Origin of the sequence: Streptosporangium sp. NPDC051022, assembly GCF_040683035.1 — a bacterium.
Lineage (GTDB): Bacteria > Actinomycetota > Actinomycetes > Streptosporangiales > Streptosporangiaceae > Streptosporangium.
In genome coordinates, this window is the sequence record NZ_JBFBCF010000018.1 from 1 (window position 1) to 55805 (window position 55805).

57 protein-coding genes, 2 tRNA genes, 1 other RNA gene and 3 pseudogenes (1 of these 63 running past the window's edge) are annotated in these 55805 nt (G+C 69.9%); 31 read left to right on the forward strand and 32 right to left on the reverse strand.

What is annotated here, in order from left to right; all coding sequences use genetic code 11:
• Together AB0N02_RS26505 and AB0N02_RS26510 are read left to right on the forward strand one after the other, a co-directional pair.
• Positions 1–381 (forward strand): annotated as a pseudogene (locus AB0N02_RS26505) (ATP-binding protein); the annotation flags it as partial.
• 91 nt (positions 382–472) lie between these two features.
• Complete coding sequence (locus AB0N02_RS26510; RefSeq protein WP_363951687.1) at positions 473–859, forward strand: SCO5389 family protein; 387 nt, start codon at positions 473–475, stop codon at positions 857–859.
• Positions 860–943: 84 nt separating this feature from the next.
• On the opposite strand, the gene AB0N02_RS26515 is transcribed toward AB0N02_RS26510, so the two are convergent.
• Together AB0N02_RS26515 and AB0N02_RS26520 are read right to left on the reverse strand one after the other, a co-directional pair.
• A complete protein-coding gene (locus tag AB0N02_RS26515; protein ID WP_363951690.1) occupies positions 944–1942 on the reverse strand; it encodes an LLM class flavin-dependent oxidoreductase in 999 nt (332 codons plus the stop codon).
• A 69-nt stretch (positions 1943–2011) separates the two neighbouring features.
• Positions 2012–2680: a ribonuclease HII gene (locus AB0N02_RS26520; protein WP_363951692.1), complete on the reverse strand. Its 669-nt coding sequence runs from the start codon at positions 2678–2680 to the stop codon at positions 2012–2014.
• 180 nt (positions 2681–2860) lie between these two features.
• Between AB0N02_RS26520 and AB0N02_RS26525 the strand changes: the two are divergent.
• The 3 genes and pseudogenes from AB0N02_RS26525 to AB0N02_RS26535 all read left to right on the forward strand — a co-directional run.
• Positions 2861–3055: pseudogene (locus AB0N02_RS26525) on the forward strand (aminotransferase class I/II-fold pyridoxal phosphate-dependent enzyme); the annotation flags it as partial.
• Positions 3056–3186: 131 nt separating this feature from the next.
• Positions 3187–3543 (forward strand): hypothetical protein, encoded by a 357-nt coding sequence (locus tag AB0N02_RS26530; RefSeq protein WP_363951695.1) that lies wholly within the window; start codon positions 3187–3189, stop codon positions 3541–3543.
• A gap of 187 nt (positions 3544–3730) precedes the next feature.
• Entirely contained in the window at positions 3731–4375 is a 645-nt protein-coding gene (locus tag AB0N02_RS26535; protein WP_363951697.1) for a GNAT family protein, read from the forward strand.
• 129 nt (positions 4376–4504) lie between these two features.
• Here the strand turns inward: AB0N02_RS26535 and AB0N02_RS26540 are convergent, their stop codons facing one another.
• Positions 4505–5005, reverse strand: coding sequence for a hypothetical protein (locus tag AB0N02_RS26540; protein ID WP_363951699.1), 501 nt, complete (start codon positions 5003–5005; stop codon positions 4505–4507).
• 340 nt (positions 5006–5345) lie between these two features.
• Between AB0N02_RS26540 and AB0N02_RS26545 the strand changes: the two genes are divergently transcribed.
• Positions 5346–8363 (forward strand): BTAD domain-containing putative transcriptional regulator, encoded by a 3018-nt coding sequence (locus AB0N02_RS26545; RefSeq protein ID WP_363951702.1) that lies wholly within the window; start codon positions 5346–5348, stop codon positions 8361–8363.
• 334 nt (positions 8364–8697) lie between these two features.
• Here AB0N02_RS26545 and AB0N02_RS26550 read toward each other — a convergent pair whose 3' ends face one another.
• Positions 8698–10155 (reverse strand): methyltransferase, encoded by a 1458-nt coding sequence (locus AB0N02_RS26550; RefSeq protein ID WP_363952156.1) that lies wholly within the window; start codon positions 10153–10155, stop codon positions 8698–8700.
• A 137-nt stretch (positions 10156–10292) separates the two neighbouring features.
• On the opposite strand from AB0N02_RS26550, the gene AB0N02_RS26555 reads away from it, so the two are divergent.
• Complete coding sequence (locus AB0N02_RS26555) at positions 10293–10604, forward strand: hypothetical protein (protein WP_363951705.1); 312 nt, start codon at positions 10293–10295, stop codon at positions 10602–10604.
• Between the two features lie 61 nt (positions 10605–10665).
• On the opposite strand, the gene AB0N02_RS26560 is transcribed toward AB0N02_RS26555, so the two are convergent.
• A complete protein-coding gene (locus AB0N02_RS26560; protein WP_363951708.1) occupies positions 10666–11262 on the reverse strand; it encodes a TetR/AcrR family transcriptional regulator in 597 nt (198 codons plus the stop codon).
• Between the two features lie 59 nt (positions 11263–11321).
• Positions 11322–12035 (reverse strand): VC0807 family protein, encoded by a 714-nt coding sequence (locus AB0N02_RS26565; protein WP_363951711.1) that lies wholly within the window; start codon positions 12033–12035, stop codon positions 11322–11324.
• Between the two features lie 193 nt (positions 12036–12228).
• Here AB0N02_RS26565 and AB0N02_RS26570 point away from each other — a divergent pair, with 193 nt between their 5' ends.
• Complete coding sequence (locus tag AB0N02_RS26570) at positions 12229–13023, forward strand: SURF1 family protein (protein WP_363951714.1); 795 nt, start codon at positions 12229–12231, stop codon at positions 13021–13023.
• Positions 13024–13073: 50 nt separating this feature from the next.
• Here the strand turns inward: AB0N02_RS26570 and AB0N02_RS26575 are convergent, their stop codons facing one another.
• A complete protein-coding gene (locus AB0N02_RS26575) occupies positions 13074–13658 on the reverse strand; it encodes a helix-turn-helix domain-containing protein (RefSeq protein WP_363951717.1) in 585 nt (194 codons plus the stop codon).
• Between the two features lie 137 nt (positions 13659–13795).
• On the opposite strand from AB0N02_RS26575, the gene AB0N02_RS26580 reads away from it, so the two are divergent.
• Entirely contained in the window at positions 13796–14704 is a 909-nt protein-coding gene (locus tag AB0N02_RS26580; RefSeq protein WP_363951719.1) for a TIGR03620 family F420-dependent LLM class oxidoreductase, read from the forward strand.
• Positions 14705–14841: 137 nt separating this feature from the next.
• Here AB0N02_RS26580 and AB0N02_RS26585 read toward each other — a convergent pair whose 3' ends face one another.
• The gene (locus tag AB0N02_RS26585; protein WP_363951721.1) at positions 14842–15564 is read right to left on the reverse strand and encodes a hypothetical protein; all 723 of its coding nucleotides are present in this window, start codon (positions 15562–15564) and stop codon (positions 14842–14844) included.
• Between the two features lie 44 nt (positions 15565–15608).
• On the opposite strand from AB0N02_RS26585, the gene AB0N02_RS26590 reads away from it, so the two are divergent.
• Positions 15609–16346: a tyrosine-protein phosphatase gene (locus AB0N02_RS26590; RefSeq protein WP_363951723.1), complete on the forward strand. Its 738-nt coding sequence runs from the start codon at positions 15609–15611 to the stop codon at positions 16344–16346.
• Positions 16347–16659: 313 nt separating this feature from the next.
• Positions 16660–17856, forward strand: coding sequence for an amidohydrolase family protein (locus AB0N02_RS26595; RefSeq protein WP_363951725.1), 1197 nt, complete (start codon positions 16660–16662; stop codon positions 17854–17856).
• A 102-nt stretch (positions 17857–17958) separates the two neighbouring features.
• Here AB0N02_RS26595 and AB0N02_RS26600 read toward each other — a convergent pair whose 3' ends face one another.
• The gene (locus tag AB0N02_RS26600; protein ID WP_363951728.1) at positions 17959–18303 is read right to left on the reverse strand and encodes a YkvA family protein; all 345 of its coding nucleotides are present in this window, start codon (positions 18301–18303) and stop codon (positions 17959–17961) included.
• Between the two features lie 204 nt (positions 18304–18507).
• On the opposite strand from AB0N02_RS26600, the gene AB0N02_RS26605 reads away from it, so the two are divergent.
• The 3 genes from AB0N02_RS26605 to AB0N02_RS26615 all read left to right on the forward strand — a co-directional run bounded on the left by AB0N02_RS26605 (position 18508) and on the right by AB0N02_RS26615 (position 20973).
• A complete protein-coding gene (locus AB0N02_RS26605) occupies positions 18508–18927 on the forward strand; it encodes a VOC family protein (RefSeq protein ID WP_363951731.1) in 420 nt (139 codons plus the stop codon).
• Between the two features lie 114 nt (positions 18928–19041).
• Entirely contained in the window at positions 19042–19887 is an 846-nt protein-coding gene (locus AB0N02_RS26610) for a nucleotidyltransferase domain-containing protein (protein WP_363951734.1), read from the forward strand.
• Positions 19888–20148: 261 nt separating this feature from the next.
• Positions 20149–20973 carry an NAD(P)-dependent oxidoreductase gene (locus AB0N02_RS26615; protein WP_363951737.1) on the forward strand — a complete coding sequence of 275 codons (825 nt, stop codon included), beginning with the start codon at positions 20149–20151 and terminating at the stop codon, positions 20971–20973.
• Here the strand turns inward: AB0N02_RS26615 and AB0N02_RS26620 are convergent.
• Positions 20959–22407: an amidase gene (locus AB0N02_RS26620; RefSeq protein WP_363951740.1), complete on the reverse strand. Its 1449-nt coding sequence runs from the start codon at positions 22405–22407 to the stop codon at positions 20959–20961. The two genes, AB0N02_RS26615 and AB0N02_RS26620, sit on opposite strands and share 15 nt — an antisense overlap.
• A 333-nt stretch (positions 22408–22740) precedes the next feature.
• On the opposite strand from AB0N02_RS26620, the gene AB0N02_RS26625 reads away from it, so the two are divergent.
• The gene (locus AB0N02_RS26625; protein ID WP_363951743.1) at positions 22741–24060 is read left to right on the forward strand and encodes a hypothetical protein; all 1320 of its coding nucleotides are present in this window, start codon (positions 22741–22743) and stop codon (positions 24058–24060) included.
• 264 nt (positions 24061–24324) lie between these two features.
• Here AB0N02_RS26625 and AB0N02_RS26630 read toward each other — a convergent pair whose 3' ends face one another.
• Entirely contained in the window at positions 24325–25098 is a 774-nt protein-coding gene (locus tag AB0N02_RS26630; RefSeq protein ID WP_363951746.1) for a hypothetical protein, read from the reverse strand.
• A gap of 102 nt (positions 25099–25200) precedes the next feature.
• Positions 25201–25884: a TetR family transcriptional regulator gene (locus AB0N02_RS26635; RefSeq protein ID WP_363951749.1), complete on the reverse strand. Its 684-nt coding sequence runs from the start codon at positions 25882–25884 to the stop codon at positions 25201–25203.
• A gap of 145 nt (positions 25885–26029) precedes the next feature.
• Between AB0N02_RS26635 and AB0N02_RS26640 the strand changes: the two genes are divergently transcribed.
• Complete coding sequence (locus AB0N02_RS26640; RefSeq protein ID WP_363951752.1) at positions 26030–27256, forward strand: hypothetical protein; 1227 nt, start codon at positions 26030–26032, stop codon at positions 27254–27256.
• Between the two features lie 224 nt (positions 27257–27480).
• On the opposite strand, the gene AB0N02_RS26645 is transcribed toward AB0N02_RS26640, so the two are convergent.
• The 7 genes from AB0N02_RS26645 to ffs form a co-directional block, all read right to left on the reverse strand.
• Positions 27481–28548, reverse strand: a complete 1068-nt coding sequence (locus AB0N02_RS26645; RefSeq protein WP_363951755.1) for an aspartate-semialdehyde dehydrogenase — start codon at positions 28546–28548, stop codon at positions 27481–27483.
• On the reverse strand, positions 28545–29819 hold the full coding sequence (locus AB0N02_RS26650; protein ID WP_363951758.1) for an aspartate kinase: 1275 nt from the start codon (positions 29817–29819) through the stop codon (positions 28545–28547). Before AB0N02_RS26650 ends, AB0N02_RS26645 begins: the two co-directional genes overlap by 4 nt.
• Positions 29820–29910: 91 nt before the next feature.
• On the reverse strand, positions 29911–30441 hold the full coding sequence (locus AB0N02_RS26655) for a DUF5063 domain-containing protein (RefSeq protein WP_363951761.1): 531 nt from the start codon (positions 30439–30441) through the stop codon (positions 29911–29913).
• Positions 30434–31033, reverse strand: coding sequence for a recombination mediator RecR (recR, locus tag AB0N02_RS26660; protein ID WP_363951764.1), 600 nt, complete (start codon positions 31031–31033; stop codon positions 30434–30436). Before recR ends, AB0N02_RS26655 begins: the two co-directional genes overlap by 8 nt.
• Before the next feature lie 4 nt (positions 31034–31037).
• Positions 31038–31391, reverse strand: coding sequence for a YbaB/EbfC family nucleoid-associated protein (locus AB0N02_RS26665; RefSeq protein ID WP_363952159.1), 354 nt, complete (start codon positions 31389–31391; stop codon positions 31038–31040).
• 283 nt (positions 31392–31674) lie between these two features.
• Positions 31675–33909 carry a DNA polymerase III subunit gamma and tau gene (locus tag AB0N02_RS26670; RefSeq protein ID WP_363951767.1) on the reverse strand — a complete coding sequence of 745 codons (2235 nt, stop codon included), beginning with the start codon at positions 33907–33909 and terminating at the stop codon, positions 31675–31677.
• A 31-nt stretch (positions 33910–33940) separates the two neighbouring features.
• An RNA gene (ffs, locus tag AB0N02_RS26675) (signal recognition particle sRNA small type) lies at positions 33941–34036 on the reverse strand.
• Between the two features lie 96 nt (positions 34037–34132).
• Here ffs and AB0N02_RS26680 point away from each other — a divergent pair.
• Positions 34133–34218: transfer RNA gene (locus AB0N02_RS26680), tRNA-Ser, on the forward strand.
• Between the two features lie 122 nt (positions 34219–34340).
• Here AB0N02_RS26680 and AB0N02_RS26685 read toward each other — a convergent pair.
• Positions 34341–35393 (reverse strand): trypsin-like peptidase domain-containing protein, encoded by a 1053-nt coding sequence (locus AB0N02_RS26685; RefSeq protein WP_363951770.1) that lies wholly within the window; start codon positions 35391–35393, stop codon positions 34341–34343.
• Positions 35394–35539: 146 nt separating this feature from the next.
• Between AB0N02_RS26685 and AB0N02_RS26690 the strand changes: the two are divergent.
• From AB0N02_RS26690 to AB0N02_RS26700, 3 genes and pseudogenes are all read left to right on the forward strand, one after another.
• Positions 35540–35662, forward strand: a pseudogene (locus AB0N02_RS26690) (neutral zinc metallopeptidase); the annotation flags it as partial.
• Positions 35663–35771: 109 nt separating this feature from the next.
• Positions 35772–36050, forward strand: coding sequence for a neutral zinc metallopeptidase (locus AB0N02_RS26695; protein ID WP_363951773.1), 279 nt, complete (start codon positions 35772–35774; stop codon positions 36048–36050).
• Between the two features lie 69 nt (positions 36051–36119).
• The gene (locus tag AB0N02_RS26700) at positions 36120–36449 is read left to right on the forward strand and encodes a type II toxin-antitoxin system VapB family antitoxin (RefSeq protein ID WP_363951775.1); all 330 of its coding nucleotides are present in this window, start codon (positions 36120–36122) and stop codon (positions 36447–36449) included.
• A gap of 184 nt (positions 36450–36633) precedes the next feature.
• On the opposite strand, the gene AB0N02_RS26705 is transcribed toward AB0N02_RS26700, so the two are convergent.
• The 4 genes from AB0N02_RS26705 to AB0N02_RS26720 all read right to left on the reverse strand — a co-directional run bounded on the left by AB0N02_RS26705 (position 36634) and on the right by AB0N02_RS26720 (position 38241).
• A tRNA-Ser gene (locus tag AB0N02_RS26705) sits at positions 36634–36723 on the reverse strand.
• A gap of 24 nt (positions 36724–36747) precedes the next feature.
• Positions 36748–37191, reverse strand: a complete 444-nt coding sequence (gene tadA, locus AB0N02_RS26710) for a tRNA adenosine(34) deaminase TadA (RefSeq protein ID WP_363952161.1) — start codon at positions 37189–37191, stop codon at positions 36748–36750.
• A gap of 32 nt (positions 37192–37223) precedes the next feature.
• Positions 37224–37688 carry a tRNA adenosine deaminase-associated protein gene (locus AB0N02_RS26715; RefSeq protein ID WP_363951777.1) on the reverse strand — a complete coding sequence of 155 codons (465 nt, stop codon included), beginning with the start codon at positions 37686–37688 and terminating at the stop codon, positions 37224–37226.
• Between the two features lie 43 nt (positions 37689–37731).
• Entirely contained in the window at positions 37732–38241 is a 510-nt protein-coding gene (locus tag AB0N02_RS26720; RefSeq protein WP_363951779.1) for a tRNA adenosine deaminase-associated protein, read from the reverse strand.
• Between the two features lie 168 nt (positions 38242–38409).
• Between AB0N02_RS26720 and upp the strand changes: the two genes are divergently transcribed.
• The 6 genes from upp (at position 38410) to AB0N02_RS26750 (ending at position 43743) form a co-directional block, all read left to right on the forward strand.
• Complete coding sequence (gene upp / locus AB0N02_RS26725; protein ID WP_363951782.1) at positions 38410–39048, forward strand: uracil phosphoribosyltransferase; 639 nt, start codon at positions 38410–38412, stop codon at positions 39046–39048.
• A 147-nt stretch (positions 39049–39195) separates the two neighbouring features.
• Complete coding sequence (locus tag AB0N02_RS26730) at positions 39196–39426, forward strand: hypothetical protein (protein WP_363951784.1); 231 nt, start codon at positions 39196–39198, stop codon at positions 39424–39426.
• 287 nt (positions 39427–39713) lie between these two features.
• Entirely contained in the window at positions 39714–40244 is a 531-nt protein-coding gene (locus tag AB0N02_RS26735; RefSeq protein ID WP_363951787.1) for a PH domain-containing protein, read from the forward strand.
• A gap of 132 nt (positions 40245–40376) precedes the next feature.
• Complete coding sequence (locus tag AB0N02_RS26740; RefSeq protein WP_363951790.1) at positions 40377–41729, forward strand: helix-turn-helix transcriptional regulator; 1353 nt, start codon at positions 40377–40379, stop codon at positions 41727–41729.
• Positions 41730–41840: 111 nt separating this feature from the next.
• The gene (locus AB0N02_RS26745; RefSeq protein ID WP_363951792.1) at positions 41841–42530 is read left to right on the forward strand and encodes a FadR/GntR family transcriptional regulator; all 690 of its coding nucleotides are present in this window, start codon (positions 41841–41843) and stop codon (positions 42528–42530) included.
• Positions 42531–42867: 337 nt separating this feature from the next.
• Entirely contained in the window at positions 42868–43743 is an 876-nt protein-coding gene (locus tag AB0N02_RS26750; RefSeq protein WP_363951794.1) for a hypothetical protein, read from the forward strand.
• A gap of 117 nt (positions 43744–43860) precedes the next feature.
• On the opposite strand, the gene dnaN is transcribed toward AB0N02_RS26750, so the two are convergent.
• The 3 genes from dnaN to AB0N02_RS26765 all read right to left on the reverse strand — a co-directional run bounded on the left by dnaN (position 43861) and on the right by AB0N02_RS26765 (position 46371).
• A complete protein-coding gene (gene dnaN / locus AB0N02_RS26755; RefSeq protein WP_363951797.1) occupies positions 43861–44961 on the reverse strand; it encodes a DNA polymerase III subunit beta in 1101 nt (366 codons plus the stop codon).
• 568 nt (positions 44962–45529) lie between these two features.
• Positions 45530–46057: a hypothetical protein gene (locus tag AB0N02_RS26760; RefSeq protein ID WP_363951800.1), complete on the reverse strand. Its 528-nt coding sequence runs from the start codon at positions 46055–46057 to the stop codon at positions 45530–45532.
• Positions 46054–46371, reverse strand: coding sequence for a hypothetical protein (locus AB0N02_RS26765; RefSeq protein ID WP_363951802.1), 318 nt, complete (start codon positions 46369–46371; stop codon positions 46054–46056). Before AB0N02_RS26765 ends, AB0N02_RS26760 begins: the two co-directional genes overlap by 4 nt.
• Positions 46372–47603: 1232 nt before the next feature.
• Between AB0N02_RS26765 and AB0N02_RS26770 the strand changes: the two genes are divergently transcribed.
• The 5 genes from AB0N02_RS26770 (at position 47604) to AB0N02_RS26790 (ending at position 50440) form a co-directional block, all read left to right on the forward strand.
• Positions 47604–47855, forward strand: a complete 252-nt coding sequence (locus AB0N02_RS26770; protein ID WP_363951804.1) for a GntR family transcriptional regulator — start codon at positions 47604–47606, stop codon at positions 47853–47855.
• Positions 47856–48002: 147 nt separating this feature from the next.
• Entirely contained in the window at positions 48003–48851 is an 849-nt protein-coding gene (locus AB0N02_RS26775; RefSeq protein WP_363951806.1) for a helix-turn-helix transcriptional regulator, read from the forward strand.
• Positions 48838–49038, forward strand: a complete 201-nt coding sequence (locus AB0N02_RS26780) for a DUF397 domain-containing protein (RefSeq protein ID WP_363951809.1) — start codon at positions 48838–48840, stop codon at positions 49036–49038. The genes AB0N02_RS26775 and AB0N02_RS26780 overlap by 14 nt, the downstream gene beginning before the upstream one ends.
• Positions 49039–49521: 483 nt before the next feature.
• Positions 49522–50136, forward strand: coding sequence for a UTRA domain-containing protein (locus tag AB0N02_RS26785; RefSeq protein WP_363951812.1), 615 nt, complete (start codon positions 49522–49524; stop codon positions 50134–50136).
• 100 nt (positions 50137–50236) lie between these two features.
• The gene (locus AB0N02_RS26790) at positions 50237–50440 is read left to right on the forward strand and encodes a DUF397 domain-containing protein (RefSeq protein WP_363951814.1); all 204 of its coding nucleotides are present in this window, start codon (positions 50237–50239) and stop codon (positions 50438–50440) included.
• A 440-nt stretch (positions 50441–50880) separates the two neighbouring features.
• Here AB0N02_RS26790 and AB0N02_RS26795 read toward each other — a convergent pair whose 3' ends face one another.
• From AB0N02_RS26795 to AB0N02_RS26815, 5 genes are all read right to left on the reverse strand, one after another.
• A complete protein-coding gene (locus tag AB0N02_RS26795; protein ID WP_363951816.1) occupies positions 50881–51993 on the reverse strand; it encodes a winged helix DNA-binding domain-containing protein in 1113 nt (370 codons plus the stop codon).
• Positions 51994–52182: 189 nt separating this feature from the next.
• A complete protein-coding gene (locus tag AB0N02_RS26800) occupies positions 52183–52767 on the reverse strand; it encodes a hypothetical protein (RefSeq protein ID WP_363951819.1) in 585 nt (194 codons plus the stop codon).
• 558 nt (positions 52768–53325) lie between these two features.
• Positions 53326–53748, reverse strand: a complete 423-nt coding sequence (locus AB0N02_RS26805; RefSeq protein WP_363951821.1) for a DUF4258 domain-containing protein — start codon at positions 53746–53748, stop codon at positions 53326–53328.
• 371 nt (positions 53749–54119) lie between these two features.
• Complete coding sequence (locus AB0N02_RS26810; RefSeq protein WP_363951824.1) at positions 54120–54875, reverse strand: ZIP family zinc transporter; 756 nt, start codon at positions 54873–54875, stop codon at positions 54120–54122.
• A gap of 307 nt (positions 54876–55182) precedes the next feature.
• Positions 55183–55805: the 3' portion of an SMP-30/gluconolactonase/LRE family protein gene (locus tag AB0N02_RS26815; protein WP_363951827.1), read on the reverse strand. It continues 427 nt past the right edge of the window; the window shows 623 of its 1050 coding nt (coding positions 428–1050); the start codon falls outside the window, past its right edge; its stop codon occupies positions 55183–55185.

The following is a 55805-nucleotide window of genomic DNA, read 5'->3' on the forward strand; positions in this document are numbered from 1 at the left end:
GATTACGCGGCCGAGTTCGGGGTGGCGGTGGCGGTGGTGGGCAACAAGGTGCACGGTCCGGCGGATGTGGAGTTCCTGCGTGAGCAGGTGGGGGAGGATCTGCTGGTGTGCCTGGGGCATTCGGCGGTGGTGCGGGGGATGGAGCAGGGGCGGGATTTCGGGCTGGCGGATCTGGAGCCGGGCGCTCTGGAGGCGCTGGGGGTGTTGATGGCGCGGCTGGACGGTCAGGGCAAGGACTGGGAGCGGTTCGGCCGTCAAGCGGTGCAGTTCCATCTGCGCAACGCCGAGGCGTGGGCCAACCGGGCCACGGGTGAGGATCTGGCCGCCCAGATCGACCCCGGCTTCGTTTTCGGACCGGCACAGATGTCGCTCTCTCACTGAGGCCCACACGAGTGTCGCTTCCGCGCTAGATGGAGGCCCTACAGGGCCCTCCTAATGTCGGTAAGTTCCCCTTCTGAGAGGAGAAGGCAGCATGTCGCTGACCGTTCCGAACGAGCTTCTCGACCAGGCGAAGGCGGGAGAGGTGGACGACGCGGCCTTCGTCGCCTGCGTCCGTGACTCCCTGCCCTACGCCTGGTCGGTGATCAGCGACCTGGTGCAGCGGCGCGACCGCACCGGCGCCGAGTTCACCGACAACACCGTTCCCCCGCCGGACGAGACCGCCCGCGGCCAGCTCCTGCGCTGCCTCGCCAGCGACGCCATGCGCGGTGCCCTGGAACGGCACTTCGGGGTGAAGCTGGCCTTCCAGAACTGCCACCGGGTCGCGGTCTTCGACCCGGCCGCCGTCAAGGCCCACGCGGAGTTCGTCACCGCCAGGTCCCAGATCCTCAACCAGCAGCCCGACCTCGTCGACTGCTGACCCCGCCGGGCGGCACCGCCCGGTGACCGTGTCCGGCGACGCCGCCCGATGACAGTGCCGACGGCCTCAGCCGGGAGATCCCGCCTACGCCGCGGTCCCTCCCGGCGGCGGGATCCGGCGAACCCGGGGCAGCACCTCGGCCCCGAGCCGCCTGATGTTGTCGAGGGTGCGGGCCTGACGGCCCGCGCCCTCGACCATGAGGATCAGGTGCCGCAGCCCCGTCCTCGCCACGGTCCGCTCGATCCTCTCCACGCACAGGTCGGCCGAGCCGACCGGGTGCGTCTCGCAGAGGAAGTCCACATACGCGGCGATGTCACGCCGCGGCCCGGGACGCCCGTCGATCGGCACGTATCCCGCCAGTCCCGGCCCCAGCCACCCCGGCATCGCCGCCCTCAGCTCCCGTACGGCAAGCTCCGTCGAGTCGGCCACGTGCCCGACCGCCGCCGCCACGTGGCCGGGGTCCGCGCCACCGTACGAGCGCAGCAGCTCCGCCCTGCCGTCGTCCCCCACGTGCATGCCCAGCAGCATCGGCAGCCCCCGCTCGGCGGCCAGCGCGACCGTCCCCGGCGAGGTGCACGCCACGACCGGCCTGAGCCTGACGGCCGGGACCATGGGCACCTCCCTGAACCGGAAGAACTCCCCGTCGGCGGAGACCGTGTCCTGCCCGAGGGCCGCGCACAGCAGGTCGAGCGACTCGCGGAACCCGCGCTCGAAGCGGGGCAGTCCCGTCCCGAAGACCTCCAGCTCGGCCCACGGCCCGCCGCGCCCGACCCCGAGCACGAACCGGCCCTCCGACACCTGGTCGAGGATCGCCGCCTGCTCCGCCAGCTCGACCGGGTGCCGCGCCGACAGCACGCTCACCGCCGTCCCCACCCGGATTCGGCTCGTACGGCCCAGCGCCACCCCCGCCAGCGTCACCGCCGACGGGCACACGCCGTAGGACATGAAGTGGTGCTCGGCGATCCAGGCGTCGTCGAACCCCGCCTCCTCGGCCACGACGACCGCCTCGACCGTGTCCCGCAGCACCTGACCCGGCTCCCGCCCGGGAAATCCGGCGGCCACCAGAAAGATCCCAATTCGCACCCCCCGATGATGACCGGTGACGCGAACCGTTACCGCCGCTTTTCCACCGTTGAGCTCATCACTCCGGCGTCATCCGAACAGCCCGAGCTGGCCTTCTCCCGCCAGCGGGTTGCGGTGTTTCTTGAGATGGCGCCATCGGGGCAGGTCGTCCAGGTAGGACCACGACAGGCGGTGATGCTCCGTCGGGCCCAGGGCGGCCAGGGCGCGCTGGTGGACCGGGGAGGGATAGCCCGCGTTGTCGGCGAAGCCGTACTCCTCGCAGCCGATGGAGGCCATGTAGGCGTCGCGGCGGACCTTGGCGATCACCGAGGCGGCCGCCACGGAGACGCAGGAGAGGTCTCCCTTGATCTCGCACCGGACCGGCCAGGGCGCCCCGAGATAGTCGTGCTTACCGTCGAGGATGACCGCGCCGGGCCGGACGGGCAGCGCGGCCAGCGCCCGCCCCGCCGCCCTGCGCAGCGCCTCGGTCATGCCGAGCTCGTCGATCTCCTCGTGTGAGGCCTCGCCGTACCCGATTCCGGCGGCCCAGGCGGTGATCTCCTCGAACATGGCGGCGCGGCGGGCGGGGGTGAGCATCTTGGAGTCGGTCAGGCCGGCGGGCGGCTCCGACAGGTCCGTGACCACCGCGCACACCGCGACCGGACCGGCCCAGGCTCCCCGCCCCACCTCGTCGACGCCGGCGACGAGCTTCGATCCACCGGCGGACAGCAACCGTTCGAGCGCGTATGTGGGAGGCACGCTCCGACGTTACCGGCCGGACCTCGCGCACACCGCCCCTCGCGCACACCGCCCCCGGACCGTCCCCGCCTCGGGCGCGGAGCCGGCCCGGCGTGGCGAACTCGCGGATCGACACCGGACGGCGAAAATCAAGCATCCGGCGAGGCGGGACTCCCCGTTCATCCGGCGCTGCGCGAGCGGCTGGTCGCCGCCTCGGACCACAACGGGTACGGTCCGGTCGCCGGAGTCGCCGGGCTGCGTGAGGCGACGGCCGGTTACCGGCACCGGCGGGGCCTGCCGACGGATCCGGATCCGGTGGTCTGCGGCCCCGGCAGCAAGTCCCTGTTGTACGGCCTGCTGCTGGCGATCGGCGGCGACGTCGTGCTCCCGATGCCGAGCTGGGTGAGTTACGCCGACCAGGCCGGCCTGGTCGGAGCGCGTCCGCTGTTCGTTCCCGCACCTCCCGGCGAGGGAGGGGTGCCGGATCCCGAGCGTGTCGTCTCCTCGGTCCTGCACGCGCGATCCCGGTGGACGAACCGCACGGCGGTTTCCACCTCTACCCCGACTTCACCGGGCTGGACTTCGCGACCTCCGCGGAACTGGCCGCGAGCATGCTCGACGAGCACGGCGTCGGCGTGCTGCCGGGCCACGCCTTCGGCGACGACCCGAGGGGCCTGCGGGTGCGGGTGGCCACCAGCCTGCTGTACGGCGAGACCGCCGAGCGGCGCCTGGCCGCGCTGGAGGCTCCCGACCCCCTCGAACCACCCTGGATCTCGGCCTCGCTCGACCACCTCGGAGAGGCCTTGATCGGCCTGAACCGGGTGCGGCGGACACCGGGTGGGCACCGGCGTTCCACCGTCGTTCCGGCCCCCGTGACGGGGTGATCACCGAAGAGGATCACTTTGAGGAAACTTTACCCCGGCACCAGGCGCGTCCGAGATAGCATTCATGTGCTCTGACCTGGGATTTTATGCCTCATGCGGTGGGGGCATAGGCGCTTTCCTGGATGCTCACCAAGATGTCTCGTGTCATTTGGCACCAGGCATGCCTGTCAGCCCCCATCATGTGCTCATGCCCGCTTTTGTCACCCTGTCTGGGCGCTCCGTGCGCCTGGAACCGCTCAGCCTGGCGGTGGTCGACGACCTTGTCGCCGCGTCGAGTGAGGACCGTTCAACATACGCCTTCACTCGCGTTCCCCATGGCCGGGAAGAGATGGTCTCCTATGTGGAGGCCGTTCTGGCTGAGCAGGCGGAGGGCCGCACGTTGCCCTTCGCCATCCGGTGGCTGCACACCGACCGCATCGTCGGTGCCACCCGTCTTATGCACCTGGAGTACTGGCAGGGTCCCATGCCCTGGCCGCCGGGTGCGCGTGGAGCGGTGGGCGAGGTCCCGTCCGTGGCGGACATCGGTTACACCTGGCTGGCCGCTTCGGCCCAGGGCACAGGTGTCAACCGGGAGAGCAAGTATCTGATGCTCGCACTCGCCTTCGAGACCTGGCAGGTCCACCGCATCACGCTCAAAGCCGACGTACGCAACACACGTTCCCGGGCCGCCATCGAGGCCCTCGGCGCGCACCTGGACGGTGTGCGGCGGGCGGAAACCCGAGGCGCCGACGACACGGTCCGAGATACCGCCTACTACTCGATCCTGAACTGCGAGTGGCCGCTCGTCCGAGAACGGCTCCACACGCGGCTCGGCATGTTCGAGGCAGCGTAGAGGCGTACTCGTCACTTCGATGACTTCATGGAACAAAAGGCCCGCCCGGGGTCCGGGCGGGCCTGATGTTCGTCCGGCGACCGGCTCGTCACCGGTCACCCCATCGGTTCCGTTCTCCAAGGGATTCCGCTACTCGTCGTCGTCCCCGCCGTCGTCGTCGCTCTGGTAGATGTAGTCCCAGTTGCCGCAGTACTTCCGCTTGGCCTGGGAGTTGTCCCAGTAGCAGACCCTGACCTGGACGTTGTCGACGTCGTCCTCCGCGAAGTGGAAGGACCTGTAGCCGCTGGAACCGCACTGCTTGGCCCAGTAGTAGGTCTCGTCGCCGTCGAGGTTCTCGAACTTGACCTGGACGTAGCCGCACAGCCACTGCGGCGAGTTCTTGTCGTAGAGCTTGCCCTGGACGTGGACGCGGTCGGAGTTGTCGTCCCACACGCGGCCCGTGGCCTTGGCCCGGGAGCCGTCGAAGTAGCGGGAGTAGTAGGGACCCCAGTAGTCGACGTCGTAGGCGCTCGCGGCCTTGCCCGCGGTGAACGTGGCGGCCGAGGCCGAGGAGGTCAGGGCGGGGACGCCGACCGCGATGACGGCGGTGGCCGCGGCGAGCCCCATGAGACTGCGGATTGTGCGGTTCATGATGTTTCTCCCTGAGGGTGGGACGACTCCCTTTCCTGCCGAGGAAGTCATGGCTCTTTGATAGAGCGCTCCACCTGCACCGCACTTACAGTTTCTTTATCCGCGCCTGCAAACGGCTGGCATGCTCATGAACGTCTGCGAGCGACAAGCATGTCGGGCACGGCTGCCCCCGTGGCGCCATGCCCGACATGTCACGGTCACAGCATCATCGAGATGGTTCAACGCTTGATTGACGATGAATCAACACTCGGGTTAACGAGCGGGCGGTCGCCTTTGGGGGCCGCATTGAAGGTTCTATCATTTGGTCATACAGCTTTCCTTGAGGGCGGAGATCCAGGAAATGGCTGCTCACAGCAGCGAAGAGGGGTTGCGCTTCGCCTTGCTCGGCCCCGTCCAGGCCTGGCGTGACGGTTTCGAGCTCGACCTCGGCACGCCGCTGCAACGCTCCATCCTGACGATGCTGCTGCTGCGCGAGGGCCGGGCGGTGACCCCGGCCGAGATGATCGACGCGGTCTGGGGCGAGGAGGCCCCGCCCCGCGCGCTCGGCGCGCTGCGCACCTACGTCTCACGGCTGCGGGCCGTGCTCGAACCCGGCAGATCCCCCCGCACCCGCCCCGAGCTGCTCACCTCGGTCGGCCGGGGATACGCCCTGCGCCTGAACGACGCCGCCCTCGACCTGACGCTGTTCGAGCGGGGGGTGCAGGAGGCCGAGGCCGCCCGCCGCGCGGGAGACCGGCACGGGGCCGCGGAGAGCCTGCGCGCGAGCCTGGCGCTGTGCACGGGCGAGCCGCTGGCCGGGGCCGTCGGCCCCTACGCCGAGCACCAGCGCGGCAGGCTCGTCGAGCGCCGGATGAGCGTGCTGGAGACGCTCATGGACCTGGACCTCGAGCTGGGCAGGCACACCGACGCCGTCTCCGAGCTGATCGCGCTGACCGCCGACCACCCGCTGCGCGAACGGCTGCGCGCCCAGCTGATGCTGGCCTACTACCGGTGCGGGCGGCAGGCGGACGCGCTCGCGGTCTTCGCCGAGACCCGGGCGGCGCTGATCGACGAGCTCGGCATCGAGCCCGGCCCTGGTCTGACCGCCCTGCACCAGCGCATCCTCACCGGCGACCCGAGCCTCACCGGCGCCCCCGACCCGGTACGGCAGGCCCCCGCCGAGCCCCGGGAACAGGCCGCGGAGCCGGAGGCCGCCGAGTCCGAGGCCCCCGAGCTGCCCCGCCCCGCGCAGCTGCCCGCGGCGGTGAACGACTTCACCGGGCGCCGCCAGATCGTGGCCAGGCTGCGGACCCTGCTGTCGGCCCGGGCGGGTGCCGACGGCGTGCCGGTGGCCGCCATCTCGGGCATCGGCGGCGTCGGCAAGACCGCGCTCGCCGTGCATCTCGCGCACACCATGCAGGACCTGTTCCCCGACGGCCAGCTCTACGCCGACCTGCGCGGCTACAGCGAGGAACCGGCCGCCCCCGAGTCGGTGCTGGCGGCGTTCCTGCGCGGGCTCGGCCTGCCGGCGGACGTCATCCCGGACGGCCTGGCGGAGCGGGCGGCGCTGTACCGCTCGCTGCTGGCCGATCGGCGGATGCTGGTGCTGCTCGACAGCGCCAGGGACGCCGCCCAGGTCGCCCACCTGCTGCCCGGCTCGACCGGCTGCGCGGCGATCGTGACCAGCCGTCACAAGCTCGCCGACCTGGCCTCGGCCAGGCTGGTCGACCTGGACGTCATGGAGCCGGACGAGGCCCTGACCCTGTTCGGCACGGTCGCGGGCGCCGACCGGGTGGCCGCGGAGCGCGCCGCCGCCATGGACGTGGTCGCCGCCTGCGGCTTCCTGCCGCTCGCGGTGCGGATCGTGGCGGCCCGGCTGGCCGCCAGGCCCTCCTGGACGGTGGCCTCGCTGGTGCCCCGGCTGGCCGACGAGCGCCGCCGTCTCGACGAGATGCGCGTGGGCAACCTCGCGGTCGAGGCGACCTTCGCCCTCGGATACGGCCAGCTCTCCCCGCCCCAGGCGCGGGCGTTCCGGCTGCTCTCGCTGCCCGACGGGCCCGACATCTCGATCGGCGCCGCCGCCGCGGTGCTCGCGCTGAACCCGCTGGACACCGAGGACATCCTGGAGTCCCTGGTGGACGCCAGCCTGCTGGAGGCCCCCGCTCCCGGGCGGTACCGCTTCCACGACCTGCTCAGGCTCTTCGCCCGCCGTACCGCCGAGCGCGGCCCCGATCCCGACGAGGGCGCCTCGGCGCTGCGGCGGCTGCTCGACTTCTACCTGGCGTGCGCGCAGTCGGCGCACCGGCTGGCCTACGAGGGCAGCATGATCGCCGACCGGCTCGCGGTGGCCGGCCCCGGCCACACCTTCGCCTCGGCCGACGAGGCCGTGGCCTGGCTGTCCGCCGAGGCGGAGTCGCTGTTCGCGACCGTCGCCCAGACGACTGCCCTGGCGGCCGTCCGGGCGGGCGGCGCGCCGGAGGCCGAGCGGCTGCTGCCCGTCGCCGACCTGCTGCTGGCCATGGAGCCGCTGCTGGAGGCGGGCGGCCATGCCCGCGAGTTCGAGCAGCGGGCCGGGGAGACGCTCGCCGCCGCCCGGCGGCTCGGCGCGATCTCCAGCGAGCTGCGCTGCCGCTACGTGCTGGGGCGGGTGCTCTTCGGCGCCAACCGGCTGGCGGAGGCCCAGGAGGAGTTCCAGACCTCGCTGAGCCTGGCCGACGGGGGCGACCGCATCGTCAGCGGCGAGGCGCTCAACGCGCTGGCCGTCGTGGCCGGCCGCAGGCGCCGCCACCAGGAGGCGCTGGCCCTGTTCGGCTCGGCCCGCGAGGCGTTCAGGGAGGTGGGCGCGTCGGGCGGCGAGGCGCTGACGCTCAGCTACTCGGCCAGGGACCACCTGTTCCTCGGCCAGCCCGAGGAGGCCATCGCCGCCGCGGAGCAAGGGCTGGCCATCTTCATCGAGATCGGCTCCAGCGCGGGCACCGCCCGGGCCCGCTACCACCTGGGGATGGTGCTGTCCCGCGTCGGGCGGCTGACCGAGGCGGTCCACCACCACGCCGAGTGCCTGGCGTTCTTCAGGGCCAGCAATCAGCGGGTGTGGGAGCAGCGCGTCTGTTCACGGCTGGCCGAGACGCTCATCACCGCGGGCCGGTTCTCCGACGCGACCCGTCACGCCGAGCAGGCGCTGACGGTGAGCCGCGAGATCGGCCACCCGTACGGCGAGGCGCTGTCGCTGTGGGTCCTAGGCAGGGCGCTCGCCGGGCAGGGAAACACGCAGCGCAGCCGGGCCTGCCTCCAGCGGGCACACGACGTCTTCGAACGGCTCGGAGCCCCCGAGGCCGCGGATCTTCGCGCCCTGCTCGACCGTGACCGCGTCGGCAACTGACCCGAACCCCTCGTAGTACAGGTCGTACAGGTCGTCGTCGAGACGTGTCATCCAGAAGTGGTTGATCACCGTGATTCCCGTCGTCTGGAACCTGAGTCGGATGTGGGGCGCCCGGCCGGCCGTCGGGCCATCGGTCGGCGTGTAGGGGGCCCGGTCATCCGGTACGCCTTCCGATGGCCGGCCGCCTCACAGTGACGACCGGCCGGACTCGGCGCGATCCCTTTCCCCCCGGGTTCACGCCGTGCCCACGACCAGAGCATCCCGCCCCGCGTTCAACATCGGATCAACAACCGATCGGCGAGGATATCCACCGATATACACAGCCTGTGGATAATCACCCTTGGGATATGTGGAAAAAGCCCTCGGCGAGCAGCGGCCTGAGCCCCTCGGGGGCCTTCACCCGCAGGTCGTCGAAACTCTCGCCGGTGAGTTCGGCGATCGCGGCGAGCAGCGGCTCCAGGGGGTAGTCGCCGTCGCAGACCCCCGCCAGGGCCGCCTCGACGGTTCCCACCCGCGCGCCGCGGCGCAGTCCCCGCGTCTGCCTGAGCACGATCCTCGACGGGTCCTCCGCACCGGGCGTGCCGACGCGCTCCTCCATCACGTCGCCCGCGACCGCGAGCCGGGCGCCCAGCAGTTCCTCGTCGGTCAGCCGGTGCGTCGCGCCGATCGCGGCGAGCACCTCGTCCACGTACTCCCCGACCGGGAGCTCGACCCGCTGGCCCAGCTCCTCGACCCGCACCACCGGGTCCAGGCTGCCCGAATCGTGCAGGGTGATCCAGCCGAAGCCGATCCCGGTGACGTTCATGGACTCGAACCAGCCCAGCCAGTCGTCGTAGAGCTCCCGGTAGCGAGGGGTGCCCTGCTCGGCGGCGTCCCTCAGCCACAGCTCGGCGTACTCGGCCGGGTCCTGGACGTCCCGCTGCACCACCCAGCCGTCGCAGCCGGTCCCGGCCAGCCACCCGCCCACCCGGTCGCGCCAGTCCTCACCGCCGACGTGCAGCCAGTTGGCCAGGAGCTGGCAGGTGCCGCCGGGAGAGAGGAAGCGGGGGGCGAGCCGTACGAGGTCGCGGCAGAAACCGTCGGCCTCGAAGCCGGACTCCCGGTAGGTGAACCGGCCCCTGGGGGAGATCACGAACGGCGGATTGGAGACGACCAGGTCGAAGCGCTCGCCCGCGACGGGGTCGAACAGAGAGCCCTCCCGGGCCTCCACGCCGTCGACGCCCGACAGCGCCCAGCTCAGCCGGGCCATCCGCAGCGCGCGGGGGTTGACGTCGGTGGCCACGATCCGCTCGGCCCGCCCCGCCAGGTGCAGCACCTGGACCCCGCACCCGGTGCCGAGGTCCAGGGCCCGCCCGGCCGGGCGGCGCGAGACCAGCTGGGCCAGGTTCGCCGACGCCCCACCGGCCCCGACGACGTGGTCCTCGCGCAGCGCCGGGTCGCCGGGCCTGACCTTGCGGTCGGAGACGACGTAACCGCCCGTCTCCCAGGGCTGCAGGTGGACCGTCGAGGTGACCAGGCCGCCGTCCACGGTCACCAGGCCCGCGGCGGCCAGCTCGTCGACCGGGAGCCGTCCGGGGGCCTCGACCGGCACGCCCAGCCACCACAGCCGGATCAGCGCGCCGAGCGGGTCGCCGTCGCGGGTGGCGCGCAGCGCGGGCACCGTCTCCTCGCGGGCGAGCGCGGTCGCGGCGACGTCACCGAGACGCTCGCGGACACCGTCGACGGTGTAGCCGGCGTCGAGGAACAGCTCCCTGAGACGACCGGGCAGATGGCCGGGCAGATGGTCGGGCAGTTCGTTCACCGGCTCATCCTCGCATCGCACCCCTGGTGATGAGACCGTTACAGACCGCCGTAAGCGTTCTGCAAGCGGACCACAAGTGGTAAGCGGTACTTCTTAGGTGCCGCACCACCTGTTCCAAAGGATCCGAGATGTTGATCCCCTGCTTCGCCTGCGAATCCCGTTTCCGGCCCGACGAGTATTTCCGCGCCTGCCACGACTACAACCGGGGCAAGGACCTGGTCGCCTGGACCTGTCCCCGGTGTGGAAACCAGGACGAGCTGCGGGTGCTTCCCGGCGAGCTGGGGTTCGGCTATCCCCGGCGCGGCAGGTTCGACGTCAGCGACCGGGTGCGTGTGCCGGGGCTGCGGCGCCAGCGCCAGGACCTGCGTCTGGACATCTCGCTGGACAAGGAGGTCTGGCGGGTGCCCACCCGGGCCCGGCAGCTGGTGGGAGCGCGCTGAGACCGCTCCGGTCCGGCGCAGCCCCCCGTGACCCGGGCCGGAGCACTCGGACGGCAGACGGTCAGGCGGGCTGCTGGCGCAGGCTCTGCCAGGCGGCCTCGCACAGGCCGCCGATCTCCTCCTGTGTCGGCTGGTGAGCCCCGGCGAACCACAGACGGCACATCTCGGTCGCCGGTCCCAGCCAGAGCACGTAGCACATGGTCGCGTGGACGGGCTGGAGCAGGCCGTTCTTCATGTGCGGCCGCCACCAGTCGGAGACCTGCTTGAAGAACGCCCGGCGCGACTCGGAGACCTCGGGGCCGCCCGGCTCGTCACGCTTGGGGGGACGCTCGCTGATCAGCAGGTGGGCCCGCTCGCGGTTCTCCCCGCACCACCTCATGTGCAGCCCGACGATGGCCTCGACGCCCTCCTTGGCCCCCTCGTGCCGCCGCAGTTCGCCGAGGAACTCCTCCTGGTAGAGCCGCAGGGTGTCGGCGTAGAGCACGCCGAAGACGTGTTCCTTGCTGGCGAAGTGGTGGTAGAAGCTGCCGACGCTGACGCCGCTCTCCTCCCGGAGGCTGGCCAGCGTGGTGGCCGAGACGCCGTCCTGGCTGAATCGGCGCAGCGCCCCCTCGATGATCCGGGTACGGCCGTCGCGTCCGCTCTTGGCACTTTTCACAGTGTCAATGGTGAGGCAACAGAACCTTGTTCCGCAAATGATGCGGGAAACGTCACAGGTCAGAGTCGATCATAATGCCCGGTGCCCGACGGCACACGTCCCGAGATCGGCCGTTCCGGCGCCTCCTCCGGGAGTGCCCCCGCCAGCGTCCGCAGGCAGCTCCTGAGACCGAGCACCGAGATCAGCCCGGCGCCGCCGAGCAGAACCGCGACCAGCGAGGTCCGCACGACGAGGTAGGTCTCCAGGCTCTGGCTGAGCAGCAGCCACACGCTGAGCGAGGCGTTGAGGAGCTGCGCGCAGCCCCACAGCAGCGACTGCCACACGAAGAAACGGCGCATCCGGGGATGCTCCAGCAGGTGGTCGGGGAGCGGGACCAGGTCGGTCGCCACCCGCTGCACCAGCGGCCGCCGTAGCGGCGCGGTGAACAGGAAGCCCATGCTCGCGCAGAGCACGCCCAGGCAGGGCTGCAGGAAGAACAGGACGGGGCTTCCGGTCGCCGCGGCCAGCACCGCCCTGACCGTGATCGTCCCCGCGGCCAGGAGCACGGTGCCCGGCACCGGCTCACGTTTGACCAGCCGCCAGACGATGCCGCCGTAGACCCACGCGACCGCCACGGCGAGCGCGCCGTACAGGCCGAAGAACATCAGTCCGGCGTAGAAGACGGCGACGGGGAGGATCATGCCCTCCAGCACCCGGGGAGCGGCGTGCCGCAGCAGCGCCCCTAGACGGGGAAGCGCGACCGGAGCCATGGGAGGCGACAGGAGCAAAGTCATCGTGCATGGGCTCCGGGGGTGGTGGAACGGTCCGGGGGGACGGATCCATCCGACCGTACGCGATGTCCGGAGTGTCCGCAGTCTTTCCAGAACATCGGCTACGGAGGGCTCCGCACCCCCACGGCGGCCCCCACGGCGGCCAACGGCGCACTCGAAGGAGAGAGCGGTGCCCACGGTGCCTACCCTTGGGAGCGTGTACCGGTTCCTTCTGACTCCCCGATGGCTGGCGCTCCACGTGGTGGTTCTGCTGGTCATCCCCGCCTTCGTGTTCCTGGGCCGATGGCAGTTCGGGCGTTTCGAGGAGCGGTCGACCAGCAGCCACCAGATCACCGCCAACCTCTCCGCCGCGCCCGTCCCCGTGGAGAGGCTCACGACGCCGGGCGGCGGCGTGCCCGCCCAGGACAGATACCGGACCGTGACGGTCACGGGCACGTTCGACGCGGCCAACCAACTGCTGGTCCGCCGCCGCACCCAGGACAGCATGGTCGGCTTCTACGTGCTCACCCCGCTGAAGACCGCCGGCGGTCAGGGCGTGCTGGTGAACCGCGGCTGGGTCAAGGCCGGCGCCACGGCGGACGCCCTTCCCGAGGTGCCCCCGCCGAGCACCGATGAGGTAACTGTCACCGGGCGTCTACAGTCCAGCGAGACCGAGGAGTCCACCGGCATCAAGAACCGGCAGGGCCTCCCTACGGGCCAGATCCTGCTGATCAACACCGAGACGGTCGGGCGGGGCCTGCCGTACGGGCTCCTCGGCGGATACGTGGACCTGATCGCACAGTCGCCGAAGGCCGCCGCGGCGCCCGCACCCGTGCCCGCGCCTGACGTCGGCGGGGGCGGCGGCCTCAACCTGGCGTACGGCGTGCAGTGGTGGCTGTTCATCGCGGTCGCGGTCGGCGGCTGGGTGCTGCTGATCCGCAGGGAGGCCGCGGACCTGCGCGCCGAGGCGGCGGAGAAGGACAGGGAGACGGCGGAACCGGTCGACGCCTGAGGAACCGGCCGGCGCCCGGGCGGTGACCGCCCGCTCACACCCTCCCGGGCTCACTCCCGGAGGCGAAGCCCGTCGGCGACCACCTTCAGGAGGTGGCGGCGGTCCTCCTGGGTGCCGCCGAGCCAGTCGCCTCCGGCCAGCACGCCGACGAGCAGCGCCTTCACCTGCTGGGCCGTCAGGTCCTCACGCACCTTTCCAGCGCGCTGGGCACGCGTGAGCAGCGTGGCGAGGGCGTCGAGAAGATCCCGGCCCCTGTGACCCGCGACGGACCGCACGTCGACGCCCGCCCGGGTGAGCACCCCGGTGAAGGCGCGGTTGGCCGCGCCCTGCTCGACCATGCGCTCGAAGAAGGCGAAGAAGGCGGCCTCCGGGTCGCCGGCCTCGCAGAGCAGCGCGGCCTCCTCGATGAGCGCCTCCATGTTGCCGACCACGATCGCCTCCAGCAGCGCCTCCTTGGTCGGGAAGTGGCGGTAGACGGTGCCCGCCCCCACCCCGGCACGGCGGGCGATCTCGTCGAGGGGCGCGAAGACGCCCTCCGCCTCGAAGATCTCCCTGGCCGCGGCGAGCACGCGCTCACGGTTGCGCCTGGCGTCGGCGCGCAGGGGTTTCGCGGGCTGCCGGGGCTGGGTGTCCATGGTGGGTGTCGTTCCTTCGAGATTTCTTCACGAAAAACGGGGCGATCGTTCCGTATCCGTGGGCAAACGGTACGGCGGTTCCGTACAGTATCAACCGGGGCGCTCGCCCCGTTTTCTCGACTTCCATGGAGCGCTCGATGACGACCGATGGAACGACATGGCAGGCGGCCGCCCGGTGGGGCCGCGTAGGGGCCGGCATCGCGGCCCCGGCGACCGGCGCCGCGACCTGGCGGCGTGAGCTGGCCCGCCTGGAGAGGCTGCCGTACGGCGCGGCGTGGGTCAACGAGGGGATCGGGGGCCGCGAGGCGTTCTCCCAGCTCGGAGTGATGCTGGCGGCCACGGAACGGCTGGTCGTCGCGACCGGCCTCGCCAACGTCTGGGCCAGGCAGGCCCCCGTCATGCAGGCGGGGGCCGCGACGCTGGCCGAGGCGCACCCGGGGCGGGTCGCGCTGGGCCTCGGCATCAGCATCCCGTCCCTCGTCGAGCTGTGGGGGCAGAGGTCCTCCAAGCCGCTGACCGAGATGCGGGCCTACCTCGACCGGATGGACGCCTCCGCCGAGGAGGCGGTACGGCCGTCGGTGCCCTTCCCGAGGCTGCTCGGGGCGCTCGGCCCGAGGATGCTCGAACTGGCCCGTGACCGGGCCGACGGCGCCTACCCCCACACGATGCCGGTGGCCAACACCGCGCTGGCCCGCCGTGTCCTCGGCCCCGGCAAGCTCCTGGTGGTCGGGGTCGGGGTCATCCTCGACGACGACCTCGACCGCGCCAGAACCCTCGCCCGCCGCTCACCGCTCTTCCGGCTCCCCGACTCGCCGTACACGGCCAACCTGCGCAGGCTCGGCTACGACGAGAAGGACATCGCGGGCGAGCCGAGCGACCGGGTCGTCGACGAGATCTTCGCCTGCGGGGACGGGTCCGCCGTCGCCAAGCGCGTCCACGAGCACCTCGACGCGGGCGCCGACCACGTCGTCGTGCAGCCCCTCGGCCCGGACGTCCCCGCGATCGTCGACCAGCTCGAACGCATCGCCGGGCATCTCCAGACCTGACCCGCGCCGCGGACGGCACAGCGGGCGGCGGGCGCCTTCAGGCCTGACCGGCATGGCGGGCATGGCGGGCATGGCGGGCATGGCGGGCATGGCGGGCATGGCGGGCGGCGGGCGGCGGCGATGGTTTCCCTACCGCCTCATGACGTCCAGGCGCCGACCATGCCCAGGCCGAAGAAGATCGCCACGGCGAGCGCGAACCCCTGCGTCCCGTCGAGCCTGGCCCGCGAGGGCGACACCTCGTACGGCCCGCGCCACAGCGGATACGGCTCCAGCAGCACGTAGAGCAGCGACCCGCCGACCAGGAACATCCACAGCCACGCCCAGCGGCTGGCGTAGTGGTTGTCCCGGCGGGTCAGCATCAGCAGCCAGGCCAGCAGCTCGGCGGTGACCGCGACCGGTGCGAACGGCTCCCACCAGCGCGCGTAGGCGGGGGAGCCCATCAGCATCCCGGCCATCCCGAACCGCTGAGGGCCGCCGGAACGATCGATCCGCACGGAGGGGTCGGCCGCCTCCCGCACCCGGGCCAGGAACGCCTCCTGTCGGCGCTCAAGCGCCGGGCGGACCAGCCTGGTGGTCACGGGGTCCCAGACGTCGTCCGGCGGGTCGAAGTAGGCCTCGTTCCAGGAGAGGGGGCCGTTGGCCCATGTCAGGGTGCCGTAGGCGGGCCAGTCACGGTCGTAGACGACCTCCGTCACGGTGCCCGCCCGCAGGTCGGAGATGAGCTCCTCCGCGCCGCGCAGCGCGGGATCCTGGTTCAGGTGGACCACCACCGTGGACAGTGCCAGGACGAACAACAGCGCGAGACGCGCGCCGTACGGGATGCCTCTCCAGGCCGGAACCACGGTCCGCGCGACCTGCATGTCCGCCCCCATCGTGAGATGCCCCCGCTGGATAGATTAGGGCCGTGACGCGGCACATCGAGTACGCACGGCTGCACAACTTCAGGGACGTGGGCGGATACGCCGCCGAGGACGGGCTCCGGGTGCGCTGGCGGCGGCTGTACCGGTCGGACTCACTGCACCGGCTCGCCGACGACGACCTCGGCAGGTTCCACGCCCTCGGCGTCCGCACGGTGATCGACCTGCGGCATCCGGAGGAGATCGAGCGGCAGGGGCGGGCCCCGCACGGACCTCGCTATCACAACCTCTCGCTTGAGCACCGGTTCTGGAACACCGAGGACTACGACCCCGAGACGGGGCTCGCCAGGTTCTTCGCCGACCACTACCACGAGATGGCCCGGGAGAGCAGGGCCGAGATCGGAGAGGCGCTCGAAGTGATCGCCGAGGCGGACAACGCGCCCGTGGTGATCCACTGCGCGGCGGGCAAGGACCGCACCGGGGTGCTCGCGGCGCTGGTCCTGCGGCTGCTCGGGGTGCCGGAGGAGGACGTGATCGCCGACTACGCGCTGACCGGCCTGGCCACGCCCCGGGCGATCGCCCGCTGGCGGTCGGAGAACCCGAACGGGCCGCCGCCGTGGCCGGGCTACGGTCAGGCGCCCTCCGACGCGATGCGCTTCTTCCTGGCCGAACTGGGCTCGGTGCGGGACTACTGCCTGAACACCCTGAGGGTGAGCGAGACGCTCACGGACACCCTTCGCCGGCATCTTCTCGAAAATCCTGATACTCCGGCGAACGCGGGGTAGAGCCCCTCCCCTGGACCCGCCGCGAGCAGCGCTCTCCAAGGCGGGTCCGTCCCCGGGGCCGCCGTCTTCCCCCTCTGGTGGCTCCGGGGCACATGTCCGGGTGGCTGGAGCGCGCGCCCGGTGGCTCCGGGACACACGCAGGAGAGGCTTCGGGACATGCCTGCGAGGAGCTCCGGGACACACGTGCGGTGGCTCCGGGACATGCGCGAAAGGGGCTCCGGGACGTGCGCGAGAGACGGACGATGCGACACAGATACCAAGCGGATATCTTGCAGGTTGTTCAGTGTGATGTCAGCGACGTACGGTTTACCGCGTGACTACGCCGCTGCTGCCCGACCCCGAGCCACGGCGGCGGGACTATGTGATCATTTCAGCCGACGACCACCTGATCGAGCCGCCCGACCTGTTCGAGGGCCGGCTCCCCGAGAAATTCGCCGACCTCGCCCCCAAGGTGGTGGAGACCGACTCGGGTCACCAGGTCTGGCGGTACGGCGGAGCCACCTACCCGTGCGCCGGGCTCGACGTGGGCGCGGGCCTGCCCCGCGAGCAGTGGACGCTCGACCCGGTACGGTTCGAGCAGATGCGTCCCGGCTGCTACGACGTCGACGCCCGGATCGAGGACATGGACCGTGCCGGGATCTGGGCGGCGCTGTGCTTTCCCGGCATGCTCGCCGGGCAGGCGGGGATGGTCTTCGCCAAGACCCGTGACCAGGAGCTCGGTCTGGCGGTCCTGCGGGCCTGGAACGACTGGCACGTAGAGGTCTGGGCCGGCACCTATCCCGAGCGGATCATCGCCCTGCAGCTCCCCTGGCTGACCGATCCCGAGCTCGCCGCCAAGGAGATCAGGGACAACGCGGCCCGCGGGTTCAAGGCCGTCCTGTTCCCCGAGTTCCCCACCCGGCTGCGCCTGCCGTCCATCCACAGCGACCACTGGGACCCGTTCTTCCAGGCCTGCGAGGAGACCGGCACCGTCGTCTGCCTGCACACCGGTTCGGCCTCCTGGACGCCGGTGCCGTCCACGGACACCCCGATCGAGGCGATCACCACGCTGATGCCGGCCAGCGCCATGTTCGCCTGCGCCGACTGGCTCTGGTCGGGCATCCCGCTGCGCTTTCCCGCGCTGCGGATCCTGATCGTGGAGGGTGGCGTCGGCTGGCTGCCGATGCTGGCCGAACGGGCCGACTACGCGCTGGATCACCCGGTCGCGGGGGAGGCGTCCTGGGAGGGCGGGCTGAAGCCCAGCGAGGTCCTGCGCCGCAACTTCTTCTTCGGCACACTCAACGACCACGCTCTGTCGGGTGTGCGCTTCGCGGTCGGCCTGGAGCACGTGCTGCTGGAGAGCGGATATCCCCACTCCGACTCCACTTGGCCCGACACCCAGCAGGCCGTCGCGGCGAACCTGGGCAACCTGCCGCCCGCCGACATCGCCAGGGTGGCCTACGGCAACGCCGCCCGCCTGTTCGGCCATCCTCTGCCGTCACGGGCCTGGCTCAGGATGGAGAAGCTCTGACCACCCTGCTCGGGGCGGAAAACCCCTGAGCAGGGCGGGAGGCCTGATCAGAGCGGAAAGCCCTGGTCAGGAGAGGAGGTTCGATCAGGGGAAGAAGTCCGATCAGGATGGGAAGGCCCTGGCTTGGATGTTCCTGCGCTCCCAGTCGACGTAGCGCCCGCTCTCACCGAGCAGCGAGCCCATCAGCCACAGGAGAACACCGAAGTCGTCGGCCACCCCGATGATCGCCAGGAAGTCGGGGATGACGTCGATGGGCGAGATGATGTAGACCACGCCGAGACCCAGCATGGCAAGCTTGCTCTTGCTCATTCCGGGATAACGGCCGCGTGTCACCGCGCCGATCATCTTGGGAATGGAGCGCAGTCTGGTGCCGAGACCTGGTGAGCCCGGCTGTGACACCTGCTTGTAAGCCCGCCACGCCTGTGCCGCACGCGCCGCCTTCGCCATGTGAGCCCTCCTCGGGGAGCACGTTCGTCGACAGACTTTTACCCTGCCGCCTTGAGATATAACGCGTACTCTTCCCTGACGGTTCCCGGGGATCGGGCCGGCCGGGATGTGCTCCGGCGGGCGGTCCGGATTCCCCTGGAATGCCCCAGGTTCTAAGGTGGCGTCCGTACTCGGGCGGACAGGCGGCGACGAAAGGCGTAGTACATGTCGAAAGCTAACTTCTCGGGAATCCACCACATCGCGTTGAACGTGCGCGACCTCGACGCCTCCGTGCGGTGGTACGGCGACGTCCTGGGCTTCTCCCCGCTGTTCCCGTGGGACACCGAGAGCTTCGAGCGGCGCATCATGCACCACCCGAGCGGAGTCGTCATCGGGTTGACGAGGCACAGGCACGAGGACGCCGGTACGGAGTTCAGCGAGCACCGCACGGGGCTCGACCACCTGGCGTTCACCGTGGACACGCAGGCCGAGATGGAGGCGTGGGCCACTCGTCTGACCGAAGCCGGGGTCACGCATTCCGGCGTCACGGTCGTCCCGGCGACAGGCTTCACACTGATCGCGTTCCGGGATCCGGACAACATCCAACTGGAGATGTTCCTCACGCAGGACCCCACGCCCCGTTAGGCCACCACCACCGACCCGAGCCGGGGTGAACGGTCGCACAGCGCCGATCTCACCGCACGGCGACAACACGGCTTCGAAGGTGGTGTCGGCTGTCCGGGGGGGAAGACCACCCTTGTGATCGATCACACCCCCACCTCCGCGCTTCTTGAGCGTTTCCTCGACGACATCACACCGCTCGCACCGCTGGTGTCGGTGTGGGCGCACGGATCGCTCGCCTCGGGCGACTACCAGCCCACCCGCAGTGACCTCGATCTGATCGCCGTCCTGCGCCGGCCCTGCACCTCCGAGGAGGAACGACACCTCACGGAGATGCACGAACGCCTGGGGGCGGACGTCCCGCTCTCCGCGAAGCTCCACTGCAGTTACGCCGCCGTGACGGAGCTGGACGACCCGGAGCGCCCCCACCTCACCTGGGCCCACGAGGAGATCATGCACCGGCCGATCACCCCGGTGACCCGGCGCGAGCTGCACGGCTTCGGGCTGGTCCTGTACGGCGAGCCCCCGGCGTCCGCCCTGCCACCCGTGACCGACGAAGAGCTCACAGGGTTCATCGTCAGGGATCTGCGGGAGTTCTGGCGTCCGCTCCTCGACCGTCCCGAGCTGTGGCTCCGTGACATCTGGGTGGACGCCGCCCTGCTCACCCTGGCCAGGGCCGCGGTGACACTGCGGGACGGAAGGCTCGTCACCAAGCGTGAGGCACTCGCCGTACTCAGGGAGATGCGGGCTCCGGCGCGGGTCGTCGACGACATCGAGCGACGCCGCTACAGCCCTCCCGGCTCCCCAGGCTCTCCCACCCCGGGAGCCCGGAACACGCCGGGCACCGTGGACGCGCCGGACGACCGGGCCGGAGAGCGGTGGCTCGCCGCTCGGGCGAGCCTGACCCTCGGCTTTCTCACCTCCGAGATCGACGCGATCACGGCCCGGCACCCCGTCCCTCCCGTCCCGGATCCGCGTCTCTGACCCCGGCTGCGAAGCGACACCCGGAGTCACACCGTGCAGCGGTCCTCCCGGTCGACGGGACGGTTCTCCACCGACCGGGGGGATCGCCGCCGCACCGGTTCCGTCGTCCGCGCATCCGCCGGGAGATCCGCGACGACATCCACGAGACCTTCATGACACCGGCCGCCGCCGTCGTCTGCCGGCGACGACTCGAACGATCGTCGAATCAACGCGCCGCCTCACATGACCGAAGTGTCGGTGGCCGCTGGCACACTTCAGTCCATGACGGTGGAGACGGTCGTACTCACCGGTGCCGCCGGACAGGTCGGCTCCGTACTGCGTGAACCACTGCGGCGTCGCCTACGCCGGCTGATCTCGGTCGATCGCGCACCGCTGACCGCCGAGGGATCGAACGAGGAGGTCCATCAAGTCCAGTTGGCCGACATCGAGGATGTGGTGTCGGTCATCGACGGTGCCGACGCGGTCGTGCACCTGGCCGGAGTGCCGGACGAGGCTCCGTTCGCCGACCTTCTGGAAGGCAACGTCCTGGGCACCCTCCACGTGCTGGAGGCGGCACGGCGTACGGGAGTCAGGCGTGTGGTGCTGGCCAGCAGCAACCGGCTGACCGGCTGCTACCCGGCCACGCAGACGGTCTCGGCGCAGATACCGCCCCGCCCCGACGGGCTGTACGGCGTCAGCAAGGTCGCCGTGGAAGCCCTGGGCCGCCTGTACGCCGACAAGTTCGGCCTACAGGTGGTGTGCCTGCGCATCGGCAGCCTTGAGCCGGAGCCGAGCGAGCCGCGGCACCTGGCCACGTGGCTGAGCCCGGACGACTGCGCCGGGTTCGTCTGGGCCGCGCTGACCCGGGTCGACGTCACCTTCACCGCCGCGTACGCGGTCTCCGCCAACACCCGCCGGTTCTGGGAACTCGACGACCGGCTCGGCTACCGTCCTCGCGACGATGCCGAGGCCTACGCCGACCGGATCCCCGGAGCGGCACGTTACTTCGCCGGTGACCGGCTTCAGGGCGGCGACTACGCCACCCCTGACTACACCCTCCGTAACGCCTTCGGCCAGCGGCCGACCGGCGAATCATTCCGTCAGTAGCTCTTGCCGAGGGGACACGTGCCTGATCGCGGTGTGGTGGAAGGGGTGGGCGGCCTCGATCTGGGACGCGATCCTGACGAGCAGGTCCTCCCGGCCCGCCGCCGCGACGAGTTGGACGCCGACCGGCAGGCCTGTCCCGGTCCGGTGCAGTGGCAGGGAGATCGCGGGCTGGCCGGTGGCGTTGATCGGTGAACTGAAGGCCACCGCCCGGTTCGTACGGCCCCGCGCCATGCTCACGTCGTCGGCCGACAGCCAGCCCAGGGGGAACGGCGCGACCCCGAGGGACGGTGTGAGCAGCAGGTCGTGGGACTCCCACCAGGCGGCCATCCTGCGGCGGAATCCGTCGATCCAGTCCCGCGAGGCCACGTACTCGACCGCACCGACCCCGCGTCCCGTCGCCCCCAGGATCCGGTTGCGCGTCTCCAGTTCGTCGAGGTCCACGGGCTTGCCGCGCCAGCGGCCGATGTCCTCCAGGTCGGCGGCCACGTGGACCGCGACGACCGTGCCGAAGTGCAGTGCGAAGTCCTCCTCCGCGAGCGCCCCCGGGCCGCCCGGCCCGACGTCGTGGCCGAGTGACTCCAGGAGCCCGGCCGCCCTGGTCACGGCGGCCTCCAGGTCCGGATCGGCGGGAATCGTCCCACCCGGATGCCGGGTGAGGAAGCCGATCCGCAGCCGTCCCGGGTCGGCGCCGACCTCCTCGGCGAGGGTGCGGGGCCAGGCGGGCGCGCCGTACGGGTCGCCCGGCATCGTCCCGGCGATCACGTCGAGGGTCGCCGCGCTGTCCCTGACCGTACGGCACAGCATGCCCGCGACCGAGAACCCCGCCCAGGCCTCGCCCGCCGCGGGACCGTAACTGACGCGTCCCCGGCTCGGCTTCAGCCCGACCAGCCCGCACATGCTCGCCGGGATCCGGATCGACCCGCCGCCGTCGCCACCGGTGGCCACGGCGACCATGCCCGCCGCCACGGCCGCCGCGGACCCGCCGCTCGAACCGCCGGGGCTGTAGGCGGTGTCGTAGGGGTTGCGCGTGGGTCCGAACGCCTTCGGCTCCGTGGTGATCGCGGTGCCGAACTCCGGGGTGTTGGTCCGTCCCAGGACCACGAACCCCGCCCGGCGCAGCTTGGCCACACCGTAGCCGTCCTGCGCCACCCCGACCCCGTCGAGCGTGCGCGATCCCGCGCCGTACGGTTCCCCGGCCATGCCCCAGCCCAGGTCCTTGAGCAGGGTCGGCACCCCGCGGAAGGGGGCGTCAGGGGGTAGCGCGTCGATCTCGGCCAGCGCCCGCTCGAACCTGCGGTGGACGACCGCGTTGATCTCCCCGTCGTGCGCCTCGATCCTCGCGATCGCCGCCTCGGCCAGTTCCCTCGGGGAGACCTCGCCCGCGCGCACGGCCTCCGCCTGACCGACCGCGTCGAGGTCGAACAGCTCGTCCAACGCCTCACTCCTTGACCGTCGCCGGTTTCGTACGGCCCGCCGGATCTCACGCCCGGGACAGGGGCGAGCACCGGAGCGTCGGTCCGTTGCCCACATACTCGCCGATCCCGGCCCGCCCCGCGGCCACGGGCGGTCACACCCGCCCCGAGTGTCGGTACGCGGATCGCGCCGGCCGGAGGGCATGTGGAACGGAAGCGACCTTTGGGGGATTCCATTACTCTCCCCTAACCCTCTGTTAGATGTTAGAACGTTTACGTGACGAAAAGCCGGTACGGAAAACGACGACAAGCGCTACTCGGCGCGGCGGTGCTGGCGACCTGTATGGCCGTCCCTGTGACGACGGGAGCCCTGGCGGCGTCCGCCGAAATCCGGAAGACCGCCGATCGGTGCCTTCGGTCCGGAGGGGACGGATCGTTCGGCGAGGTTTCCGCCTCGACCTGCGAGGAGACGAACACCTTCCCGCTCATCACGCCCCCTTCCGTCACCCTCCCGTCCACCGTCTCCCCGCCCGCGAGCGACGCCTCCCCCTCCGGTCCGACCCCGGCTCCCCGCTCCGCCCCTGAGGTCCGTACCGGGAGCGGAACCACCGCCGGGGCCGAGGTCACCGGGATCGAGGCGCAGGCCAGGATCACCCCCACGGCCTCCTCCTCCGGCGGAACCGATGTCGGCGCCGGCACCGAGGGCGCGTCCGGCGGCCGGTCGGAGGCCGGTTCGAGGGCCGGTTCGAAGGCCGGGGTCAGGGTCGGGGTCAGGGTCGGGGTCAGGGTCGGGGTCGACGTGGGGATCGGAGGCAGGGGCGGGACCGGCGACGGAGACAACGGAGACGAGGGGGAGGCCCGAGACGGGGTTGAGGCCGACGTCGGCGTCGGTGTCGGTGTCGGTGTCGGTGTCGGAGACGAGGCCGACGTCGGCGTGAGGGTCGGAGTCGGAGAGGGAGTGCGGGCCGGAGCCGAGGTCAGGATCGGGGACGGGAGCCCGGCTCCCTGCCGGGACGGGGTGCTGGGCTCGCTGCTCGACCTGTCGGAGCACTGCGGTCCGGTTTCCGGGATCGTGGAGCCCCTTCACTGCCTCGGCGTGATCTCGATACTGCTGGGCTCCGGCTCCGAGTGTCGCGAACCCGACACGTCCGCCACCGGAGAGGCGACACCCAGCCCCGACCCGACCACCCCCGTCCCGGATCCCACCCCCACCCCCACCCCCACGCCCACCCCCTCGCGGACGCCGGAGCCCACGGAGTCGCCCGAGCCGGAGCAGCCGTCGCCGACGCCTCCCACGCCCACGCCTCCCATCCCCACTCCGACGTCGTCATCGCCTCCGGCGACCCCGGATCCTCCCACGCCCACACCACCCGTGGTCCTGCCTCCCACGCCCACGCCACCGGGTCCTCGTCCGCCCACCGGCACGCCGACGGCCGTCGCGGTGCCGAGCCCCACACCGAGTCGGACGCCGAGCCCATCGCGCTCGTCCGTCCCGTCTCCGGCTCCCGTGCCGCCCGCGCCCTTCGCCATGCGCGGACAGCGAATCCTGGACCGCTTCGCGGAGCGACGGCACGGCACCGACCGCAGGCTGGTCATCCTGGTGCTCTTCACCGGCGTGATCTCGGTGACCGCGATCGCCATGCTCAGCCGCAGGTCGCGCAGAGGCAGCCGATAGTACGGATCGCGCGGACGACGACGAGGCCCGGCGAGAACCACCGCCGGGCCACCCGCCGGGCCACCGCCGCGTCCCTTCACCGAGAGCCTCCGTGGCTCCCGCGAGCGGGAGTGCCCGCCGACGACCGCCGGGGATCAGGTGGTCGACCTCGGGCTCGAAACCCGGCCGAGGAAATCCGGCCCGGGAAATCCGGCCCGGACCGGTGCGACCAGAAGTGCGGAGGAGGGGCGGGGTCCGGGCCCCGTGACGGAGCCCGGGGTCGGCTCAGCCCGCCGGGGACGGCGGGAACTGGGCGTCGATCTGGTCGTACTGCTTCTGCACGGCGACGAAGTCCTCGGGGCCGACCGCGCCGACGCCGTGGAACGGGTGGCCGATCAGCATGATGAAGCCGATCCCGACGACGACCACGCTCACCCGGACCAGGTCGCCGACGATCGACGCGCCCGTCGGTCTGGTCCCGGCCGTCCAGGGGAGCACGACGACCAGTAGCCCGGAGATCATCATCGAGATGACGAAGATGCTCTCCAGGCCCGTGTTGGCGTCGTTCGCCCGCACCGAGCGGGCGTGGGCGATCTCGGAGACGTGGCTGACGGCGGTCTGCTGGAGGACCTTGCCCTCCTCGGTCGCGGGCCGGAGCCGGATCACCTCCGCGCGCATGTCCTCGAGCAGTTTCGTGGGGACGGGGGACATCTCGCCCCGGGCCATGAGGGGCCAGTCGAGGGAGACGCTCTTGGCGGAGTAGTCCCGGATCCGGGCCCGCAGCGGCACCGCCTCGGGGATCGGCGCGACCGTCCAGTACATCTCGCTGAGCGTCTCCGTCTCGGCCTGGACGTCGGTCTGCGAGGTCGAGATCGCGTCCCGGCAGAGCACCACGGCGTAGGCCAGGACCAGCAGGTAGACGGCGAGGGCGAGGTTGACGGCGAAGTCGACCGAGGCCGACCCCTGATCCTCTACCTCGCGGCCCTTCCGCCTGAGTACGAGAAGCGCGATCAGCGTGATCGCGACGGCGACTACCACCAGCACGCTTATCCAGCCCATGAGACTCCCTCGGATCGGCCATGAAGATAACTACCGAGGGTAATCTTTTAATTACGCAAATGTCTGCGGTTTCGCCCACAACTCATCCGCGAAGTTCGTGAATCACTCGCGCAGTTCGTGGACCCCCGCGATGAAGTCCCTGGCGATGCCGCGCAGACCCGGCAGATGGGAGAGTCCGACCAGCCGGTCGACCAGCGGCACGATCAGGTCGATGAACCGGTGGGTCCGCCAGCAACCCTCCGAGGCGTCGTGCACCCAGAACAGCACGACCCCCATCGACATGAGCCAGAGCAGTTCGGGAAGCTCGGCCCTGAGCTCGGCGTCCATCCGGTCGGCCGATCCCTCGACCACCTTCCGGTAGAGCGCGATCGAGGACTCCCTCGCGGGCGAGGACTCGGCGCTGAAGGGGCTGAGCGGGTTGCTCGGCTCGGCCGCGTGCTTGAAGAACTTCACCGCGAACTCGTGGTAGGGCTCGGAGACCCGTACCCACTCCCGCAGCACGCCGCCGAGCCGTGGGGCGAAGGAGCTCTCGGCGGCCAGCACCCTCTCGCAGGCGGCCTCGTGTTCGGCCTGTGCCCGGTCGTAGTAGGCCTGGACGAGGACTTCCTTGGAGGCGAAGTAGTAATAGGCGTTACCGACGGACACCCCCGCCTCGGCGGCGATGGCCCGCATCGTGGTGGCTTCGTATCCGCGTTCGCGGAACATCCTCAAAGCCGTCTCCACGATGATTTCGCGAGTCTTGTCTGATCCTCGGCTTCTCTGGGTTGGCTCAGCCACGTTCGTCACTGTACGACCCGTAACACAGTTAGGTCAGCGAGGCGCACGATGATCACCATCACACAGCAAATTTCAGGCCGTCGGAGGGGTCGTGCCTGTTCCGGTGTGGGATTGATCCTTCTTGTGGAAGGGCTCCCGCGACAAGGGATAAAAGATGGGGAAACGTCCCTGTAGACGGAGAGCGACCCGGCTTACGGCGGGAGCACTTCTGGCTCTGCAGATCTCGTTCATCGCGCTGGCCTCGGACGGCAACGCCGTAGCCGACGCCGCGCACTCGCCGGTCGCCGTCATGGTCGTGGACCCGCCCGTGGTGGCCGTGTCCGGACCGGTACGGCACGGCACCGGCGGCGGGGCCTTCAACGGGGGCGTCCTGGAGGCTGCCAGGCTCTACACCAGGGACCTGTACCGGCGGGCCGTCGCACTGCACGAGGCGGGGGCGGCCTACGAGGCGGCGGCACCCGACGAGGCCGTCATGCCCGACGAGCTCGCGATGCCCGACGAGGCCGGGATGCCATACGAGGCTGGGATGTTCTACGAGGCCGGGATGTCCTACGAGGCCGCGATGCCGTACGAGGCCGGCGCCCCGCGGGAGACCTCCGTCCGGCAGCTGGCGGCCGCCCCTCACGAAGCCGCCGCCCCGCGTGAAGCGGCGGCGCCACACGAGGCCAACTCGCTCCGCAAGGCCGCCGCACCGGCCAAGCCCGCGGCCCCGGCCAAGGCCGCAGTTCCAGCCAAGCCCGCAGTTCCAGCCAAGCCCGCGGTTCCAGCCAAAGCCGCGGTTCCGCAGGAGGCAGCCGCACCGGCCAAGGCCGCGGTCTCCGGGAAAGCCGCCGTACCAGCCAAGCCCGCCGCACCGGACAAAGCCGCGGTTTCCGGCAAGGCCGCCGCACCGGCCAAGCCCGCGGTTCCGGACAAGGCCGCGGTTCCGCAGGAGGCAGCCGCGCCGCTCACCGCGCAGGCGCCCGCAGGGGCGGCGCGTCGTCTCCCCTCGGTACGGCTCGGCCACATCGAGGCCGCGCAGCGCCTGAGGCAGGCCGGTCTGAGCTGGAAGTCCTCCGGAGGATGCACCAACCGCAGAATGGGGCGCTGTACCTCTCTGGAGGCCGTCAGGACCGCGACCGTGGCCGATGTGATCGACCTGAAGCGCCGGAGCGGATGCCCCATCGTGATCACCGGGGGCACCGAGGTCGGTCACGCCCCGGGGCCCTACAGCCACCACGAGGGCTACAAGCTGGACATCACGCCCAACCGCTGCATCAGCAACTACATCAAGAAGGAATATCCCTATCTACGGGTACGCGGCGACGGAGCCCCGCTCTACGGGGATTCGGAGGTCGTCTACGCCCGGGAGTCCGACCACTGGGACATCCTCTTCCGCTGACACCCGCGAGTTCCGCCGCCGCCCGCGATCCCGCGAACGGCCTGGAGGTCACGGGTGTTCTCGCGCCCGTTCCGGCCAGCCGCCGTACGGTGACGCTCACCGTACGGCGGCCGGCCGCTCACGCGGGTTCCGCCACGGGCGGCGGACCGGCCCGGCCGGAGATCCGCGACAGCCACGCGTCCTCCGGCCGTGACGTGCACGATCCGCACGACCCGAAGGGGTGACTAGGCGAACTCGGCCGCGACCAGTTCGGCGATCTCCGCCGCGTTCAGGGCGGCGCCCTTGCGGAGGTTGTCGCCGCAGACGAACAGGTCGAGGGTGTTCGGGAAGTCGAGCGCCTGGCGGATCCGGCCCACGTAGGTGGGGTCGGTGCCGACGACGTCCGCGGGGGTCGGGAAGACGCCGTTGGCCGGGTCGTCCATGACGACCACGGTCGGGGCGGCCTCCAGGATCCGGTGCGCGTCGGCGACGGTGATCTCGCGCTCGAAGGTCGCGTGCACGGCCAGCGAGTGGGTCGTGATCACCGGAACGCGGACGCAGGTCGCCGAGACCTTCAGGTCGTCGATCCCGAGGATCTTCCTGGACTCGTTGCGGAGCTTGATCTCCTCGGAGGCCCAGCCGCCGTCCTTGAGCGAGCCCGCCCACGGCACGACGTTGAACGCGATCGGCGCCGGGAAGGGAGACTCCTCCTCGCCCAGCTTGTTCTGCAGGACCTTGCGCACGTCACCGGCGGTCTGCCCGACCGTCCGGTCACCGGCGAGCGCCTCGATCTCGTCGTAGAGGCGGGCGCTGCCCGCCACGCCGGCGCCGGAGACCGCCTGGTAGGAGGAGACGACCAGCTCGCGCAGGCCGTACTCCTCGTGGAGGGCGCCCATCGCGGCCATCATCGACAGCGTGGTGCAGTTGGGGGTGGAGATGACGCCCAGCGGGCGGTTGCGCGCCGCCTGCGGGTTGACCTCCGGAACGACCAGCGGGACCTCGGGGTTCATCCGGAAGGTGCCCGACTTGTCGATGGCGACGGCCCCGCGCTCGGCGGCGATCGGCACCCACACCGCGGAAACCTCGTCCGGCACGTCGAAGATCGCGATGTCGACGCCGTCGAAGACCTCGGCGGTCAGTTCCTGCACGACCAGGTCCTCTCCGCGGACCCGCAGGACCTTGCCCGCGGACCGGGCGGACGCGACAAGCTTGATGTCGCCGTAGATGTCCTCCCGGGTGGAGATGATGTCGCGCATGACGGTGCCCACGGCGCCGGTCGCGCCGATCAGAGCGAGATTGGGCTTGCGGCTCATCGGCCGGTACCTCCGTAGATCACAGCTTCAACCTGGTCGGCGTCGAGGTTGAACGCGCGGTGCGCGGCGCTGACCGCCGAGTCCACCTCGTCCTGCCCGACGATCACCGAGATGCGGATCTCCGAGGTGGAGATCATCTCGATGTTCACCCCCGCGTCGGCGAGGGCGGCGAAGAACGTCGCGGTGACGCCGGGGTGCGAGCGCATGCCCGCGCCGATCAGCGACACCTTTCCGATCTGGTCGTCGAACAGCAGCGTCTCGAAGCCGATGTGCTGCTGGATCTTCTTCAGTGCGGTGAGTGCCGTGGAGCCGTCGCTCGCGGGCAGCGTGAAGGAGATGTCCGTCCGACCGGTCGCCGCCGCCGACACGTTCTGCACGATCATGTCGATGTTGACTTCGGCGTCGGCCAGCGTTTTGAAGATCGTGGCAGCCTCGCCGACCTTGTCGGGCACCCCGACAACGGTGATCTTGGCCTCGCTCCGGTCGTGCGCGACGCCGGAGATGATCGGCTGCTCCATCTGCGTTCCTTCACTGTCGGGGTCGGAGGTGACCCACGTGCCTTCCTTGGTGCTGAACGAACTTCTGACGTGGATCGGCAGGTCGAAACGGCGGGCGTACTCGACGCAGCGCAGGTGCAGGATCTTGGCACCGCAGGCCGCCATCTCCATCATCTCCTCGTAGGAGATCCTGGGGATCTTACGGGCGACCGGGACGATGCGCGGATCCGCGGTGAAGACGCCGTCCACGTCGGTGTAGATCTCGCACACGTCGGCGTTCAGGGCGGCGGCGAGCGCCACGGCGGTCGTGTCGGAACCGCCCCGGCCGAGCGTGGTGATGTCCTTGGTGTCCTGGGAGACGCCCTGAAACCCCGCCACGATCGCCACCTGACCGGCGTCGAGGGCCCCGCGGATCCGGCCGGGCGTCACGTCGATGATGCGGGCGCGGCCGTGCGAGGAGTCGGTGATCACACCGGCCTGGGAGCCGGTGAACGAGCGCGCCTCCTGGCCCAGGTTCGCGATCGCCATCGCCAGCAGCGCCATCGAGATGCGCTCACCGGAGGTGAGGAGCATGTCGAGCTCACGGCCCGGCGGCAGCGGCGAGACCTGCTGGGCGAGGTCCAGCAGCTCGTCGGTGGTGTCGCCCATCGCCGAGACGATCACCACGACGTCGTTGCCGGCTTTTTTCGTCGTGACGATTCGCTGGGCGACCCGCTTGATGCAGGACGCGTCGGCGACGGACGAACCACCGTATTTCTGAACAACGAGCGCCACGAGATGTCTCCGAAGCAATCTAGGGCTGTGGAGTTCTCAGTCTACTGGCGCACCGGCAAGGCACTCCGGGTATGGCCCAGTATGTGGACAATCACACTGTTGTGCGCTCTTCTGCCACGTCCAGCCGTGTGTGGGCGACAAGTGCCTGAAGGGCACGCATGGCCGCTCCCGCGTGGTTGCCCCAGGTGTTGAAGTAGGAGTACTGCCACCACCACAGCGCCTCCAGGGGACGGCCCGCCTGGTAGTGCCGGAGCCCGTGCAGAAGGTCGGCCGCCACCGCGGTCAGGTCGTCGGAGAGGCGGTACGGCGTGACCGAGGTGTCCTTGTAGGGATCGAAGACCTCGGCGTAGTCGTCCACCGGGCCCAGCCGCTCGGCCAGGGCCGTACGGACGGCGTCGACGTCCGGGTCCTCGCTCAGGTGGGGCTCCCAGTTGCCCGACAGGATCACGTCCTGGCTGGCTCCCAGCTGCGCTCCGGCCGAACTGACCTGCGCGACCTCCACCAGCAGCAACGGCAGGATGGCGTCACCGCCCTCGCCACTCGCCAGCCTGGTCAGGCCGTCGATGTAGTTCTCCGCGTGCTCGGCGACACGTTCCGCCAGAGCACCCCATGCGTCAGACATCCAGCAGCCTCCTTCCCTCGAACGCGCGGCCCAGAGTGACCTCGTCGGCGTATTCGAGGTCACCGCCCACGGGCAGACCGCTGGCCAGTCGCGTGACTCTCAGCCCCATCGGCTTCACCAGACGGGCGAGATAGGTCGCCGTCGCCTCCCCCTCCAGGTTGGGGTCGGTGGCGAGGATCAGCTCGGTGACCTGCCCGTCGGCCAGACGCGTCATCAGCTCGCGGATGCGCAGGTCGTCGGGGCCCACCCCGTCGATCGGGCTGATCGCCCCGCCGAGCACGTGGTAGCGGCCACGGAACTCGCGGGTCTTCTCGATCGCCACGACGTCCTTGGACTCCTCGACGACGCAGATCACGTGGGGATCGCGCCGGACGTCACGGCAGATCCGGCACTCCTCCTCAGCGGCGACGTTCCCGCAGATCCGGCAGAAACGAACCTTGTCCTTGACCTCGAGCAGCGCGTGGGCGAGCCGTTTCACGTCGGCGGGCTCGGCGGCCAGCAGGTGGAAGGCGATCCGCTGCGCGCTCTTCGGACCGACGCCGGGCAGCATCCCCAGCTCGTCGATCAGGTTCTGGACGACCCCCTCGTACATGGCTTCAGAATCCGGGCAGCTGGCCGAGGCCGCTCCCGCCTCCCAGTCCCTGTGCGAGCGGGCCGAGCTTCTCCTGCTGGAGGTCGGAGGCCGCGCGGACCGCGTCCCTGATCGCCGCGATGACCAGATCGGCGATGGTGTCGGCCGTTTCCTGGGGGTCACCGGGCTCGACGACCTCGGGACTGATCCTCAGTTCGAGCAGTTCGCCGCCGCCGTTGACCGTGGCGACGACCAGGCCGCCGCCCGCCGAGCCCTCGACCTGGGCGTCGTTCAACTCCTGCTGGGCGCTCACAAGCTGCTGCTGCATGAGCTGTGCCTGTTCCAGCAACTGCTGCAGGTTGACATCCCCTGGGTTCACCGTCGTGTGCTCCTCGTCCGTGACGTCAGTCGTCACGAGCCTACGGGGTCCGGGGCGGGTGTTGCACTGGCGCATGCCCGTGTTCCCCCGCGACCCCGGCGACCGGCCCCGTCCGCCGGACACCCCCGCGTCCCGCCGGAGACTCCTCACGCGCCGGTACGGCGAGCGGCGTCGCGGAGCGAACCGGCGCCGACGAAGCACGCGAGACCCGGCGAACACGGCGAAAACGGCGGACGCCCGGCGAACACAACGGCGGCGGAACGGGGTCCCGCCGCCCGGTCCGTCAGGTGTGGTCGATCTCACCGATGATCTGACCGCCCAGCTCACGCTGGATGAGGGCCATGCCGCTGAGCGCGTCGACGTCGGCGTCGGCGTCGTTCAACGGGTCGACCTCGTCGGCGTCCTGGGCGGGGGCGCGCCCCGGCACGGCGTCGGGCCAGGCGGACCTGCCGCCTCCGGCCTTCGGCCCCGCCTGGGCTGCGGCCTTGGCCGCCGAACGCGCGGCGGCGAGACCGGGGCTCGGCGAGGGAGGCGAGCCGGGGTCGTCGGGCAGCGGCGCGTCGGGCCAGGACTCGTCGGTCGCGGGCGGAGCCTGACGGACGGGGGCGGGCGGAGCCTGACGGACGGGGGCGGGTTGCGCCTCCTGGACGACCGGGGACGCCGGAGCGGCGGGAGCCGGGCCGGGCCCGGGGGCCTGTTCCTGGCGCGGCGGAGCGACAGGCCTGGGCGGTGCGGCGGGGGGACGGGCGCCACCGGACGGCGCCGGTCCGCCGCCGACGACGGCCTCGACCTTCCAGGTGCCGCCCAGCACATCCTGCAGCGCCGCCGCGACCACCACGTCCTTGCCGCCGCCGACGAAGTTGCGCATCGCGCCCACCTGGGCGAACCCGAGCGTGAGGATCTTGCCCTCGACACCCGAGACCTGGGCGTTGGTGTTGACGTTCGCCCAGACGACGATGCTGCGCTGCTTGAGCACCCCGAGCACCTGCGGCCACGCCTGCAGGACGGCGCCCACCTCGGATCCGGAGCCCGACGCTGCCACCGGGGCGCCGTAGGCCGGGGCGGCCTGCTGCGCGCCCTGCTGTGGGTACTGCTGGGCCCGCGGCTGCGGTTCGGCGGCCGGGGCGCCCGGCCTGGCGGGAGCGGGCCAGTCGTCGTCCTGGGAGCCCGAGCGGGCGGCGGAGGCCGTACCGGTGGCCGGGGGCCCGGACTGAGCCGCCTGGGAGACCGGCGCCGCGGAGACCACGGAAACGGGAGGGGAGGAGACGGCCGGAGGCTGCGGGGCGGCGGGAGGCTGAGCCGCGACGGGCACGGGAACGGGCACGACGGCGGGAACGGCGGCCGAGGCGGGGAACGCCGCGACGCCGCCCTTCTCCAGCCGCTCCAGCCTGGCCAGCAGCGACGCCTCACCCTGGGCGACCCCGGGAAGCAGCGTCCTGGCGCACATCAGCTCCAGCAGCAGCCTCGGCGAGGCCGCGCCGCGCATCTCGGTCAGGCCCGCGTTGAAGATCTCCGCGGCGCGGGTCAGCTCCGCCGGCCCCATCGAGGCCGCCTGTCCCTGGAGCCGTTCCAGCTCGTCGCCGGGCCGGTCGAGCAGACCGCTGGTCGCCGCCTCCGGCACGTTGGCCAGGATCACCAGGTCCCGGAAGCGCTCCAGCAGGTCCATCGCGAAACGGCGGGGGTCGTGGCCTCCCTCGACCACCCGGTTCACGGCCTGGAAGACCTTCCCGCCGTCACGGGAGGCGAAGGCGGAGACCATGTCGTCGAGCAGGTCCCCGTCGGTGTATCCCAGCAGGGAGACCGCGCGCGCGTAGGTGATGCCCGCCTCGTCGGACCCGGCGAACAGCTGGTCGAGGATCGACAGCGAGTCCCGGGCCGATCCCGCGCCCGCCCTGACGACCAGCGGCAGCGCGGCCGGCTCGAACGGGACGTTCTCCGAGGTGAGGATCTCCTCCATGAGCGTGCGCAGCGCCGTGGGCGGGATCAGCCGGAACGGGTAGTGGTGGGTCCGGGACTTGATCGTCCCGATGACCTTCTCCGGCTCGGTGGTCGCGAAGACGAACTTCAGGTGCGGCGGGGGCTCCTCGACGAGCTTGAGCAGCGCGTTGAACCCCTCGCGGGTCACCATGTGCGCCTCGTCGATGATGTAGATCTTGAAGCGTGAGGAGACGGGCGCGAAGAAGGCCCGCTCGCGCAGGTCCCGGGCGTCGTCCACACCACCGTGCGACGCGGCGTCGATCTCGATGACGTCGAGGTGCCCGGGCCCGGTGGGGGCCAGCGCCACGCAGGACTCGCACTCTCCGCAGGGATCGGGGGTGGGCCCCTTCTCGCAGTTCAGCGAACGGGCCAGGATGCGGGCGCTGGAGGTTTTGCCGCACCCCCTGGGACCGCTGAACAGATAGGCGTGGTTGATCCGGCCGCTTCGCAGCGCCTGCCGCAGCGGCTCGGTGACGTGCTCCTGCCCCTTGACCTCGGCGAAGGTCCCGGGCCGGTACTTGCGGTACAGCGCAAGACTCATGCGACGATCCCACCTGCGAGGGAGCCTGAAACGAAGAGACCCCTCGCACACCCGCCAGAGCCTGTTTATCCTTGCTGCCTTCCGGCCCTGGGGAGGTTCACAGGATGACGCCGCGCGAGGGGTCCGGGCACAGTCTAGCCTCTGATCCGAGTGCTCGGGGGCGCGAACCCGGGTCGCGAATAAGTGGTCAACGCACTGCTGAAAGTTCGGTAAGCTTCTCCACGGAGGATTCGCCTAGTTGGCCTAGGGCGCACGCTTGGAAAGCGTGTTGGGGGCAACCCCTCAGGAGTTCGAATCTCCTATCCTCCGCGCTTGGTTGAGCAGCAAAGACGAAGGGCCCGGACCTATCCAGCCGGGCCCTTCGTGCTGTCCGGCCTCGTTTTTCATTTCAAACCGGGCCTTTCCGCGTCTCGCCCCGATCCGTGGGGCGATCAGTCACCGGAGCTCCTGCCGAGCGTCACGGTCGTCGTGGTGGTGGAGCCGTCGGGGTGCAGGAGTTCCACCTTGGCCTGGTCGCCCGGCCGGCAGGTGGCGAGTACCCGGTTCAGGTCCTGTGCGGTCAGGGTCGGGGTGTCGTCGACCGAGACGATCACGCTGCCGGGCTCGATGGCCGCTCGCGCCGGTTCGTCGCCCTCGGCCGCCCGTACGACGCCGACGCCCGCCGGGGCGCCCCGGCGGTCGACCACGGTCCGTGCCGTGACGCCGAGGGTGGCCCGGCCGGTGTCGGTGACCTCTCCGTGCTCGATGAGCCGGCGGGCGACGGCGGTGGCGGTGTTGGACGGGATCGCGAAGCCGATGCCGGGAAGCGCGCTGCCGGTCCGGACGTCGACGACGTCGGCGACCAGGACGCCGACGACCTCGCCGTCCAGGTCGACCAGGGCTCCGCCGCTGTTGCCCGGGTTGATCGCGGCGGAGGTCTGGATGAGTCCGGTGGCCGCGTGCCCGGAGGTCTGGCCCTTCTCCGGCAGGAAGGAGATGGTGCGGTTCAGCCCGGAGACGATGCCGTCCGTCACGCTGCCCGACAGGCCCAGGGGGTTGCCCATGGCCAGCACGATCTGACCGATGGACAGCTGGTCGGAGTCGCCGAAGGCGGCGGGGACGAGGCCCGCCGGATCGTCCATCTTGATCACGGCCACGTCCTGGGGCCTGTAGGCGCCGACCAGCCTGGCGGTCCGGACGGCGCCGCCCGTGGCCAGCATGACCTCGAACTCCGTGGCGTCGCCGACCACGTGGGCGTTGGTCACGATGTGACCGGCGCCGTCGTAGACGATGCCCGAGCCCTCGACGACCGTCTTCGCCCCCTGTTGCGAGACGATCTGCACGATCGACGGGAGCACCCGGGCGATGTCCCTGCGGTAGTCGGTCTCCAGGGTCACCGCGCTCCTTCGCGCGGGGACGGCGGAGCCGGGGGCGGGATCGGGGGTCTTCTCGCCGGGCGACTGCGGGCCCCCGCCCAGGAGTCCGCCGACGAACAGTATCGCCACGTAGAGAAGTCGACTTGTTACCGTATGCGTTTCCCCCATGCAGGGGTATTTGCCCTATTTAGGGCGAAAAGCAGTAAGCGAAGGGACATGTTTCGCGCAAGCCGACGTGCCCGAGCTCCGCGACACAGGGGGTCGCGACATCCCAGGTGAACACCGCCTGCGGCGCCGCCGACGCCTCCATCGGGCCGTTCTACTGCCCGGCCGACCGGCGGGTCTACCTCGATCTGAGCTTCTTCGGCGAACTCCGGAGCAGGTTCGGCGCCCAGGGGGGACCGTTCGCCCAGGCGTACGTCATCGGGCACGAGTACGGTCACCACGTGCAGAACCGGCACCGACGCCAGGGCCCAAGGAGACCGGCAGGGGCCGCGGAGCGGCTCGGTGAGGCTGGAACTGCAGGCCGACTGTTACTCCGGTGTGTGGGCCAAGAACGCCTACGAGACGGGCCTGTTCGACAAGCCCTTCAGCAGGCAGGACATCGAGGAGGCACTGAGCGCCGCCTCCGCCGTCGGCGACGACAGCATCCAGAAACGCACCCAGGGGCGGGTCAACCCGGACGGTTTCCCCCATGGCACGTCGGCGCAGCGTGTCAAATGGTTCACCACCGGTTATGAGAGCGGCGACCCGGCAAGGTGCGACACGTTCGCCGGAGGCGTCTGAACGGTGTCTGACCTGGTATGGAGGTGACCGGGCAGGCAAAGAATCCGAATCTCTCATAAACTACGTACTGTGATCTTCAAGCTGGTCGGCGATGGACGGCCCTACCCCGAGCACGGCCTCTCGCACCGCGATTGGGCGCAGATACCTCCGCGACAGGTCCGGCTCGACACGTTGATCACCACGAAAGCGGTGCTCGACCTGCACTCCCTGCTCGCCAAGGACTCCACGTTCTACGGCGACCTGTTCCCGCACGTGGTCCAGTGGCGCGGTGATCTCTACCTCGAGGACGGCCTGCACCGCGCACTGCGCTCGGCCCTGCACCAGCGCTCCATCCTGCACGCCCGGGTCCTGGAACTGCCCTCCGAGAACTCGCCGCAGGGGAGCCCGGAGGGCGCCTGAGGCCACCTGACGGCGCTGAGGGCGAAGGGGGCACCCAGGGCCGCGCCTGAAGGCGGCGAACGGGGTGTGGAACGACGAAGAGGGCCCGGCCGAAGGCGGAGAGAGCCGACGAAGGCGGATAGAGCCCGGCCGAACAGCCGTGAAACGGCGAAGGGCTCCCGGTGAACCGGGAGCCCTTCGCTGGTGGCGGTGGAGGTGGGATTTGAACCCACGGATAGGTTGCCCCATCACACGCTTTCGAGGCGTGCGCCCTCGGCCACTAGGCGACTCCACCGCGGAGCAGCTTACCGGATATCCGCTATTGCTCGCGCATCCGGCGAACGGCGAAGAACTCGGTGAGAGCGTCGGCGCACTCCTCGGCCAGCACGCCGGCGACGACCTCGGGCCGGTGGTTGAGGCGGCGGTCCCTGATCACGTCCCACAGTGAGCCCGCGGCGCCGCCCTTGGGATCCGCGGCGCCGTAGACGACGCGGTCGACCCTGGCCAGCACCGACGCCCCCGCGCACATCGTGCAGGGTTCCAGGGTGACCACCAGCGTGCACCCGCTCAGCCGCCACTCGCCCCTGGCGTGCGCGGCCTCCCGCAGGGCGAGGACCTCGGCGTGCGCGGTGGGGTCGCTCAGCGACTCGCGGTCGTTTCCCGCACGGGCCAGCACCGATCCGTCCGGGGCCAGGACGACCGCGCCCACCGGCACCTCACCCCTGGCTCCCGCCTCGGCGGCCTGTGCCAGGGCGAGCCGCATCGCGGGGGCGTAGATCGCGAGAGCGTGATCCGTCACCGCAGCCGGTCGAGCTCATCGGCGAAGGCCAGCCGTTCGGCGATCACCGAGAGCGTGTCGGCGGGGAGCGCTCCCTCCTCCATGCTGAGCTCGACGAGCTCCTCCGGGCTCAGGCCCAGGTCGCTCAGCAGCTCGAAGTCGCCCGCGGGCCGTACGCCCAGGTCAGGGGTCTCCCGGTCGGGGGCGACCCCGGCCAGCTCGCTGAAGAGCTCACCGAGGCCGTCGGTCAGGCCCGCCTGGGCGTCGGACAGGAAGGCGCGGGGCTCCTGGTCACCCTGATAGCGAACGATCGCGAACCACTCGTCCTCCACCTCGACGCACAGCAGGGCCAGTTCGTCGCCGTTGAGCCCGAGATGCTCCTGGACGGCGTCGCCCAGGTCGTCGGCGATCTCGGCGGCGCTGAGATCGACCTCCGCTCCGTTCCATCCGTCCGCGGTGCGGACGAAGGCTGCCGAGAACACGCTGTTACCGGATGGTCTGGAGGACATGGCCGATCTCCCGGGGTCAGCCGAACAACGAGTCGATGGCGCGTTCGAATGGCTCGGAGAACCCCAGCCGCGCGGCGATGCTGGAGAGCACGTCCTCGGGGAGCAGGTCGATGTCCCCCGAGAGGATGCCCAGCTCCATCTCGTCGAGTCCCAGGTCCGCGAAGATGGACAGGTCCCCGGCGGGGAGCGCCGTCTCCTCGTCCTGGAGGATCGCGTCGAGCTCGTCCTCGTCCGGCACCGGCACATCGAGGTACTCCAGCGCCTGCTGCGCGAGCGGGAAGTCCCAGGACGCGGCGATGTCGGAGAGGAAGACCTCCACATGCTCACCAAACACCCGTAGCGCCACGAAGAACTCATCCCCCACGGCGACCAGGCCAATCGTCGCGCTCTCACTCGGCTGCTGGCGCAGAGCGTGGATCAAGCCCTGGAGATCGGAGGTGAGCGCCACCGGAAGCATGTCGGCTTCCCAGCGGTCGTCCTCGCGATAGACCACGATGGCAAAGTCCAGTGGATCTTCGTCTGACATGGCCATCCCTACCCGTGCGTTCTCTTCGGATGTCAATGTTTTCAGACGCGCCCCACCCGCGTACGCTTCCGGGGCCAAATTGTGATCCAAATCCGGGTGAGCAGGTGATGTCACGCAGGTGCCCGCCCGCTGTCGCCTGAGCGGCCGTTCAGGATAGCGTTGACGCCCATGGAGACCCTGGTCGTCGAGCACCCGCTCGTGGCGCACAAACTGACCGCACTGCGGGACGCGAACACGGACTCGCCCACCTTCCGGCGGCTGGCGGACGAACTGGTGACGCTGCTCGCCTACGAGGCGACCCGTCACGTCCGCGTGACCGAGCTGACGGTCAAGACCCCGGTGGCGCCGGCGCGGGGCGTACGGCTGGCGCAGCCGTACCCGCTGGTGGTCCCCATCCTCCGCGCGGGCCTCGGCATGCTGGAGGGCATGACCCGGCTGCTGCCGACGGCCGAGGTCGGCTTCCTCGGGATGATCCGCAACGAGACCACGCTCAAGGCGGAGACCTACGCGACCCGGCTGCCCGACGACCTGTCCGGCCGTCAGGTATACGTGGTCGACCCGATGCTCGCCACGGGCGGCACCCTGTCCGCGGCGGTCCGGTTCCTCTTCGACCGCGGCGCCGACGACGTGACCGTGCTGTGTTTGCTGGCCGCCCCCGAGGGCATCGCGCACATGGACGAGGTCTTCGCCGGCAGTAACAGGCCGATCCGCCTGGTGACCGCCGCCCTCGACGAGAGGCTAAACGAGCACGGCTACATCGTCCCCGGGCTCGGGGACGCGGGCGACCGCCTGTACGGCGTCGTCTGAGCAAAGCTTCCCGCCCCTCCCGGGTGAAAAGGAGTTGTTCCGACACTTCCTTGTTACACAGTGTGGTTATGTGGGTACAAGGAGTAGCGAGAACATCTCTTCTGTGTTCCCGGCCCCGAAGGCCGCGGACGCACACCAGGGAGAAGCATGAGCGAGCGAAGCATCCCGGACCCGGAGCCGGACCCCTACGAGCACGTCAGTGCCGCGTTGCGGGACGAGTTCTCCGAGGTTCATCCGGCGGCCACGGTGACCCGCTGCATCCAGGCGGCGCACTACGGCGCGCTGGAGGTGACCGGCCAGGCACACCCGGGGCTGGTCGAACGGATCGCGCGCAAGCACCTGGAGGTCCTCGCGCTGGTCGCGAGCGAACGCGGGTGACGGAAGTCACACCGGCTCGATCAGGCCCTTGTGGAAGGCCCTGAGCCCGGTGTGCCAATGCGCTTTACCTCGCGAACGGCATGGGTAATGTATACGGCGGGTGCAGTGGGTGAGTGGTCGCAGGAGGCCGCAGTGCAGGTCAAGAAAGTTCTGACGTACAGCGCCATCGCATTTGTGGCGTTTTACCTGTTCACAAGACCAGGAGACGCAGCGAACACAGTTAGGGGCGCCATGGACACAATGTTCAACGCGGCCAATTCCTTGGCCCAATTCGTTTCCCATCTCTCATGAGGCTGGTGACCCACGGGGACTCAGCTCCCGCGTCGGTCAACCGCTACCTACTCCCCCACGAGCACCAGGTAATCATGGTACGGCGTCACCCGGCCGTACTGCTCCGCCCCGTCGCCGAGGTCTTCGGCGGCCTGATCATCGCCGGACTGCTGAGCAGGTGGTTCGGCGAGCAAGGCGGGGGCGGAGCCCTCGTCGTCGTCTGGTGGGCTTGGCTCCTGCTGTTGATCCGCTTCGTGTGGAAAGTGGCGGAGTGGTCGGTCGACTACTTTGTGGTCACCTCCAAGCGCATGTTGCTCACGACGGGCCTCATCACGCGCAAGGTCGACATGATGCCTCTCGGCAAGGTGACCGACATGAGCTTCCAGCGCTCACTGCTCGGCCGCATGCTGGGATACGGAGAGTTCGTCCTGGAGTCGGCCGGTCAGGATCAGGCCCTGTCGAGGGTCAACTACATCCCCTATCCGGAGACCTTGTACCTCGAGGTCTGTCAGATGCTCTTCCCCGGCGGCAACGATTCGGATGATTAGTGCCCCTATGTCCCTTATGACATAGGGGCCGGGAGAGTCCGCAGGTGGATTCTCTTCACGTGGGGTTACCGTTTCGACTGCTTCGTGCAATCATGGCGGGAACATTGACCATCCCCCGCCCTGAGAGATCAGATGCCGAGTCAGGGAACCATCGGTGACCGCGTCCGCGGACTGCGGCTGAGTAGGCGCATGTCTCAGGCCCAGCTGGCAGGGCCTGACCTCTCCGACAGTTATGTCTCCCTCATCGAGTCCGGCAAGCGCACGCCGACCCCCGTGGTCGCGCGCCTCCTCGCCGAACGGCTGGGGTGCACTACCGAGTTCTTGCTACACGGGATCGAGCCGCGCCAGCGCATCGACACCGAACTCGGCCTGCGTCACGCGGAGCTGGAGCTGCAACACGGCGACCCGTCGGTCGCCGCCGAGCGGTTCGGCGAGATCGTCAAGGTCGCCGGCGAGGAGAACGCCATGCTGGCCGCGCACGCGCGGCTGGGGCGGGCTCGCGCCCTGGAGGCCCAGGGCAGGATCGGGCAGGCGGTCGAGGCGTTCGAGCGGCTCCGCCGCGAGGCGGCCGCCCACCCGGAACGGCTGGCCGACCTGCCGCTGACAGTGGCGCTGAGCCGCTGTTACCAGCGCGCGGGCGACACGCTGCGTGCGCACGACCTCGCCGCCTACGCCCTCACCCAGGTCAACCACCTGGCCCTGGCCCAGGGTGAGATCGCCGTCGAGCTGGCAGCCTCTCTCGTGGCGACCGAGGCTGCCAGGCCTCAGTCACCGGGGCTGTCCTACGTCAGGCACATCCTGGCGGTCAACGGCGTCCCCTCGGTGGTGAACCGCACCGCCGAGATCCACTCCCTCTGGCAGGCGAGCGTCGCCGCGGCGGAGGGCGAGGACTCCGCCCTGGCCGTCCGGCTGGCCGACGACGCGATCGCGACGGGCCGCCCGGCCCGGATGGCGTTCCGGCTCGCCGGCATCGCTCTGGAGTGGGCGAGACTCACCGTCGCGCTCGGCACCGCCTCGTTCGAGGAGCTCTACGACCTGGCGTCCGCCGCGAGCGGGGTCTTCGCCGGGTTCCCCGAGAAGGCCGCCGAGTACGCCGCGAGCCTCGTCGTGCTCGCCCGTCTCCAGCTCGTTCACAACAACCCCGACGGTGCGGCGAACCTCGCCACATCCGCCCTCGACACCCTGGGCCGCACCGGGGCCGTCGCCGCCAACGCGCACCTCGTGCTCGCCCAGGCCTCGCTCGTGCGCGGGGACGGCGAGGCGATGTCCCGGCTGAACACCGCGAAGGGCTCTCTTGACGCTCTGCGTTCGGAGCGGTCCAATCCCGACCGGGAGGTCGCACGCGCCTGGCGTGAACTGGGCGACCTCTATGGGAGGGGCGGCGTGAGCGAGGAGCAGACAAACGCGTATCGTAGGGCACTTGAGGCAGCAGGAGTCCGCGATGTGATGGTGGGAATGACAGTCGATTCCACGCTGGTTCGATAAAGCAATCCGCCTCCCCCGGGCATCCCGGATTTGTTTTTCTGCCTCCGGAATAACTAGGGTCTACCAGTCATTGACTCATAGGATGATTGGTTTCTCCGGAGGAGGCGGACTGTGAGTCTGCGTACGGCGCAGCGGGCGTCTCTCGTCGACCAGGTGATCGATCAGCTCAAAGAGCAGATCACATCGAGCTCCTGGCCGATGCACGCGAAGATCCCCACCGAGACCGTGCTCGCCGAGCAACTGGGGGTCGGACGCAACACCGTGCGTGAGGCGGTAAGGGCCCTCACTCACGCCGGACTACTGGAGTGCCGCCAGGGCGACGGCACCTACGTCCGCGCCACGAGCGAGTTGTCGGGCGCCATGCTGCGGCGGCTGCGCGCCGCCGAGCAGCTCGAGATCCTCGAGGTACGGCGCGCCCTGGAGGTGGAGGCGGCCCGGCTGGCCGCGACGAGGCGTACCGACGCCGACATCGTCCTGATCGAGGCCGCCCTGGCCGAGCGGGAGCGGGCCTGGGAGCTCGGCGAGCCCACCGCCTTCGTCGAGGCGGACCTCGCCTTCCACGTCGCCGTGGTCCAGGCCACCCACAACCTGGTCCTGATCGACCTCTACGAGGACTTCTCAGCCGCGCTGCGGGCCAGCATCACCGCGGCGGGCACCTCGCTCAACAGCACCTACATCCCGCACGAGGCCATCGCCCACGCCATCGCGGCCGGCGACGCGGCCGCCGCCGAGCGCGCGGGCCACGCGTGCATGGAGCACATCCTGATCGCCCTGACCGACGCCCAGGAGCTCACCAGCTAACCGCGTCACCCCGATCCGTCACGAAGGCCCCTGGCCGCCCCTCGGCGCCGCGTCAGAGGCCTTCGTATTCTCCGGGTTCCCGCGCCCTCACCCGGTCGGTGCGACAAGCGGATACCCCGCCCCCGTCAGCGCCGACACCGGCGTCGACCCCAGGTCGCGGGACAAGATCAACGCCGTTCGGAGCTCACGACGCGTTCCTTGCCGGCTCCCATGCACCCGAAGACCTGGACGAACGGCTTCACCGCACCCGCTGAGCAGAACAGCGACATCCGTCGGGAAAATGATCTACTGTACGACCTCACCACCCTGAGAACTTCCTGAAAAGGACACACCCTCCATGAGGCGATGGGTTGCTTTGGCGGCCGCCGTACTGATCGCGTCCGTGCCGGTCACCGCCGTTCCCGCAGCCGCGCAGACCACTCCGCCCGACCCGGTAGGAGCGCTCAAACGGCAGTTCCGGCCCGAAAACGGCGTTCAGATCGCCGAAATCATGCGCTCGACCGTCAACGACAAGGTGTGGGCCAGAATCCGGGCCAACGGCAGGCTGCAGTTCGGCCCTTCCGGTCTTGTCGCCTCCGACGGCACCTGGCAGACCGTTCCGGCACCGAGGGCGCAAGAGCACGAGGGCGACGGGTCGTCGTCCGAGGAGTCGCTGCGGATCGACTTCACCATCGTCGGGAAGAACGCCTATGTCTCCGGCCTCTCGGAGGTCCCCCGAGACAAGTCCTGGGTACGGCTGGAGACCACGAAGAAGCGCGGGTACAGCCCCGCGCGCTTCAGCACGCAGACGCTCAAGGTGTTCGACCCGGCCGTCCTGAAGGTCGTGCTGAAGGAGTCAAAGGGCAGGCCCGTCTCTGGCGGCTTCCTCTATCGGGGCACCATGAGCTATGCCGAGCTGTACAGGGCGGCCAAGAACGTCTACGCCTCCGAGTTTCGTGGCCTGTCTCCGAGCGAACTCCGCGAGCACAAGGTCACCTGGCGGTTGTGGACCGACGGCACGGGGCTTCCCACCCGCCTGATGACCACCGATGTCTGGAACGGCAAGAGCCTCCTCATGGTCGACCAGGTCGACACCCGCTACACCGACTGGGGATCACACGTGCTCGTCGTCGCCCCGCCCGCCGACCAGGTCATCGACGAAAAAGACCTGCGCGCCGAACTCCCCGACCTGTCCGATCCCAAGGAGCTGATCAACACACCGGCCGCTCCCTGACGGGACGGCGGACTCGCCGACGGCGTCTTCCCGTGAAGAACGGGTTTTCGCCGTCGGCTCCGCCGGTCAGGAGGCAGGCCCGGGGGACACTCTCAGGCGGCCAGGCGCTGAGACATCTCAGGCCAGGCGCAGGGACATCACGAGGTAGCGGAAGGCGGGATCGGCGTCGCCGGGGACCTCGGTGACGAGAGCGGGACGGCTGGGGGACTGCATGTTGAGCCGGACGAACTCCGTCTCCACCCCCGCCAGGCCGTCCAGCAGGAACTGCGACTGGAAGGCGATCTGGATGTCGTCGCCGGACAGCTCGGCGTCCACGACCTCGGTGCCGCGGCCGATGTCGCCGCCGCCCGCCTGGATGAGCACCTGCCCGTCGCCGAACGAGAGCCGGATCGCCGTGTTGCGCTCGGCGACCAGCGCCACCCGCTTGATCGCGTCGATGAACGGCGCGACCCGCACGTCCGCCCGGATCGGCCAGTCGTCGGTCAGCCGCGAGCGGTAGTCGATGAACTGCTCGTCGAGCAGGCGGACCGTGGTGGCGCGGCCGACGCTCTCGAACCCGGCGACCCCGTCGCCCAGCGCCACCGACACCTCGCCGCCGCGCAGTGACTTGGCCACCTCGACGAGCACCCGGGCCGGCACCATGGCGGCGGCCGTGACGTCCGGCTGCTCGGGACGCCAGCCGAACTCCCGGGCCGCGATGCGGTAGCGGTCGGTGGCGGCCATGGTCACGGTCTCGCCCGCGATGTCGACGCGGACACCGGTCAGCATGGGGAGCGTCTCGTCGCGGCTGGAGGCGGGGGCCACCTGGCCGACCGCGCTCGCGAAGACCCCGCCCCCGACCGCGCCGACCTTCGGCGGCATGGCCGGGAGCGTCGGGAAGTCCTCCACCGGCATGGTGAGCAGGCCGAACTCGGCGCTGCCGCAGGTCAGCACCGCCTCGGAGCCGTCGGTGACGATCTCGACCGGCTCGGCGGGCAGGCTGCGGGTGATCTCGGCGAGGATCCGGCCCGGGATCAGCACCCTGCCCGGCTCGGCCACGTCGGCCTCGACCGTGGCACGGGCGGACACGTCGTAGTCGAACGCCGACAGCACCAGATCGTCTCCACCGGCCTCCAGCAACAGGCCGGAGAGCACGGGAACGGCCGGACGGTTCGGCAGCGCCCGCGCGGTCCAGGCCACGGCGTCGGCCAGGACATCACGGTTAACCCGGAACTTCACCTGATCATCCCTTCGTCCCGACGGCACCACCACGCGGCGGCCGTACTCCGGAGAACGGTAGCCGGTGTTACCGACAGAACCCTCTCCTACCGACATATCACTCAGTTGGTCAAGGCTCACTCTCCGTTTTGGGACAACCGGTCATCTCTTGTGACATGCCCCATTAGAAGATCCAGAGGATCCCCGACGGCATGCCCCTCACCCGCCACCGCGACGACCACGCACCTCCACCGTGCTCGACACCATCAAGACCCGCCCCTCCACCGTGTCCCGTGGCCCCCAAGGCTCGCCTCTCCACCACGTTCCGTGGTGGTCGTTCAAGGCGCCGGTACGGCGAGCAGTGACACCGACCCGACCGGCGCCAATGAACGGCGCGATCCTGGTGAACTGTTCCGGTTCGAGCACCGGGAGGAACCGTAAAGAGGGCGGCAGAGGGTGACGCGGGCGGGTCGGGTAACGACTCCGCCCGCCCGCGTCGCGCACGGGCCCGTTCACCCCTCCAGAGACCGGGCCCGTGCGGCACAGCGGCGCGGCGGCGCCTGTGGGGAAGTGCTGCCGCCGCGCCCGTTCATGGGAGACGCCGCCCGTACGGCACGCGCGTCTCACGCCGCTGAGGGATGTGCGGCACGACCGTTCCGAACTCGGAGGGGGCGTACGGCGGGTCCGATTCACGCCCCTCGCGCTCATGAGACCGGGAGAGGGCGTACGGCACGGTCGTCCCCCGCTCACGAGACTCGTAGGGGGCGTACGGCATGGTCGTCCCACTCCCACGTTCGCGGGACTCGTACGACGCGGCCCCACCATGCCCGTCGTCATGCCGGACGAGCATGGCCGTCTCCACCTCACGCATCCGCCGTTCCAGCTCGTCCGGGGCGGAGGTGGAGATGATCAGCGGTTCCGGGGCCGACCAGGCGGCGATGGCGTGGAAGCAGCGACTGCCCGCGCCGTACAGGACGGTCCATCCCGGCCAGGCGGCGTCCAGCCGTTCGGCCTCGGCACGGGCGCGGACGTCCCAGGAGCGGCGGGATACGGCGACGTGGGGACGGCCGTCGCGATGCCGCCCGGGAGGACGGGCAGGCCGCCGTCGCATCATCACATCCCCTCCCCGGCCACACGTGTTGTCGCCCCTATCGCGTCCCCCGCCCCAGCCACCCGCGCCGCCTCTCCCACGGCCACTCGCGTCGTCGTCTCCCCGGCGTCCTTCGCCACGATCTCCCGCGCCGCCGTCTCTCCCACGGCTTCCCGCGTCGTCGTCTCTCCGGTGCTCTTCGTTCCGACCATCTGCGCCGCCGTCTCTCTCACCGTCTCCGTTCCGGTCATCTGATCTGTGGCCTGTCCGGTGGCCTCCTCGGCGGCCTTCTCCTGGCGGTCGACCTCGGCTCTGAGGTCGTCGAGGGTGTCGGCGTCCACGGTGCGGAAGGGCGGATCGCCCCACAGGTTGTCGTTGGGGAAGGGGCGCTCACGACTGGCCCAGTAGCGTCCGGCGTCACTGCGGATGATCCGCCAGCCCGGGATGAGCGTGCCCGGGGCCGTGTTTCCAGGGTGTTCCACGGGTCAGACCTCCGTTGTCCGGTTGAGGGCCTGACCGTCGCCCATGACGACCGGCCGGACCCGCCTGATGAGATTCCTACGGCGACCGGCCGCCCCCGCCATGCCAGGTGACCTCGGCACCGGCACGGCGAGACGACCGCCCACTTTCGCTGTGTCAGGCGACCTCCACGACACCGGTACGGCGAAACGACCGCCCATCTCCGTCGTGCCCGTTGGCCTCCACAGCGCCGGTACGGCGAGCGGCGGCACCGGCCTGATCGGCGCCGATGAACGGCGCGCGGCCCGACGAACGTTCCCGGCCGCCCTTCTGGCCGGAAGGAACGTCCAGATCACGCCGCATGAGACGGGCGAGCCGTACGGGGAAGGCGATCGACGCGGGAGCCGGGCGGTTCTGGCGTCGTGGGGGCGGTGGACGGCAGGCCGTACGCCGTGTGACTTGGGGCGCCTCCCGTCGCCACGCCGGGGTGGTGCGTTCCCGGCCCGGGGTGCGGGGGTCCGGGGTACGGGAGATGGGAACTGGATCCGGTGCTGTCGCGGCTCGGGGACGGGAAGCGGGGCCGGTACGGCGGGCACGGTCACCGGAACCGGCTCGGGGGTGGGAGGCTCGGGCGCCTCGGGACGGCGCTGGGCGGGGACCAGCGGAACCACCTCATCGGGTGCCACGCTCCTGGGCGGTTCGTAGGCGGGCAGTGCCCGTCCCAACCCGAGCCGACGACGCGCTTCCAGGCGCTCGTCCATCAGCGCGTCGGACGGCGGTGCGTAGTCGTGGTCGGGGATGTGATCGGGCGCCTGGTCGGATGGGATCTGGTCGCAGTGGTGGGCGTAGGGCGGGTGACCGCATTCGGCACACCCCATGGGCATGGGCGGGGCGTGCCGGAAGCAGTCGCATCCGTCGTTCGTCGTCCACCGGTCGAGGACCGGAGCACTAGGGTTGGACATGGTCAGGAGGCCTTTCCTGATCAAGGGCCCCTCCAGTCGTTGCAGCGCTGGGCGGGCCCGACTTTTGTTGTCTCCGCACCAGGGTTCCCCATGGGGAACCTAGGTTCTCCCTGGGTATCGTTAGTTCGTCGCGGAGATCTACGGTCATCTCTGTGGCGATCGAATGGCGCGCTAACCAGCCGAGATGGGTTCAGATTGCGACCGTCATCAAACAGCGCATCGACCAAGGTCTTTACGCCGTTGATGAGCAGGTGCCGAGCGAACATCAGATCGTTCAGGAGTTCGGCGTCGCTCGCGGTACGGCTCGCAAAGTCTTGGTGCGCCTACGCGAAGAAGGAGTTGTCTACGCCGTTCGGGGGCTGGGTAACTTCGTGACAAACCAAGCTACAGATGATCAACGATGACGCTGGCACCGCTCACACCTCCACTTCGCCGTCACCTTCTGTGACAGGAGGAACACTCCACAGTGTTGCGTGCAAGTTACATGATCACAAGTAACTTGCGTAAGTTCTCTCCACACGCCTCAGCCGTGATCGGGCAGACTTGGCGGCATGGCTTCCACGAGTCCCACCGTGCGGCATCGCCGTCTTGGTCGTGAACTGCGGCGGCTTCGCGAGGGAGCGGGTCTCACTCTGGAAGAGGTGGCCACGCGACTCCGTTGGTCCACAGCCAAGCTGAGCCGCATTGAGAACGCCCGAACCATGCCCAGCGGTACGGACATTGCCAGTGCCTGTGATCTGTACGGCGTAGCCCTACCCGCCAAGGAAGCACTGATCCAGCTCTGTCGCGATGCCGGTCAACGCGGCTGGTGGACCGCCTACAGCGACGTGTTCGCAGGCGCCTATGTCGGACTGGAGTCGGAGGCGTCGGCTATCCGTACTTGGGAGCCACTGCTGATCCCAGGATTACTCCAGAGCGAGGACTACGCGCGCGAGATTATTCGCGCGGTGCGGCCAGAGTCGGCCGTCACCGAAATAGATCGGCGTGTCGATGCCCGGATGGCACGGAAGATCAACCTCCTGGGCGCGCATGCACCGAAGCTGCACGTCCTCATGGACGAATGCGCGCTGCGTCGCCCTGTCGGGCCGCCCGGAGCCATGGCTCGCCAACTCGGCGAGATTCTCCAGGTCGCGAGTTGGCCCAACATCACGATTCAGGTCATGCCACTTCAAGCTGGTGTGCACAGTGGCTTGGAGGGCGCCTTCTCGTTACTTTCATTCGAAGCCGAGGATCCAGTTGTGGGCTACATCGGATGCCCTGGCGGAGAGATTTACGTGGAGGCAATGGAGCAGGTCCACAACCTTAAGCTGTCGTTCGAACGCCTCGCCAGCGTCTGCCTGTCCCCCCAGGAGTCCGCGGCGCTCATTACCGCGGTAAGGAGTGACCATGATCTCTCATGACCTGTCTGGTGCCGAGTTCCGCAAGTCCAGTTACAGCGGTGGTGGCGACAACTGCGTAGAGGTGGCCACCAACCTGTCCGACATCGTCGCCGTCCGCGACAGCAAGGACCCCTCTGGCCCAACGCTGACCTTCTCTCCAGCAGCCTGGCGCGATTTCCTCCGAGGCGTCCGCAACGGGAACCTCTGATCCAGAGTCCTGTACGGCAGCATGCGTCGGGAGGAGTTTTGCAGCAAACCTCCAGAGGTTTCAGCACAACCAGAGGTCCACTGTAGAACACCCCCCGCGTAACCCCGTTGCCCCCCAACCTGCACCTTTACCGCGGGTTCCTCATCACTCCTGAGAGGGGTACAACGCCCTGACGCGATGGCAGGGCCACAGACACCCGAGTGAAAGCCTCATCCTTCAAAGAGGACTACAGCCGATCGGCGACGGCGTTGAGCGATCCTCACGTGATGAGCACAGTTGGCTATCCGCCGCTTGCCTCGATCATTGTGCATCCATATGGTCACGCTGAGAAATCAAACAAGGCAGGAAGATCACAATGGGTAAACACAAAGGCGGGAAAAGTCTCAAAGAGCGGCCGTTCACGCCACCTCCTCCCACTCCTGACCGGACTCAGCAGCCGAAAGGCGAGCACGTGGCGGACAGTGGCGGGAAGAAATAGAAGTAGTGGAGCCAGCCGCCGAGGGAATGCTGACACCGGTCCTCAGAGGTGGGACGAAGGTCCAGGAAGGACATGAGCGCGACCGGATCACCCGCGCCCGGACCGTGTACCGCGACGAACGTGGTTACTACTTCGATCCGGCCGCACGTCCCTGGGTCGCTCTGCGCCCTCCGATCGTGCACTGGGGACCGGCTCCTTACGACGTCGCGCACGCTCTCGGAGTCGAGCCCGGGGCGGAGGTCCTGATCCGAGACCGGGTGATGGGTGATCCTCAGAACCGTGAACCTGTTCAGCTCGCCACAAGCTACCTACCGGCGGATCTGGCCCGTGGCACCATCCTCGCCGAAACAGATACGGGACCGGGCGGCATCTACGACCGGCTGGAAGAGATGGGTCATGGTCCACTGCGATGGTCGGAAGTGGTTGTCGCGTCGGCACCCTCCGAGGCCGAGACGGAAGCTTTGAGTCTCGCACCAGGTGTCCCGTTGCTACGGCTCATACGGACCACCCACTCCGCCGACGGGCAGGTGCTGGAAGTCAACGACTGCCGGATGTCGGGTGAACGCTGGGAAATCGGCTACGAACTCCTCCGGAGCAGTGGCACGGAATCCGGCCGGTGACGGACGCGTATGAAACCTCATGCTGGCGTCCGAGTGGCTTGTGTACGCCTGTCTTCTCCCGAAGGATCTGGAGCACTCATCGTCGCCGTAAGGAGTGACCATGATCTCCCCCGACCTGTCTGGCGCCGAGTTCCGCAAGTCCAGCCTCAGTGGCGGTACGACGGACAACTGCGTGGAAGTGGCCACCAACCTGCCCGGTATCGTCGCCGTTCGCGACAGTAAGGACCCCTCCGGCCCGACACTGGCCTTCTCCTCGACGGTCTGGCGTGATTTCGTTCAGGGTGTTCGCAACGGCACCTTGTGATCCTCGTCTTGTCCGGAGATCCACACCGAGACAGCCTGCGGTGACCCCTGCGTCTTCCGCACACGAAGCGCGGTACCGCCGACTTTTGTCATGACCACGAGCACTCACCGGGTCGAGCACCGCTCATCAGCGCCGATCCGCTCCGTTCCACCGCTCGCCGTACCGGCGCCTCGTAGAACCACCAGCACGGTGAGAGGAAGCCGACTGCCAGCACAGTGAGAAGGAGCCGACCACGAGCACGACGGGCGGGAGTCGGCAACGCGAAGCGCGGTACCGCCGACTTTTGTCGTGACCACGAGCACTCACCGGGTCGAGCACCGCTCATCAGCGCCGATCCGCTCCGTTCCACCGCTCACCGTACCGGCGCCTCGTAGAACCATCAGCACGGTGAGAGGGAGCCGACCACGAGCACGACGAGCGGGGACTGAACACGCGGCGGGTTACGGCCAGTGCATCTCCGGGGTGCGTTCCACGAACTGTGCGTACGGCTCGAACGCCCGCTCAACCTCTGCCCGGTCGCTTCCGTGGAGCGGTACGAGCGGCTGAACGGCGATCCGTACCCGGTCCTTCACGAGGGTGCGTTTCCAGGTGGCCACGACCCGGCCGGCGCGCACCACGGTGGACTGGAAGACCCCGTTGCCACCGGGGACGATGGCCGCCTTGTGCTCGTCGGCGACCATGAGCGAGCGGTCCTTGTAACCCAGCAGGTATTCGTCGAACCCCGGTAGCACGAGCACCTCGTCGTCACCGGCCGGAGGAGGGGCGGTGTCGAGGAGCGCGGCGTCGAGGTATGTCTCCACCCCGTGGACGGTCACCTTGGCCAGCGCGTCGCCGGCCACGGCGATGCCGCGTTTGGCGTCGGCCATGGTCAGGCCGGTCCAGCCCGCGAAGTCGTGCCGGGTGGTCGGCCCGCGGCCTCGAAAGTAACGCAGAGCGGCGGTGCCCAGGGCCTCGTCGCGCTCTGGCCGGTGCGGGTCGGGAACCCACTCACCGAGCAGCACGAAGCTCTGCTCGTTGCCGATGTTGGGGGCGATGCACAGCAGGCCCCGCTGGCTGGCGTACCACAGGAGGTGGTAGCCGCGCTGGCCACCGGTGTCGATGCCCTTGTCGGCCAGCACGGCCAGGCACTCCGACCGGCTCAGCCGCCCGCCGCCGGCCAGGGCCGCACCCAGCACCTCCATGGCCTGAACGGCGGTCTCCTCCGAGAGGCCGAGTTGTTCGCGCCGCCTCGCAGCGCCGTTCAGCACCCGGACGCCCATCAATTCGACCATCCACCGGGCGTCGCGGGACGGGACGAAATGGATGGTGCCGCGCATCGGCCACGTGCGCAGCGCCTCACGCCGCTCCAGCGCGGCGGTGACGTCGGCGGCGGTGTATCCAGGCAGTCGCGCGCCGAACGACCACAGACCGCTGGCCAGGTCCTGCGCCTGCATCGCCCCGAGCCAGGTCACCACCTCGGCCACGCCCGTCGCCCGCCCGTCGCCGCCGGGCGACGCTCGTAGCAGCAGGCTGGACATCCGCAGGCCGAGCACCTGTTGGGGGGTGAGTTCCACTGATTACCGCCTCCTCGCGGCCACCGTAGCCTTCGCCACCGACAATCCCGCCGATGGATCGCCTGCCGGTGAGCCCGGGGGGCCGGAGTGGGCCGGGGATGTGAGGAGCCGAAGGCGTCGACAGGAGTGACGTCCCAGCAGGAGGCCCTGCCGCCCGGGGGGCAGGGCCGGGGAGGGTCAGGATCGAGGTCAGCCCTCGATCGTGACCGTGGCGTACTGGTACCTCGTGGCGCCGTTCTCGTCACCCGAGTGCTGGCGACCGGTCATGACCTGGTTGGTGCCCGCCCTCCACGAGTGGCCGCTCTCCTTGTAGTACCCGCTCCAGTCCGGGGAGCTGAAGTGGATCTGCTTGCCCTGCCAGAAGAACATGCCGGCGAGATACTTCGTGGCACCGTTCTCGTCGCCCGAGTGCCACCTGCCGACGAGGGCCTGGTCGGTCGGGGCGACGTAGAGCGATCTGCTCTCCTTCTGACCGGCGCTCCAGAGCCCGAGGACCACGTGCTGGACCAGCTGGTCGTTGATGGAGATAGAGCTGCAGTAGTACGTGGTGTAGCCGTTCTCGTCCCCGGAGTGCGACCGGCCGGTCAGCACCTCGTTGTTCGGGCACGTGAAGTAGACGCCGGCCGACTCCTTGACGGTCGAGGTGTGCTTGAGCTCGACCTTGACCGTCACCGCCGTGGCGGCGGCGGGCGCCGCGGACGCGGGGGCCGCGGTCAGGGTGGCCAGGGCGGCGGCCGCGATCGCGGCGGGTAGGGCCTTCTTGTACACGTTCATGTTCTCCGGCTTTCGTTCCGACGATGTTCGGTGCTGTGCCAAGAGCGCGTGTGTTGACGGCTCACGCCATCCCTGGGACACGGGGCTTGGAGAACATGTGGCCGGTGGTGCGCCGCTCCCGCCCTTCACGTCGTCCGCGGGCGCCGGGTGGGAGGCGCCGCGGAGGATGGCGATCACATGGTGACTTTCACAGCGCCGCCGGATCGTCCCTCTGCCGGGCGAGCGACGATCCGCCACGGGGGCTACCTCAGACCCCCTCCGTGGATGATCACATCGGCGGGGAGGACGCGGTGTTCCTGATCAGGCTGTAGGCGCGGGCGATACGGGATGGACCGCCGGGAGGCCGGGCGCGGAAATCGGTGACAGAAAGTCGATCTCCGGTTCGGCTGCGGGGCCCTTCCACGGCAGCCTCGCCCCCTCGCGCGAGGCTGAACGCGCACGGACCCCGTGTCGCCCGACGGTCACCTCTTCGGCGGAGACCCGCACCGGCCACGACCGGCCGGCGTGGGGGAGCTCCATCTCACATGAGACCGCGATGGAACACCTCTCCGCTACGGGTTACTCCCACCAAGCGGTTATGGCTGTCGCCGTACCGTCGTTGTCTACGGCGACAATTACCACGAGCCACCCACCGGGCATTCCAAGCCCGTATTTCCACCTGCCGGTGTCACGCTGGCAGAAGGCGTTTCTGGCGCCGTTCCTGATGGCGACGTCCAGTTCGAACTGACTGACGTCCCTCTCCCTCATTCGATCGATAACATGATCGCTGAGATAGTCGACATAGGTCGGGGCGGAGTGATTCCTGCAGTGGTACGGCTTGGGGAGGGGGCAGTCGATCTCCGGCCTGCACAGTGCCGCGCTGGTGTCCGCCACGGCAGCCGTGGCGGCCACGGGGACGGCAAGGCTCGACGCCATGGCGATGAGTGCTGCGACGACCAGGCTTGAGGCCATTCGTTCGCGGATCGATTTCTTCGTTGTCATGGCAGATCCCTTCGGTTTCGTACGGTCATCACTGAGGAACGGAAGAAACGGGATGTGCAAATCGGTGAGAATCGATGAGAGCCGATGGACGGACCCGGAGATCCGGAAATGGGCTCAGCCGTCCACCTGTCAGTGGGTCGCCGACTGCCCACCACTCTGACTCGATCTTGTCATCGACCTGTCATCACCATGTGATGATCACGTAACGGCTTCCAGGGCCAGGCGAACCGTCCCGGCAAACACCTTGCGTCTTGTGGCAGGCCACCAAGAGCGCCATCGCCGATCTCCGTATTCGGCCTCCCCGGAGGCCGACGGTCCGGCCGGCCACCCGGACCGTGACCGGGGGAACGCGTACGGTCCCGGGCGGCCGGCTACGCGCCGAGGCGTTCGATGGTAAAGGACGTCAGGAAGCCGACCGTGGCGATGAGCCCGGTGAACAGGTGGGCGCGTTCGAACGCCTCGGGGATCATCGTGTCGGCGACCATGGTGAGGATCGCCCCGGCGGCGACGGCGGTGATCACCGCGATGACGGCGGGTGAGGCGTCCCGCAGGATGAGATGCCCGCCGACGGCAGCCAGGCCGCTCACCAGCGCGATGCCGCCCCAGACCCCGAAGACGTACGGCGCGCCGCGCCCGGCCCGCTTCATGCCCGCGGCGCTGGACAGCCCCTCGGGGATGTTGGAGATGAAGACGGCCGCCAGCACCCCGAGCCCGATGCCGCGACCGTCCAGCAGCGACAGGCCGAGCACCACCGACTCGGGGACCCCGTCGAGCAGGGCCCCGACGGCGATGGCCGTGCCGCTTCCCTGGACGTCGCCCTCGGCGGGCTGCTGGTCGCCGGAGCGTTTGCGGTGCCGCGCGCCGTACCGGGCCAGCAGCACGTTGGCCGCGACGTAGGCTCCGGCGCCGGCGAAGAAGCCGATCGCCGTGGGGCCGAGTCCCCCGGAGCGTTCGGCCTCGTCAATGAGCTCGAAGGAGAGCGCCGAGATCAGCACGCCGGCGCCGAAGGCCATGATCGCGGCGATCACCTGGACCGGCACGCGCACCAGCCAGGCGATCCCCGCTCCCACGACGAGGGCGCCTCCGGCGACGAGCCCCCACATCCCCGCCTGCAGCCACTGGGGCACCGCCGTGTCTCCCTTCCCGCGACTCCGCGACTCCGCGACTCCGCGACCTCGCGACCTCGCGACCCCGCGACCCCGCGACCCCGCGACTCTGTGGCTCCCGAGACGACGGCCGCGGGCCCACATGTCCTGTCTGCATGTTCCGGAGGGTTTTGGTGGACTTTACGACTCCTCCACCGCAGTGACGCGGCCGGCGCCGGGAAGGTTGTCAGCCGCGCCCGCGACCGGAGCCCGCCCATGGACACGCCCGCGACCGGAGCCCGCCGTGGACGCGCCCCCGCGTCGCCCGGCGGGCTCCGGCGCGCCGGGCTCAGAGACCGTGTACGGCGGCGACGGTGAAGGGCGTCTGCGGGGTGCCCGGCCCCAGCGGGCCGCCCTTGTCGAACTGGGAGCGGACCACGTAGAGCGTCCCGTCCCGGCGGGCCAGCGTCGTCGGGAGCTGCAACGCCTCGTCGGTCACCCGCCGCTCCACCCGGGCAGCGGAGCCGTCCTCGGCGACCCGCCACCGGCTGATGGCGTTGGCGACGTTGTGGACCACCCAGAGTTTGCCGTCCTGCAGTTCCAGGCCGTCGGCGTGCAGCATGTCGCCGCCGCTCAGGGCGACCCTGCGGATCGCGCCCGAGGCGAGGTCGAGGCGGTAGAGGTCGCCGCCGGTCATGTCGGCGGTCAGCAGGTAGCGCCCGGACGGGTCGGCGACGATCCCGTTGAGGACGAACGCGTCGGAGGCGTGCGGATCGAGGACGTCGCCCAGGTCGAAGCGGGGGGTGAGCGTCCCCCGCTCGCCGGTCTCCCGCGCCCGCGCCAGTTCCCTGGGCGTGACGCGGTAGACCACGGCTCGGAGACTGTCGGTGAGGTAGGCGCTGCCGTCCGGGGCGACGGCGACGTCGTTGACGAAGGACGCGTCCTGCCCGGGGACGTCGAAACGCGCCAGCA

Bases quoted from the DNA above. Each gene is read 5' to 3' on its own strand.
- AB0N02_RS26510 (WP_363951687.1), top strand. From the start codon at position 473: ATGTCGCTGACCGTTCCGAACGAGCTTCTCGACCAGGCGAAGGCGGGA.
- AB0N02_RS26535 (WP_363951697.1), top strand. From the start codon at position 3,731: ATGCCCGCTTTTGTCACCCTGTCTGGGCGCTCCGTGCGCCTGGAACCG.
- AB0N02_RS26540 (WP_363951699.1), bottom strand. From the start codon at position 5,005: ATGAACCGCACAATCCGCAGTCTCATGGGGCTCGCCGCGGCCACCGCC.
- AB0N02_RS26545 (WP_363951702.1), top strand. From the start codon at position 5,346: ATGGCTGCTCACAGCAGCGAAGAGGGGTTGCGCTTCGCCTTGCTCGGC.
- AB0N02_RS26555 (WP_363951705.1), top strand. From the start codon at position 10,293: ATGTTGATCCCCTGCTTCGCCTGCGAATCCCGTTTCCGGCCCGACGAG.
- AB0N02_RS26565 (WP_363951711.1), bottom strand. From the start codon at position 12,035: ATGACTTTGCTCCTGTCGCCTCCCATGGCTCCGGTCGCGCTTCCCCGT.
- AB0N02_RS26575 (WP_363951717.1), bottom strand. From the start codon at position 13,658: ATGGACACCCAGCCCCGGCAGCCCGCGAAACCCCTGCGCGCCGACGCC.
- AB0N02_RS26580 (WP_363951719.1), top strand. From the start codon at position 13,796: ATGACGACCGATGGAACGACATGGCAGGCGGCCGCCCGGTGGGGCCGC.
- AB0N02_RS26585 (WP_363951721.1), bottom strand. From the start codon at position 15,564: ATGCAGGTCGCGCGGACCGTGGTTCCGGCCTGGAGAGGCATCCCGTAC.
- AB0N02_RS26600 (WP_363951728.1), bottom strand. From the start codon at position 18,303: ATGGCGAAGGCGGCGCGTGCGGCACAGGCGTGGCGGGCTTACAAGCAG.
- AB0N02_RS26605 (WP_363951731.1), top strand. From the start codon at position 18,508: ATGTCGAAAGCTAACTTCTCGGGAATCCACCACATCGCGTTGAACGTG.
- AB0N02_RS26615 (WP_363951737.1), top strand. From the start codon at position 20,149: ATGACGGTGGAGACGGTCGTACTCACCGGTGCCGCCGGACAGGTCGGC.
- AB0N02_RS26630 (WP_363951746.1), bottom strand. From the start codon at position 25,098: ATGGGCTGGATAAGCGTGCTGGTGGTAGTCGCCGTCGCGATCACGCTG.
- AB0N02_RS26640 (WP_363951752.1), top strand. From the start codon at position 26,030: ATGGGGAAACGTCCCTGTAGACGGAGAGCGACCCGGCTTACGGCGGGA.
- AB0N02_RS26645 (WP_363951755.1), bottom strand. From the start codon at position 28,548: ATGAGCCGCAAGCCCAATCTCGCTCTGATCGGCGCGACCGGCGCCGTG.
- AB0N02_RS26655 (WP_363951761.1), bottom strand. From the start codon at position 30,441: ATGTCTGACGCATGGGGTGCTCTGGCGGAACGTGTCGCCGAGCACGCG.
- recR (WP_363951764.1), bottom strand. From the start codon at position 31,033: ATGTACGAGGGGGTCGTCCAGAACCTGATCGACGAGCTGGGGATGCTG.
- AB0N02_RS26670 (WP_363951767.1), bottom strand. From the start codon at position 33,909: ATGAGTCTTGCGCTGTACCGCAAGTACCGGCCCGGGACCTTCGCCGAG.
- tadA (WP_363952161.1), bottom strand. From the start codon at position 37,191: ATGCGGCTCGCCCTGGCACAGGCCGCCGAGGCGGGAGCCAGGGGTGAG.
- AB0N02_RS26720 (WP_363951779.1), bottom strand. From the start codon at position 38,241: ATGTCAGACGAAGATCCACTGGACTTTGCCATCGTGGTCTATCGCGAG.
- upp (WP_363951782.1), top strand. From the start codon at position 38,410: ATGGAGACCCTGGTCGTCGAGCACCCGCTCGTGGCGCACAAACTGACC.
- AB0N02_RS26730 (WP_363951784.1), top strand. From the start codon at position 39,196: ATGAGCGAGCGAAGCATCCCGGACCCGGAGCCGGACCCCTACGAGCAC.
- AB0N02_RS26735 (WP_363951787.1), top strand. From the start codon at position 39,714: ATGAGGCTGGTGACCCACGGGGACTCAGCTCCCGCGTCGGTCAACCGC.
- AB0N02_RS26740 (WP_363951790.1), top strand. From the start codon at position 40,377: ATGCCGAGTCAGGGAACCATCGGTGACCGCGTCCGCGGACTGCGGCTG.
- AB0N02_RS26750 (WP_363951794.1), top strand. From the start codon at position 42,868: ATGAGGCGATGGGTTGCTTTGGCGGCCGCCGTACTGATCGCGTCCGTG.
- AB0N02_RS26775 (WP_363951806.1), top strand. From the start codon at position 48,003: ATGGCTTCCACGAGTCCCACCGTGCGGCATCGCCGTCTTGGTCGTGAA.
- AB0N02_RS26780 (WP_363951809.1), top strand. From the start codon at position 48,838: ATGATCTCTCATGACCTGTCTGGTGCCGAGTTCCGCAAGTCCAGTTAC.
- AB0N02_RS26790 (WP_363951814.1), top strand. From the start codon at position 50,237: ATGATCTCCCCCGACCTGTCTGGCGCCGAGTTCCGCAAGTCCAGCCTC.
- AB0N02_RS26800 (WP_363951819.1), bottom strand. From the start codon at position 52,767: ATGAACGTGTACAAGAAGGCCCTACCCGCCGCGATCGCGGCCGCCGCC.
- AB0N02_RS26805 (WP_363951821.1), bottom strand. From the start codon at position 53,748: ATGACAACGAAGAAATCGATCCGCGAACGAATGGCCTCAAGCCTGGTC.